The sequence below is a fragment of the Pseudomonas sp. NPDC089918 genome (assembly GCF_050280605.1).
Lineage (GTDB): Bacteria > Pseudomonadota > Gammaproteobacteria > Pseudomonadales > Pseudomonadaceae > Aquipseudomonas.
The window spans coordinates 1-56657 of sequence record NZ_JBNNVP010000026.1 but is presented as its reverse complement, the minus strand read 5'-3'; the positions used below and the strand labels follow the sequence as shown (position 1 = coordinate 56657).

Annotated in this window: 55 protein-coding genes and 1 pseudogene; 32 read left to right on the top strand and 24 right to left on the bottom strand. The window is 59.9% G+C overall.

Going from position 1 to position 56657, the window contains the following annotated elements; all coding sequences use genetic code 11:
- Positions 1 to 175: 175 nt before the first annotated feature.
- From ACQKPC_RS18835 to ACQKPC_RS18805, 7 genes are all read left to right on the top strand, one after another.
- Positions 176 to 415 carry a type II toxin-antitoxin system RelB/DinJ family antitoxin gene (locus ACQKPC_RS18835; RefSeq protein ID WP_054616768.1) on the top strand — a complete coding sequence of 80 codons (240 nt, stop codon included), beginning with the start codon at positions 176 to 178 and terminating at the stop codon, positions 413 to 415.
- Complete coding sequence (locus ACQKPC_RS18830) at positions 405 to 725, top strand: type II toxin-antitoxin system RelE family toxin (RefSeq protein WP_427625877.1); 321 nt, start codon at positions 405 to 407, stop codon at positions 723 to 725. Before ACQKPC_RS18835 ends, ACQKPC_RS18830 begins: the two co-directional genes overlap by 11 nt.
- A 79-nt stretch (positions 726 to 804) precedes the next feature.
- Positions 805 to 1950, top strand: a complete 1146-nt coding sequence (locus tag ACQKPC_RS18825; protein ID WP_427625876.1) for a Fic family protein — start codon at positions 805 to 807, stop codon at positions 1948 to 1950.
- A 260-nt stretch (positions 1951 to 2210) separates the two neighbouring features.
- Positions 2211 to 2453 carry an exodeoxyribonuclease VII small subunit gene (locus ACQKPC_RS18820; RefSeq protein WP_007894317.1) on the top strand — a complete coding sequence of 81 codons (243 nt, stop codon included), beginning with the start codon at positions 2211 to 2213 and terminating at the stop codon, positions 2451 to 2453.
- Positions 2450 to 3337 carry a (2E,6E)-farnesyl diphosphate synthase gene (gene ispA / locus ACQKPC_RS18815; RefSeq protein WP_008070181.1) on the top strand — a complete coding sequence of 296 codons (888 nt, stop codon included), beginning with the start codon at positions 2450 to 2452 and terminating at the stop codon, positions 3335 to 3337. The genes ACQKPC_RS18820 and ispA overlap by 4 nt, the downstream gene beginning before the upstream one ends.
- 91 nt (positions 3338 to 3428) lie before the next feature.
- Positions 3429 to 5327: a 1-deoxy-D-xylulose-5-phosphate synthase gene (gene dxs / locus ACQKPC_RS18810; protein WP_427625875.1), complete on the top strand. Its 1899-nt coding sequence runs from the start codon at positions 3429 to 3431 to the stop codon at positions 5325 to 5327.
- A gap of 150 nt (positions 5328 to 5477) precedes the next feature.
- Positions 5478 to 7361, top strand: coding sequence for a TonB-dependent receptor domain-containing protein (locus tag ACQKPC_RS18805; protein WP_427625874.1), 1884 nt, complete (start codon positions 5478 to 5480; stop codon positions 7359 to 7361).
- 104 nt (positions 7362 to 7465) lie between these two features.
- Here ACQKPC_RS18805 and ACQKPC_RS18800 read toward each other — a convergent pair whose 3' ends face one another.
- The 12 genes from ACQKPC_RS18800 to nrdR form a co-directional block, all read right to left on the bottom strand.
- Positions 7466 to 8302 (bottom strand): cobalamin-binding protein, encoded by an 837-nt coding sequence (locus ACQKPC_RS18800; RefSeq protein ID WP_427625873.1) that lies wholly within the window; start codon positions 8300 to 8302, stop codon positions 7466 to 7468.
- Entirely contained in the window at positions 8302 to 8721 is a 420-nt protein-coding gene (locus ACQKPC_RS18795; protein ID WP_427625872.1) for an MFS transporter, read from the bottom strand. The genes ACQKPC_RS18800 and ACQKPC_RS18795 overlap by 1 nt, the downstream gene beginning before the upstream one ends.
- Complete coding sequence (gene ribA / locus ACQKPC_RS18790) at positions 8718 to 9335, bottom strand: GTP cyclohydrolase II (protein WP_007906827.1); 618 nt, start codon at positions 9333 to 9335, stop codon at positions 8718 to 8720. Before ribA ends, ACQKPC_RS18795 begins: the two co-directional genes overlap by 4 nt.
- A gap of 252 nt (positions 9336 to 9587) precedes the next feature.
- Entirely contained in the window at positions 9588 to 10301 is a 714-nt protein-coding gene (locus ACQKPC_RS18785) for a substrate-binding periplasmic protein (RefSeq protein ID WP_427625871.1), read from the bottom strand.
- A gap of 47 nt (positions 10302 to 10348) precedes the next feature.
- Positions 10349 to 10852 (bottom strand): phosphatidylglycerophosphatase A family protein, encoded by a 504-nt coding sequence (locus ACQKPC_RS18780; protein ID WP_427625870.1) that lies wholly within the window; start codon positions 10850 to 10852, stop codon positions 10349 to 10351.
- Positions 10849 to 11814 (bottom strand): thiamine-phosphate kinase, encoded by a 966-nt coding sequence (thiL, locus tag ACQKPC_RS18775; RefSeq protein WP_427625869.1) that lies wholly within the window; start codon positions 11812 to 11814, stop codon positions 10849 to 10851. Before thiL ends, ACQKPC_RS18780 begins: the two co-directional genes overlap by 4 nt.
- A gap of 186 nt (positions 11815 to 12000) precedes the next feature.
- The gene (gene nusB / locus ACQKPC_RS18770) at positions 12001 to 12501 is read right to left on the bottom strand and encodes a transcription antitermination factor NusB (protein WP_007906833.1); all 501 of its coding nucleotides are present in this window, start codon (positions 12499 to 12501) and stop codon (positions 12001 to 12003) included.
- Positions 12498 to 12974 carry a 6,7-dimethyl-8-ribityllumazine synthase gene (ribH, locus tag ACQKPC_RS18765; protein ID WP_003228649.1) on the bottom strand — a complete coding sequence of 159 codons (477 nt, stop codon included), beginning with the start codon at positions 12972 to 12974 and terminating at the stop codon, positions 12498 to 12500. The genes nusB and ribH overlap by 4 nt, the downstream gene beginning before the upstream one ends.
- A 91-nt stretch (positions 12975 to 13065) precedes the next feature.
- Positions 13066 to 14157 carry a bifunctional 3,4-dihydroxy-2-butanone-4-phosphate synthase/GTP cyclohydrolase II gene (gene ribBA / locus ACQKPC_RS18760; protein WP_427625868.1) on the bottom strand — a complete coding sequence of 364 codons (1092 nt, stop codon included), beginning with the start codon at positions 14155 to 14157 and terminating at the stop codon, positions 13066 to 13068.
- Between the two features lie 31 nt (positions 14158 to 14188).
- A complete protein-coding gene (locus ACQKPC_RS18755) occupies positions 14189 to 14866 on the bottom strand; it encodes a riboflavin synthase (RefSeq protein ID WP_123720561.1) in 678 nt (225 codons plus the stop codon).
- 47 nt (positions 14867 to 14913) lie between these two features.
- Positions 14914 to 16047, bottom strand: coding sequence for a bifunctional diaminohydroxyphosphoribosylaminopyrimidine deaminase/5-amino-6-(5-phosphoribosylamino)uracil reductase RibD (gene ribD, locus ACQKPC_RS18750; protein WP_427625867.1), 1134 nt, complete (start codon positions 16045 to 16047; stop codon positions 14914 to 14916).
- On the bottom strand, positions 16044 to 16508 hold the full coding sequence (gene nrdR / locus ACQKPC_RS18745) for a transcriptional regulator NrdR (protein WP_007906838.1): 465 nt from the start codon (positions 16506 to 16508) through the stop codon (positions 16044 to 16046). Before nrdR ends, ribD begins: the two co-directional genes overlap by 4 nt.
- A gap of 117 nt (positions 16509 to 16625) precedes the next feature.
- On the opposite strand from nrdR, the gene ACQKPC_RS18740 reads away from it, so the two are divergent.
- From ACQKPC_RS18740 to trxA, 3 genes are all read left to right on the top strand, one after another.
- Positions 16626 to 17090, top strand: coding sequence for a YbaY family lipoprotein (locus tag ACQKPC_RS18740; RefSeq protein ID WP_218398882.1), 465 nt, complete (start codon positions 16626 to 16628; stop codon positions 17088 to 17090).
- Positions 17087 to 17743: a class I SAM-dependent methyltransferase gene (locus ACQKPC_RS18735; protein ID WP_427625866.1), complete on the top strand. Its 657-nt coding sequence runs from the start codon at positions 17087 to 17089 to the stop codon at positions 17741 to 17743. Before ACQKPC_RS18740 ends, ACQKPC_RS18735 begins: the two co-directional genes overlap by 4 nt.
- Before the next feature lie 197 nt (positions 17744 to 17940).
- A complete protein-coding gene (gene trxA / locus ACQKPC_RS18730) occupies positions 17941 to 18813 on the top strand; it encodes a thioredoxin (RefSeq protein ID WP_007906841.1) in 873 nt (290 codons plus the stop codon).
- A 29-nt stretch (positions 18814 to 18842) separates the two neighbouring features.
- Here the strand turns inward: trxA and ACQKPC_RS18725 are convergent, their stop codons facing one another.
- Positions 18843 to 19190: a hypothetical protein gene (locus ACQKPC_RS18725; RefSeq protein ID WP_427625865.1), complete on the bottom strand. Its 348-nt coding sequence runs from the start codon at positions 19188 to 19190 to the stop codon at positions 18843 to 18845.
- 135 nt (positions 19191 to 19325) lie between these two features.
- Between ACQKPC_RS18725 and ACQKPC_RS18720 the strand changes: the two genes are divergently transcribed.
- From ACQKPC_RS18720 to ACQKPC_RS18700, 5 genes are all read left to right on the top strand, one after another.
- On the top strand, positions 19326 to 19919 hold the full coding sequence (locus ACQKPC_RS18720; protein ID WP_427625864.1) for a DUF2796 domain-containing protein: 594 nt from the start codon (positions 19326 to 19328) through the stop codon (positions 19917 to 19919).
- Between the two features lie 136 nt (positions 19920 to 20055).
- Positions 20056 to 20766, top strand: coding sequence for an ABC transporter ATP-binding protein (locus ACQKPC_RS18715; RefSeq protein WP_427625863.1), 711 nt, complete (start codon positions 20056 to 20058; stop codon positions 20764 to 20766).
- 1 nt (position 20767) lies between these two features.
- Positions 20768 to 22033: an ABC transporter permease gene (locus ACQKPC_RS18710; RefSeq protein WP_007906845.1), complete on the top strand. Its 1266-nt coding sequence runs from the start codon at positions 20768 to 20770 to the stop codon at positions 22031 to 22033.
- Positions 22034 to 22044: 11 nt separating this feature from the next.
- Positions 22045 to 22563 carry a DUF3299 domain-containing protein gene (locus ACQKPC_RS18705; protein ID WP_427625899.1) on the top strand — a complete coding sequence of 173 codons (519 nt, stop codon included), beginning with the start codon at positions 22045 to 22047 and terminating at the stop codon, positions 22561 to 22563.
- Between the two features lie 229 nt (positions 22564 to 22792).
- Complete coding sequence (locus tag ACQKPC_RS18700; RefSeq protein WP_427625862.1) at positions 22793 to 23491, top strand: OmpW/AlkL family protein; 699 nt, start codon at positions 22793 to 22795, stop codon at positions 23489 to 23491.
- 149 nt (positions 23492 to 23640) lie between these two features.
- On the opposite strand, the gene ACQKPC_RS18695 is transcribed toward ACQKPC_RS18700, so the two are convergent.
- On the bottom strand, positions 23641 to 24570 hold the full coding sequence (locus ACQKPC_RS18695; RefSeq protein WP_427625861.1) for an NAD-dependent epimerase/dehydratase family protein: 930 nt from the start codon (positions 24568 to 24570) through the stop codon (positions 23641 to 23643).
- Positions 24563 to 25447: a sugar nucleotide-binding protein gene (locus ACQKPC_RS18690; protein WP_218398890.1), complete on the bottom strand. Its 885-nt coding sequence runs from the start codon at positions 25445 to 25447 to the stop codon at positions 24563 to 24565. Before ACQKPC_RS18690 ends, ACQKPC_RS18695 begins: the two co-directional genes overlap by 8 nt.
- Positions 25448 to 25756: 309 nt before the next feature.
- Here ACQKPC_RS18690 and ACQKPC_RS18685 point away from each other — a divergent pair, with 309 nt between their 5' ends.
- The 6 genes from ACQKPC_RS18685 (at position 25757) to ACQKPC_RS18660 (ending at position 35940) form a co-directional block, all read left to right on the top strand.
- Positions 25757 to 30073, top strand: coding sequence for an Lhr family helicase (locus tag ACQKPC_RS18685; protein WP_427625860.1), 4317 nt, complete (start codon positions 25757 to 25759; stop codon positions 30071 to 30073).
- Positions 30074 to 30526: 453 nt separating this feature from the next.
- Positions 30527 to 31738, top strand: a complete 1212-nt coding sequence (locus ACQKPC_RS18680; RefSeq protein WP_427625859.1) for an MFS transporter — start codon at positions 30527 to 30529, stop codon at positions 31736 to 31738.
- A 215-nt stretch (positions 31739 to 31953) separates the two neighbouring features.
- Positions 31954 to 32880, top strand: a complete 927-nt coding sequence (locus ACQKPC_RS18675) for a DUF72 domain-containing protein (RefSeq protein WP_008073923.1) — start codon at positions 31954 to 31956, stop codon at positions 32878 to 32880.
- On the top strand, positions 32877 to 33674 hold the full coding sequence (locus tag ACQKPC_RS18670; protein WP_008073920.1) for an endonuclease/exonuclease/phosphatase family protein: 798 nt from the start codon (positions 32877 to 32879) through the stop codon (positions 33672 to 33674). The genes ACQKPC_RS18675 and ACQKPC_RS18670 overlap by 4 nt, the downstream gene beginning before the upstream one ends.
- Positions 33671 to 34957: a cardiolipin synthase ClsB gene (gene clsB / locus ACQKPC_RS18665; protein WP_427625858.1), complete on the top strand. Its 1287-nt coding sequence runs from the start codon at positions 33671 to 33673 to the stop codon at positions 34955 to 34957. The genes ACQKPC_RS18670 and clsB overlap by 4 nt, the downstream gene beginning before the upstream one ends.
- Positions 34954 to 35940 (top strand): lysylphosphatidylglycerol synthase domain-containing protein, encoded by a 987-nt coding sequence (locus tag ACQKPC_RS18660; RefSeq protein ID WP_427625857.1) that lies wholly within the window; start codon positions 34954 to 34956, stop codon positions 35938 to 35940. The genes clsB and ACQKPC_RS18660 overlap by 4 nt, the downstream gene beginning before the upstream one ends.
- Positions 35941 to 35986: 46 nt before the next feature.
- On the opposite strand, the gene ACQKPC_RS18655 is transcribed toward ACQKPC_RS18660, so the two are convergent.
- The 3 genes from ACQKPC_RS18655 to ACQKPC_RS18645 form a co-directional block, all read right to left on the bottom strand.
- The gene (locus tag ACQKPC_RS18655) at positions 35987 to 36745 is read right to left on the bottom strand and encodes an alpha/beta hydrolase family protein (RefSeq protein ID WP_192345280.1); all 759 of its coding nucleotides are present in this window, start codon (positions 36743 to 36745) and stop codon (positions 35987 to 35989) included.
- Positions 36735 to 37844 carry a DUF3182 family protein gene (locus ACQKPC_RS18650; RefSeq protein WP_427625856.1) on the bottom strand — a complete coding sequence of 370 codons (1110 nt, stop codon included), beginning with the start codon at positions 37842 to 37844 and terminating at the stop codon, positions 36735 to 36737. Before ACQKPC_RS18650 ends, ACQKPC_RS18655 begins: the two co-directional genes overlap by 11 nt.
- 308 nt (positions 37845 to 38152) lie before the next feature.
- Positions 38153 to 39148: a GlxA family transcriptional regulator gene (locus tag ACQKPC_RS18645; protein WP_427625855.1), complete on the bottom strand. Its 996-nt coding sequence runs from the start codon at positions 39146 to 39148 to the stop codon at positions 38153 to 38155.
- 101 nt (positions 39149 to 39249) lie between these two features.
- Between ACQKPC_RS18645 and ACQKPC_RS18640 the strand changes: the two genes are divergently transcribed.
- From ACQKPC_RS18640 to ACQKPC_RS18595, 10 genes are all read left to right on the top strand, one after another.
- Complete coding sequence (locus tag ACQKPC_RS18640; protein ID WP_427625854.1) at positions 39250 to 39798, top strand: cysteine hydrolase family protein; 549 nt, start codon at positions 39250 to 39252, stop codon at positions 39796 to 39798.
- A gap of 331 nt (positions 39799 to 40129) precedes the next feature.
- Entirely contained in the window at positions 40130 to 40711 is a 582-nt protein-coding gene (locus ACQKPC_RS18635; protein ID WP_088500343.1) for a YjfI family protein, read from the top strand.
- A 24-nt stretch (positions 40712 to 40735) separates the two neighbouring features.
- Positions 40736 to 41434 (top strand): PspA/IM30 family protein, encoded by a 699-nt coding sequence (locus tag ACQKPC_RS18630; RefSeq protein WP_427625853.1) that lies wholly within the window; start codon positions 40736 to 40738, stop codon positions 41432 to 41434.
- 164 nt (positions 41435 to 41598) lie between these two features.
- Positions 41599 to 42162 carry a rhomboid family intramembrane serine protease gene (locus ACQKPC_RS18625; protein ID WP_063342386.1) on the top strand — a complete coding sequence of 188 codons (564 nt, stop codon included), beginning with the start codon at positions 41599 to 41601 and terminating at the stop codon, positions 42160 to 42162.
- A gap of 71 nt (positions 42163 to 42233) precedes the next feature.
- Positions 42234 to 43268 carry an ion channel gene (locus tag ACQKPC_RS18620; RefSeq protein ID WP_427625852.1) on the top strand — a complete coding sequence of 345 codons (1035 nt, stop codon included), beginning with the start codon at positions 42234 to 42236 and terminating at the stop codon, positions 43266 to 43268.
- Positions 43255 to 43929 carry a DUF2491 family protein gene (locus tag ACQKPC_RS18615; protein WP_427625851.1) on the top strand — a complete coding sequence of 225 codons (675 nt, stop codon included), beginning with the start codon at positions 43255 to 43257 and terminating at the stop codon, positions 43927 to 43929. The genes ACQKPC_RS18620 and ACQKPC_RS18615 overlap by 14 nt, the downstream gene beginning before the upstream one ends.
- Before the next feature lie 15 nt (positions 43930 to 43944).
- The gene (locus ACQKPC_RS18610; protein WP_192345271.1) at positions 43945 to 44373 is read left to right on the top strand and encodes a DUF350 domain-containing protein; all 429 of its coding nucleotides are present in this window, start codon (positions 43945 to 43947) and stop codon (positions 44371 to 44373) included.
- A 19-nt stretch (positions 44374 to 44392) separates the two neighbouring features.
- Positions 44393 to 45118 carry a DUF1190 domain-containing protein gene (locus ACQKPC_RS18605; protein ID WP_007896804.1) on the top strand — a complete coding sequence of 242 codons (726 nt, stop codon included), beginning with the start codon at positions 44393 to 44395 and terminating at the stop codon, positions 45116 to 45118.
- A 12-nt stretch (positions 45119 to 45130) separates the two neighbouring features.
- Entirely contained in the window at positions 45131 to 46288 is a 1158-nt protein-coding gene (locus tag ACQKPC_RS18600) for a glutathionylspermidine synthase family protein (RefSeq protein WP_218398902.1), read from the top strand.
- Positions 46289 to 46393: 105 nt separating this feature from the next.
- Positions 46394 to 48598, top strand: a complete 2205-nt coding sequence (locus ACQKPC_RS18595; protein WP_427625850.1) for an OsmC domain/YcaO domain-containing protein — start codon at positions 46394 to 46396, stop codon at positions 48596 to 48598.
- A gap of 72 nt (positions 48599 to 48670) precedes the next feature.
- On the opposite strand, the gene ACQKPC_RS18590 is transcribed toward ACQKPC_RS18595, so the two are convergent.
- Together ACQKPC_RS18590 and ACQKPC_RS18585 are read right to left on the bottom strand one after the other, a co-directional pair.
- Positions 48671 to 49195: a single-stranded DNA-binding protein gene (locus ACQKPC_RS18590; protein WP_007896798.1), complete on the bottom strand. Its 525-nt coding sequence runs from the start codon at positions 49193 to 49195 to the stop codon at positions 48671 to 48673.
- A 9-nt stretch (positions 49196 to 49204) separates the two neighbouring features.
- A complete protein-coding gene (locus ACQKPC_RS18585; RefSeq protein WP_427625849.1) occupies positions 49205 to 50602 on the bottom strand; it encodes an MFS transporter in 1398 nt (465 codons plus the stop codon).
- Positions 50603 to 50793: 191 nt separating this feature from the next.
- Here ACQKPC_RS18585 and uvrA point away from each other — a divergent pair, with 191 nt between their 5' ends.
- Positions 50794 to 53628: an excinuclease ABC subunit UvrA gene (gene uvrA, locus ACQKPC_RS18580; RefSeq protein WP_008073888.1), complete on the top strand. Its 2835-nt coding sequence runs from the start codon at positions 50794 to 50796 to the stop codon at positions 53626 to 53628.
- Between the two features lie 62 nt (positions 53629 to 53690).
- Here the strand turns inward: uvrA and bfr are convergent, their stop codons facing one another.
- From bfr to ACQKPC_RS18560, 4 genes and pseudogenes are all read right to left on the bottom strand, one after another.
- Positions 53691 to 54155 carry a bacterioferritin gene (gene bfr / locus ACQKPC_RS18575; protein ID WP_007896795.1) on the bottom strand — a complete coding sequence of 155 codons (465 nt, stop codon included), beginning with the start codon at positions 54153 to 54155 and terminating at the stop codon, positions 53691 to 53693.
- A 155-nt stretch (positions 54156 to 54310) separates the two neighbouring features.
- Positions 54311 to 55759 carry a catalase gene (locus tag ACQKPC_RS18570; protein ID WP_427625848.1) on the bottom strand — a complete coding sequence of 483 codons (1449 nt, stop codon included), beginning with the start codon at positions 55757 to 55759 and terminating at the stop codon, positions 54311 to 54313.
- A gap of 239 nt (positions 55760 to 55998) precedes the next feature.
- A complete protein-coding gene (gene rplQ, locus ACQKPC_RS18565; RefSeq protein WP_007896790.1) occupies positions 55999 to 56385 on the bottom strand; it encodes a 50S ribosomal protein L17 in 387 nt (128 codons plus the stop codon).
- A 42-nt stretch (positions 56386 to 56427) separates the two neighbouring features.
- A pseudogene (locus tag ACQKPC_RS18560) lies at positions 56428 to 56574 on the bottom strand (DNA-directed RNA polymerase subunit alpha C-terminal domain-containing protein); the annotation flags it as partial.
- Positions 56575 to 56657 lie beyond the last annotated feature (83 nt).

The window sequence follows — 56657 nt, the reverse complement described above, 5'->3', positions numbered from 1 at the left end:
GGCTGGCGCGGTTTACCAAAAATAAACCAAGCCAGTCCCCGAGAAGCCGGCCACAAGCCGGCTTTTTAATGTCTGGAAGAAAGCGTACCTGTCATCTGAAACCCTGGATCAGGGGTTGTCGGGCCAGGGACACAATTGCTACCGTAACGACAAACGTCATTACAGGTATATCACCATGGCTTCCATCAACATCCGTATAGACGATGACCTGAAGCAGCGCTCATTTGCCGAATTGGAAAAGCTCGGGGTAACGCCTTCCGAGCTCCTGCGCCAAACCCTTCAATATGTCGCCGAGCGCGGTAAATTGCCTTTCAAAGCTGCATTACTTAGTGAAGAGGATGAAGCACTCATCGCAGTGGTCACCGAACGTCTCGCCGCACCTCAGCGAGTCAAGGTCAGTCTGGATGACCTATAGCCTCGAATTTGATCGTCGCGCGTTGAAAGAGTGGAACAAACTGGGCGACACGTTGCGCCAGCAGTTCAAAAAGAAGCTCGCTGAGGTTTTGGAGAACCCTCGCGTTGAAGCCAACCGACTTCGTAATTTGCCAGATTGCTACAAGCTAAAGCTCCGCAGCGCCGGCTATCGCCTGATCTATCAGGTTCTGGATCAAGAGGTCGTGGTGTTCGTCGTTGCAATTGGAAAGCGCGAGCGTGAAGCCGCTTACCAAGATGCGCAGGAGCGAATTGGTCAGCAGCCTGCTGACTCGGAAGTAGCTAGACGATGAGCCAAATAGGCGTCATATTCGGCTCACCATATGAGCCGAATAACGTCTTTATTCGGCTCAATCATTTCGAGAGCAGTTCATGGCACCTCACTGGATCTGGCAGCAGCCTGATTGGCCAAATTTCCAATTGCAAGCCGAGCGTTTGGCGCCACTGTTGCGCGACTGCGTTCAGGCGCAGGGTCGGTTGATGGGGATGGCCAGTTCGGTAGGCAGTTCGTTGAGCGCGCAAAACGAACTGGATACGTTGTTGCAGAACATCGTGACCTCGTCCGCTATCGAGGGTGAACAGCTTAATGTTGGCTCCGTACGCTCCTCTCTGGCGCGACGGTTGGGGTTGGATCTGGTCAATGGCGATAAGGTGAGCCAGCGCAGTGAGGGCCTTGCGCAATTGATGCTCGATGCCACCCGGCATTTCGCTGAACCACTGACATTGGCTCGATTGCTGGATTGGTATAAATGGCTGTTTCCTGAGCAAGACACGGATCTCGCCGCCCGGTCGATCCGTGTTGGTACCTTGCGCGGCGACGAGCCGATGCAAGTTGTTTCGGGGCGACTCGACAGGCCGACCGTTCACTTCGAAGCGCCGCCTCGCCTTGGTCTTGAACGACAACTCGAAACCTTCCTGACCTGGTTTGAAGCCAGCCGAAATCAGGTTGGCCTCGACCCTTTGCTGAGGGCCGGCGTCGCACATTTCTGGTTTGTGACGTTGCATCCTTTCGACGATGGCAACGGTCGCCTGACGCGAACGATCACTGATCTGGCCCTGGCTCAGGGTGAGGCTCAGGCCATCCGCTTCTACGCCATGTCGGCGAGCATTCTGGATGATCGTTCTGGCTATTACCGAGTGCTGGAAACCAGCCAGAAAGCCACGATGGATATCACCGAATGGCTGGAGTGGTTTCTTCAGACTTTGCTGCGTAGCTTGCAGCAGGCCATGACGCGGATTGAGTCGGTACTGGGCAAGACGCGTTTCTGGCAGGCACATCGGGAATCCGGACTGTCGACCGAGCAGACCAAAGTACTGAATCGCTTGCTCGATGGCGGGGAACGAGGTTTCGATAATGGCATCAGCGCCGCTCAATACCAGGCAGTGGCAAAGGTTTCCAAAGCCACCGCAACCCGTCATCTGGCCGAACTGCTGGAAAAGGGCTGCCTGAAACGCCTGCCCGGCGGCGGGCGCAGTACTCGATATCAAATCAGCTATCCCGATGACTCAACAGATTAATCATGATCGATACCGCACTGTGGCGAGGGGGCTTGCCCCCGTTCGGCTGCGTAGCAGTCGCACATTGCTGAATGCGGTATGCCTGAAGAAACACGCCGTCTGGTTCAGGGGTCGCTTCGCAACCCAACGGGGGCAAGCCCCCTCGCCACAGGGCCGCATTGACTCCCAAAAACCATTGTCCGAAACGCCCCGCTCATTTGCCCATAACCCCTATGTCTGCTAGTGTCGCGCCGGTTTAACGTCAACCGGAAATAGCCGCCATGGCCCGCAAAAAAGCTGCACTGGATTTCGAACAATCCCTCGCCGACCTGCAAACGCTGGTGGAGCGTCTGGAGAACGGCGAATTGTCGCTGGAAGACTCGCTGACCGCTTTCGAGCAGGGCATCGGTCTGACCCGCGATTGCCAGGCGGCACTGGCTCAGGCCGAGCAGAAGGTTCAAGTGCTGCTCGAGCGTGATGGTGAGCTGGCCGAGGAACCCTTCGACGCGGATCAGCCAGAATGATTGCGGCGTATTCGGCGACCAGCCAGGCTCGCGTCAACGCGGCACTGGAAACCCTGTTCAACCCGCCGAGCCCCGAGCTCGCACGCCTTTACGAAGCCATGCGCTACAGCGTGATGAACGGCGGCAAACGTGTGCGCCCGTTGCTGGCTTACGCCGCGTGTGAGGCGTTGGGTGGCAAGGCCGAGCAGGCCAACGGCGCGGCTTGTGCGGTTGAGCTGATCCACGCCTATTCGCTGGTGCACGATGATTTGCCGGCCATGGACGACGACGATCTGCGTCGCGGCCAGCCGACTACGCATAAAAAATTCGATGAAGCTTGTGCAATCCTCGCCGGTGACGGCTTGCAGAGCCTGGCCTTCAGCGCCCTGCTCGACCCACGCCTTAGCAGTTGCGACGCCGAAACCCGCCTGCAGATGGTCAGCGCCTTGGCATTGGCGGCGGGCCCGGCGGGCATGGTCGGCGGGCAAGCCATCGATCTCGGTTCGGTGGGTCTGAAGCTCGATCAAAAAGCCCTTGAATACATGCACCGGCACAAGACCGGCGCGTTGATTGAAGTCAGCGTCAAGCTCGGTGCCCTGGCCAGCGGTCATGCCGCGAAGGACGAACTGAAGTCCCTGCAGAGTTATGCACAGGCCATTGGCCTGGCATTTCAGGTCCAGGACGACATTCTCGACGTTGAAAGTGACACCGAAACCCTCGGCAAACGCCAGGGCGCCGATATCGCCCGGGACAAGCCGACCTACCCGGCCCTGCTCGGTCTCGACGCGGCCAAGGCCTATGCCCTGGAACTGCGCGACCAGGCCCTGCACGCGCTGCGACCGTTTGACGCGGCGGCCGAGCCATTGCGCGATCTGGCCCGGTACATCGTCGATCGCCGCAGCTGACGGCGTATCCGCCAAAAAAAACCAACGCGTGGGCAGGGGGCGATGCATCAGGTAAACTGCCGCATCTTTTATACCTATAACGATTCGCCTGATGCCCACGACGTTTCATGAGATTCCCCGCAAGCGCCCGACCACGCCCCTGCTCGACCGTGCCAACACGCCGGACGGCCTGCGCCGGTTAGGCGAAGCCGAGCTGGAAACCCTGGCTGATGAGTTGCGCCTGGAATTGCTCTACACGGTCGGTCAGACCGGCGGGCATTTCGGTGCTGGCCTGGGCGTCATCGAGCTGACCATCGCATTGCATTACGTCTTCGACACCCCGGACGACCGGCTGGTGTGGGACGTGGGTCATCAGGCCTACCCGCACAAAATCCTCACCGGCCGTCGCGAGCGCATGAGCACCCTGCGCCAGAAGGACGGCGTTGCCGCCTTCCCGCGTCGTTCCGAGAGCGAGTACGACACCTTTGGCGTCGGCCACTCCAGCACATCGATCAGCGCAGCGCTGGGCATGGCGGTTGCCGCCCGCCTGCAACACAGTGATCGCAAGGCGATCGCGGTGATCGGCGACGGCGCACTGACCGCCGGCATGGCCTTCGAGGCGCTGAACCACGCGCCGGAAGTGGACGCCAACATGCTGGTGATCCTCAACGACAACGACATGTCGATTTCGCGCAACGTCGGCGGGCTGTCGAACTATCTGGCGAAAATCCTTTCCAGCCGCACTTACGCGAGCATGCGCGAAGGCAGTAAAAAGGTCCTGTCGCGCCTGCCCGGCGCCTGGGAAATCGCCCGTCGTACCGAAGAATACGCCAAAGGCATGCTGGTCCCTGGCACGCTGTTCGAAGAGCTGGGCTGGAATTACATCGGCCCGATCGATGGCCACGACCTGCCGACCCTGATCGCCACCCTGCGCAACATGCGCGATCTGAAAGGCCCGCAATTCCTGCACGTGGTCACCAAAAAAGGCAAAGGCTTCGCTCCGGCGGAAGTCGACCCGATCGGTTACCACGCCATTACCAAACTCGAACCTGTGGATGCTCCGGCCGCCGCGCCGAAGAAAGCCGGCGGGCCGAAGTACTCCGGTGTGTTCGGTGAATGGCTCTGCGACATGGCCGCGGTCGATCCGCGCTTGGTCGGGATTACCCCGGCGATGAAGGAAGGCTCCGACCTGGTGGCCTTCAGCGAGCGCTTCCCGGAGCGCTATTTCGACGTCGCGATTGCCGAGCAACACGCCGTGACCCTCGCCGCCGGCATGGCCTGCGAAGGCGCAAAACCGGTGGTGGCGATCTATTCGACCTTCCTGCAACGCGGCTACGACCAGCTTGTGCATGATGTGGCGGTGCAAAACCTCGACGTGCTGTTCGCCATCGACCGTGCTGGTCTGGTGGGCGAAGACGGCCCGACGCACGCGGGTAGCTTCGACCTGTCGTTCCTGCGTTGCATCCCCGGCATGCTGGTGATGACCCCGAGCGACGAAAACGAACTGCGCAAAATGCTCAGCACCGGCCACCTGTACAACGGCCCGGCGGCGGTGCGTTATCCGCGCGGCACCGGCCCGAATGCGCCGATCGCGAAAGACCTCGAACCGATTGAAATCGGCAAGGGTGTCGTGCGCCGTCAGGGCAACAAAGTCGCCCTGCTGGTGTTCGGCGTGCAACTGGCCGAGGCACTGAAAGTCGCCGAGAAACTGGATGCGACCGTGGTCGACATGCGCTTCGTCAAACCGCTCGACGAAGCACTGGTTCGCGAAATCGCCGGCAGTCACGAACTGCTGGTGACCGTCGAAGAGAACGCCATCATGGGCGGTGCCGGTGGCGCGGTCAGCGAGTTTCTCGCCCGCGAAAACATCCTCAAGTCGGTGCTGCACCTGGGCTTGCCGGATGCCTATGTGGAACACGCCAAGCCTGCGCAAATGCTGGCTGAATGCGGACTGGATGAGGTTGGGATCGAAGAAGCGGTGCGTCAGCGCCTGCAGCTGCTGAACTTGTAAACCCGATCCCCTGTAGGAGCTGCCGAAGGCTGCGATCTTTTGATCCTGATCTTCGGCGGCTCCAAACCTGAAAAAACAGAATCAAAAGATCGCAGCCTTCGGCAGCTCCTACGGGGGTTGCGTCGTATCTGAATTCACCTCGGATCATCCATGAAACTCTCCCCTTTTGCCCTGACGCTGACGCTTCTGCCGGCCGGCCAACTCTTGGCCGACACCTTCGAACGCGACCAGGCCCTGAAACTGCCCGACGTGCTGATCAGCGCCAACCGTCAGGTCGAAGCGCGTAACGACAGCAGCGCCGCCAACACGGTGTTCACCCGCGACGATATCGACCGTCTGCAACCGAGCAGTGTCACTGACCTACTGCGTCGGGTGCCGGGCGTACAGGTCGGGCAAACTGGCGGGCGCGGCAGTCTGCCGGGGGTTTACATTCGTGGTACCAAGTCGGCGCAAAGTCTGGTGCTGGTCGACGGCCAACGCATCGGCAACTCGACCTCCGGCGACAGCAACCTGCAACACATCAACATCGAACAGGTCGAGCGCGTGGAAGTGCTGCGTGGTTCGCGTTCAGTGATTTACGGCAGCGATGCGATTGGCGGGGTGATCCAGATCTTCACCCGCCGTGGTGGCGAACAGGGCTTGCAACCCCGCATGCACGTGGGGGTTGGCAGCAATCAGACCTGGGAACGCAGCCTTGGATTGTCTGGCGGCGACGCGCAGACCCGCTTCAATCTCGGTGCCAGCCTCGATGAAACGGCAGGCATCAATCGCACTCACCAGTCTTATCCCAGTGATGGCGATCACGATGAATACCGCAATAAGTCGGTCAGCTTAAGCCTGAGTCACGCCCTCACCGATGACATCGAAGTCGGCGCCAATCTGCTGGATAACCAGGGCAAAAGCGCATTCGACAATCCGTTCGGCCGCTTCGACATGAACACCTTTGAATCGGTCCAGCAACAGCCCTACAGCGAGTTCTCTGTGAGCAGCGTCAGCAGTTATGTCGACGCGAGGATCAATGACCGGTGGAAAACCCGCGTCGAGTTCGGCCATAGCGAAAACCGTGAGAAGACGCTCGACAAGCTCAGCGACGAGCGCAGCGTGTTCAACACCTACCGCGATTCGGTGAACTGGCAGAACGACCTGACCCTGGATGAACGCAACAGCCTGATCCTCGGCGGCGACTGGTACGAAGACCGAATCAACAGCAGCACAGCGTTCGACGAAGACAGCCGCTGGAACCGTGCAGCGTTTATCCAGCATCGCTATCAAGCCGACAGCTTTTCTACCGAACTGGGCCTGCGTCGCGACCAGAATCAGCAGTTCGGCAGCCAGAACAGCTGGAGCGGCACCTTCACCCTGCCGCTGAACCCGGACAACGATGTACTGTTGACCTACAGCGAAGGCTTCCGCGCACCGACCTTCAACGACCTGTACTACCCGGATTTCAGCAATCCGGATTTGAAACCCGAAACCTCGAAAAGTTATGAGCTGCAATGGCGCAGTCAGCTGACAGAAACCAGTCGCCTGGAAGCTTCGCTGTACCGCACCGATCTACAAGACGCGATTATTTTCGGCAGCAACAACCGCCCGGCGAACGTCGCCTCGGCGCGGATCAACGGTTTCGAAGCGGCCTTGAAACAAGAGCTGTTCGGCTGGCAGAGCAACCTCGGCGTGGCGATCATCGACCCGCAGGATCGCGACAGCGGCCACACCCTCGCCCGTCGTGCACGGCGGACTTTGAGCCTGGACCTGGATCGGCAGTTCGACCGGCTCGGCCTCGGTGCCAGTTGGCAAGCGGTGAGCAGCAGTTATGACGACGAGAACAACCAGCAGCCGTTAGGCGGGTATGCCTTGTTGGGGTTGCGCAGCAGTTGGGCGCTGAATCGCGAGATCAAGCTGGAAATGAAGGTCGATAACCTGCTGGACAAGGGTTACAGCCGGGCGTTGTACAGCCATGACGGCAGTCAGTATGGGTATCGCGAAGAAGGCCGGGCGTGGATGTTCGGGGTGACCTGGACGCCTGAGCGCTAAAAGCCGACTCGGTCATTTGTGGCGAGGGGGCTTGCCCCCGTTGGGCTGCGAAGCTGCCCCAGATTCAGCAACCGCGTTTTATCAGACACACCGCACCAACCGAATTACGGCTGCTGCGCAGCCGAACGGGGGCAAGCCCCCTCGCCACAGGGCGCGATCAACTGGCACAACTTGGCAGTCGCTTCGATCATCTGCCCACTCGGCCGCTCCAGGCCTTTGTCCGTCACCAGCAGCAATTGCCCCCGCGTCACCGCCGTTACCTGAGGCCAGCTCTTCCACGCATCGAGTTGCGCCTGATCACTGGCCAGAATCACCTCGGGATTGCGCTGCAACACCGCCTCCACACTGACCTGCGGTGCAGGCTGCGTCAGGTCGGCAAACACATTGCGCGCCCCGCACACCGCTAGAGCATCGCTGATGATCTGCCCGCCGCCCACGGTGTACAGCGGCCGATCCCAGACTTGATAAAACACCCGTAACGGTTCATCCCTTCGATAACGCTGGCGCAGGGAATCGAGTCGTTGACGCAGATTTTCGGCCAATGAAACGCCACGCTCCGGTCTTCCGAGCTGCGTAGCGATCACTTCAATCTGGGCGGCAAGTTGTTCGAGGTTGTGGGGTTCGGCGACATAGGTGGGAATGTTCAGCCGTTTGAGCTGCTCACGCTGCGCCGGCCCCACACTGCCCGGCCACAACAGCAATAGATCGGGTTTGAGGCTGAGCAGTCGCTCCATGTCCAACTGACCGTAGTTGCCAACAGAAGGAATGTCTTTGAGTGCAGCGGGACGTTCGCCAGCATCCAGCACACCGACCAGAAGGTCAGCCGAGTTCAGCTCAACGACAATCTCAGAAAGCGACGGCGCCAGGCTGACGACCCGTTCAACCGCAGCCGCCGAACCGCTGACAGCCAGCAGCGACACTGCCAGCCAGATACTGCGCATCAGCCGAGTTGACGCGGGATACGGTAGAGGTAGAACAGCACTGTGGTCGACAGCGCCAGCAGCACCAACGGAACAGCTTCAAGCCCGACGAATACCGCCAGCGCACCGATCCAGGCGGGCAGGCCGGCCGCCAGAAACGCGGTGCGGCGTTTCGCGGCCAGGGCGATCCAGGCGTCGGGTTCATCAGGGGTATCGAGGGCTTTCTGGGTGGCGATCAGCGCGTGTTTGTAGCCGCCGAAGAACTTCAGGCTGACAAACATCGAGGCCACACCGGCGATGAACAACGGCATGGCCAGCACCGGCAGAATCGCCTCGCCCTGGCCGAATACGCCGTTGATCACGAACAGCGGCACCAAGGCCAGCGCCAGGTATTGCCACCAATTGACGGACAGTCGCCGCCGTACCTGACCGCGGGTCACGCCCGGTCAACCTCGCCCTGATGCTCGTTGCCCATCATATGGTCGAGCTTGCTCGCCTTGGTCGCCAGATAGAGTTTGTTGTGCGGGTTGTGCCCGGTGTGCAACGGCACGCGCTCGGCAACCACGATGCCCATGTCGGTCAAGGCTTTGACCTTGCGTGGGTTGTTGGTCATCAGACGCAGGGACTTCACGCCCAGATGCTCCAGCATCGGCAGGCACATGGCGTAGTCGCGCTGGTCGGCGGCAAAACCCAGACGCTCGTTGGCTTCAACGGTGTCGGCGCCGCCGTCCTGCAATTCATAGGCGCGGATCTTGTTCAGCAGGCCAATGCCGCGACCTTCCTGACGCAAGTAGAGCAACACGCCACGGCCTTCACGGGCGATTGCCTGCAGGGCTGCCTCGAGTTGCGAACCGCAGTCGCAGCGCTGGCTGAACAAGGCATCGCCGGTCAGGCATTCGGAGTGCAACCGGCCGAGTACCGGAGCACCGTCGGCAAACTCACCCAGGCTCAGTACTACGTGCTCGCGCCCGTTCTCTTCATCGAGAAAGCCATGCATGGTGAATTGCGCAAAAGGCGTTGGCAGCTTGGAAGCGGCGACAAAAACGACAGGCACCGGTGTGCTCCTGATCTATAAGTACTGAAGATTCGCAGAGGCGGCATTGTAACAGCACGTTCCTACAGACGCTTAGGCTGAATTATGGGGCATAACGATCAAAAAGTTTGATATCGAATCCGCCTGCCCCTCTGTGGGAGCGAGCCCGCTCGCGATAGCTGATTGCCAGTCACATCTGTGTTAGCTGACAGTCCGCCATCGCGAGCAGGCTCGCTCCCACAGGGAAGTCCTCTCCGGCCGCATGATCCGTGCTCAGTTCGAGTCAAACGGATAGGGTTGCTTCCAGCGTTCGAAAATCGGTTTCAACCGGCCATTTTTGACCAATACTTCCATGCGCTGATCGAACAGCGCCATCAACGTGCGAGCCCGAGGTGTATTGGCGAAGCACAGGTAAAGCGGCAATTCCGCGATATGCGTTCGGCGAAACTGCGACGGGTCCTTGGCTTGATTAACGATGTAATCGATTTCTGTCAGTGCATCGATGTAATAGTCGGCGCGATTGTGGGTCAGCATCGACACAATTCCCGTCCGCCGCACGACTTCGTTATAGCGCTGCACATTGGGCAGATAAGCCTGGTACTTGTAGCCGCGCACCCAGGCCAATCGATAGTTGCCCAGGGTTTGCGGGGTCGGCGCCGGATTGCTGGCCAGACCCAGTGCATAGATCGGATCGGTATCGAAACTCCAGCGCGGATAGAGCACGTCGCTGACTTCATCCCGATAGGCACCGACACAAGCGTCCACTTCGCCACGCTGTGCAAGGCCCGTGGCGCGTGTATACGGTTCGATTCGAATATCCAGTTTGACGCCCGCCGGCTCGAACACTTCGCGCAACACGTCCCAGCCCAAACCATGGCCATCGGCGGCGGTAAAGTCTTCCCAGGCTTCGCTGGCCAGGTGAATCACGGACGGCGTCGTCGGTGCATCCCCCGCCTGGGCGAACGAGCAAAATAGCGCGAAAACCATCAGCAGCAACCCGCGTCGCGCTATCCCCGGTTCTCTCACTTGGCGCCTCAGACGAAAAACCACACCAGCCCTTGCATCGCCAGCCACGCAAATACGCCTGCCAGCACGTCGTCGAGCATGATCCCGACCCCACCGTGCACATGCCGGTCGATCCAGTGAATCGGCCAGGGCTTGAGGATGTCGAAGAAGCGGAACATCAGGAACCCCGCCAGCAACCAATACCAACCCTCCGGCACCAGCCACAGGGTGATCCACATCCCGACCATTTCGTCCCAGACGATGCCTTCATGGTCGTGTACGCGCAAATCATCGGCGACCTTGCCGCACAGCCAGAAGCCGAACAGCATGGTGACGCCGAGCATCAGCCAATAACCCCAATCGGGCAGCATCTGCCACAACGGAATGAAGGGTAACGCCACTAACGAACCCCAGGTGCCCGGCGCTTTTGGCAGGGTGCCCGAGCCGAAGCCGAACGCCAGGAAATGCCAAGGGTTGCGCCAGACCGACGGCGGTACGAACTCCGCCGGGACCTGTTTGGGATGATCTGTCACGGTGTCTCCCGAAAATGTTGATAACCCCGGATTGGCGGGGTGATGTCGTGTCCGTCGGCGTCCAGCAGTGTCACGCCCTGCCCCGCCACCACCCGCCCAAGCACATGGATCGGCCAGCCGTCCGCCAGCAATGATGGCAACTCAGCGGGCGGCAAGGTGAAGGCCAGCACGTAATCGTCACCGCCGCTCAGGGCGGCTTGCTCAGCGTCGGACTGACCGAGGAAGGCCAGCAGCGCCTTCGACAACGGCAGTTTACTCCTCTCCACCTGAACCCCGACTTTCGACGCCAGGGCAATGTGCCCGCAGTCGGCAAGCAGGCCGTCGGAGATGTCCAGCGCCGCAGTGGCTCTGCCGCGCAACGCCATGCCCAGACCAAGCTGCGGTTGCGGCGACCAGTAATGGGCACGCAACGGATCAGCAATGGCCGGTTCAGCCATCCGCTGGCCGAGCACCAGCGGCAATGCGCCCGCGCCGTTACCCAACTCTCCGCCCACGCAGAGCAAATCGCCCGGTTGAGCGCCACTGCGGGTCAACGCCAGACCGGTCGGCACCCGACCGAACACGGTCATGGTCAGGCTCAACGGCCCGCGGGTGGTATCGCCACCCACCAGCGCAACACCGCAATTTTGCGCCATGAGGTTCAAACCACGGGCGAAGGCTTCCAGCCAATCGGTGGTCACCGTCGGCAAGGTCAGGGCAAGGGTAAAGGCAATGGGAGCGGCACCCATGGCGGCCAGATCACTGACAGCCACAGCCAGCGAGCGCTGACCGAGCAGAAACGGGTCGCAGGGGTCTGCGAAATGCACACCGGCCACGAGCGTGTCGGTGGAAATGGCCAACTGTTCCCCGGGAGGAACAGCCAGCAAGGCGCAGTCATCGCCAACCCCAAGGGCAACGCCTTCGCCGCCCTGCGCACAAGGCGCGGCGGCGAAGAAATTGCGGATCAGCTCAAACTCGCCCATTGGGTGTCCTGTCTCACCAATACTGTTCATTTTTTAGCGGCGTCTGGTGTCGCCATACTGCGTTGCCGCTCCTCGCCATAGCCAGCTATGACTCGTCGCGGCGCCTTGTCTGGCAACACCAGCCACTCGCTAAAAAACGAACGTATCGGCGAGACAGGACACTGAGACAAAGAGTTCAAGCGCCAATCAGCGCTTGAACGCCTTCACTTCAGCTTCACGCAGACGCGGGGCCAGCTTGTCGAGCACACCGTTGACGAACTTGTGGCCGTCGGTGGAACCGAAGACTTTCGCCAGTTCGATACCTTCGTTGATCACAACGCGGTACGGCACATCAACGCGCTCGAGCAGCTCCCAGGTGGACAGGCGCAGAACCGCCAGTTCAACCGGGTCCAGCTCTTCGATGGTGATGTCCAGGCATGGCGCCAGTGCGGCGTCGATCCGGTCCTTCTGAGCCGGAACCCCATGCAGGATTTCACGGAAGTAGGCGCCGTCGACATCGCTGAAATCGTTATCGACCCGAAACTGCGCTTCGATCTCGTTCAGCGACTGCTTGGCCATGTGCCATTGGTACAGCGCCTGAGTCGCGAGCTGACGGGCTTCACGACGCTTGACGCTTTTCGATGGCTTGCCGGCATCCGCAGGCTTTGGATCGCGCGGGTTGAAACGATCACTTTCGTCGCTAATCACTTGGCCTCCAACTGCGCCAGCAGGCTGACCATTTCCAGAGCGGACAGGGCAGCTTCAGCACCTTTGTTACCGGCCTTGGTGCCGGAACGTTCGATGGCTTGTTCGATGGAATCAACGGTCAGTACGCCGAAAGCGACCGGTACGCCGAATTCCATGGACACCTGGGCCAGGCCCTTGGTGCATTCGCCCGCCACGTATTCGAAGTGCGGAGTACCGCCACGAATGACTGCGCCCAGGGCGATGATTGCCGCGAACTCGCCCTTCTGAGCGACTTTTTGCGCAACCAGCGGGATTTCGAAGGCGCCAGGCGCACGGATGATGGTGATGTCGCTTTCGCTCACGCCATGGCGAACCAGGGCATCAACTGCACCGCTGACCAGGCTTTCAACGACGAAGCTGTTGAAACGGCCCACTACCAAAGCGTAGCGGCCTTTAGGGGCGATGAAGGTACCTTCGATGGTCTTCAGGGTCATTCGTTAGATCTCTTAAAGAGCCGGGACGCGTTTTCTACGCGTCCCTCAGTGATGTGTTAACCGCGAATACAGGCCCGCAAATTGCCGGTCATTATTCGGAGGGCACGTATTCTACAACTTCCAGATCGAAACCGGATATCGCATTAAATTTCATCGGCGCACTCATCAGGCGCATTTTGCGCACGCCAAGGTCGCGAAGGATCTGCGAACCGGCACCGACGATGCTGTAGGTGGTCGGTTTTTTCACCGCGTTGTGGTCGGCGGTTTCGCGGATATGCGCCAGCAACACGTCGCCATCGAGCGGGTGACCGAGCAACAGCACCACGCCACTGCCAGCCTCGGCAACCGCAGCCATGGCGGCGCGCAGGCTCCAGCGGCCTGGTTGCTTGACCATCAACAGGTCACGCAGCGGGTCCATGTTGTGAACCCGGACCAGCGTCGGCTCTTCGGCGCACACGGTGCCCAGGGTCAGGGCCATGTGCACGTCGCCTTCCACCGAATCACGGTAGGTCACCAGGTTGAACTGGCCCAGTTCGCTGTCCAGCGGCTGCTCGGCAATCCGCTGAACGGTACGTTCGTGGATCATCCGGTAGTGAATCAGGTCGGCGATGGTGCCGATCTTGATGTTGTGTTCGGCGGCAAACGCTTCGAGTTCAGCGCGACGGGACATGGTGCCGTCGTCGTTCATCACTTCGCAGATCACACCGCTCGGCTCGAATCCGGCCATGCGCGCCAGATCGCAGGCAGCTTCGGTATGACCGGCGCGGGCCAGCGTACCGCCGGCCTGGGCCATCAGCGGGAAGATGTGGCCGGGGCTGACGATGTCTTCAGCCTTGGCGTCTTTGGCGGCAGCGGCTTGCACGGTGCGCGCACGGTCGGCCGCGGAGATACCGGTGGTCACACCTTCGGCGGCTTCGATGGACACGGTGAACTTGGTACCGAAACCGGAACCGTTGCGTGGCGCCATCAACGGCAGCTTGAGCAGTTCGCAGCGCTCGCGGCTCATCGGCATGCAGATCAGGCCACGGGCGTGCTTGGCCATGAAGTTGATGTGCTCAGGCTGGCAGCACTCGGCGGCCATGATCAGGTCGCCTTCGTTCTCGCGGTCTTCGTCATCCATGAGGATGACCATCTTGCCTTGGCGGATGTCTTCAACCAGTTCTTCGATGCTATTGAGCGCCACAAGGCACCCCCCTTCTTTCGAAATTTGAGCTTCAGGATTTGAGGTAGCCGTTGGCGGCCAGAAAGCTTTCGGTGATGTTACTGGACGGCCTTTGCGAAGAGTCAGACTCTGCGGCTTTATCGCCTAAAAGAAGGCGTTCCAGATAACGTGCCAGCAAGTCGACTTCCAGATTCACCCGGCGACCCGGCTGGTACGACGCCATGATGGTTTCGCTCAGGGTATGCGGAATGATGGTCAGCAAGAACTCGGCGCCATCGACTGCGTTCACGGTCAGGCTGGTGCCGTCGACGGTGATCGAGCCTTTATGGGCGATGTACTTGGCCAGGTCTTTCGGGGCACGGATGCGGAACTCCACAGCGCGAGCATTCTCGGTACGGGCAACCACTTCGCCCACGCCATCGACGTGACCGCTGACCAGATGCCCACCCAGACGCGTGGTCGGGGTCAGGGCTTTTTCCAGGTTGACCGGGCTGCCGCTTTTGAGGTCATTCATGGCGGTGCAGTCGAGGGTTTCGCGACTGACGTCCGCCGCAAAGCCATTGCCCGGCAATTCAACCGCGGTCAGGCACACGCCATTGACGGCAATGCTGTCGCCCAGCTTTACGTCGCTCAGGTCGAGCTTGCCGGTTTCTACGTAAACCCGCACATCTCCGCCTTTTGGGGTCAATGCACGAATACTGCCGATGGATTCGATGATGCCGGTAAACATGGAGTCCTCCTCGAGAACAGAGCCAGCGCTAGAGCAATGGCCAGGAATTATACGCTCGCCGATGGCACAGGGATGGCAGTGACTCGCCAGTCATCGCCAACCGCACGGATTTCGGTGATTTTGAGCTCGGGCGCGTCTTTCATCTGCGCCAGTGGCCAGTCCAGTAAGGGTCGGGCCGAGGAGCCGAGAAACTTGCCGGCGATGAAGATCTGGAATTCGTCCACCAGCCCGAGCTGGGCAAATGCGCCAGCCAATCGTGGGCCGGCCTCGACCAGCACGTCATTGACGCCACGATTGGCGAGTTCGACCAGCAACTGATGCAGATCGACCTGGCCATCATCGCCCGGCACGATCAGGCATTCCGGGCCGTTAGCGTACTGTTCTTCCACCGCGACACACGTGGCGACCAGTGCCGGACCCGCCTTGAAGAACGGTGCGTTCAGCGGCACTCGCAGGCGACCGTCGATCAGCACGCGCAGTGGCGGACGGCTCATGGCCAACGCGGTCTGTTCAGCGTCCAGCCCCAATTCGTCGGCACGCACGGTCAAGCGCGCGTTGTCCGTCAGTACCGTGTCGGCGCCAGTCAGCACCACGCTGGCCTCGGCGCGCAAACGCTGTACCGCCGAACGCGCCGCCGGCCCGGTGATCCACTGGCTCTCGCCGCTTTCCATCGCTGTGCGGCCGTCGAGGCTCATCGCCAACTTGACCCGCACGAACGGCAAACCATGTTCCATGCGTTTGAGGAAGCCTTGATTGAGCTTGCGCGCCTCGCCTTCCAGCACACCGCTTTCAGTGGCGATACCGGCCTGGGCCAGGCGCTGCAGACCGCGACCGGCGACTTCCGGGTTCGGGTCCTGCATCGCCGCAACGACGCGCGCCACACCGGCATTCACCAATGCATCCGCGCAGGGTGGTGTACGGCCGTGATGGCTGCAAGGTTCAAGCGTCACGTAAGCCGTGGCGCCCCGCGCCTTGTCGCCAGCGGCGCGCAGGGCGTGGACTTCGGCGTGGGGCTCACCGGTGCGCACATGCCAGCCTTCGCCGACAATCTGCCCGTCACGCACCACCACGCAGCCAACCCGGGGGTTGGGATGCGTCGTGTAATGACCTTTGCGCGCCAGTTCCAGGGCCCGGGCCATGTAATGCGCGTCGAGGATGGCTTGTTCGGGGGAGGTGGTCATTCTTTCACCGGCTCACGGGCGAGGCGATCGATCTCTTCGCGGAACTCGTTGAGGTCCTGGAAGCGTCGGTACACCGAAGCGAAGCGGATATAGGCGACTTCATCAAGCTTCTTCAGCTCGGCCATCACCAGTTCGCCGACCACGAGGGATTTGACCTCGCGTTCGCCGGTGGCGCGCAGCTTGTGTTTGATGTGCACCAGCGACGATTCGAGGCGCTCGACACTCACCGGGCGCTTCTCCAGCGCCCGCTGCATGCCGGCACGGAGTTTTTCTTCGTCGAACGGCTGGCGACTGCCGTCGGTTTTGATCAGGCGCGGCAACACCAGTTCAGCGGTTTCGAACGTCGTGAAACGTTCGCCGCAGGCCAGGCATTCACGCCGGCGGCGCACCTGTTCGCCCTCGGCGACCAGACGCGAGTCGATGACCTTGGTGTCGTTGGCACCGCAGAAGGGACAGTGCATGGTGGCAGGCAACAAAAAATGGGAGGGCCATGGTAGCGCATCCCCGTGGCAAGACAAGCCATAGGGTTTGCGGTATACAGACTGGCTGTCTATGGATTTCACTTGCTGGAGCCGCCAATGTCTTTACGACCACTCATTTTGCTCAGTCTTTTCAGCCTGTTGGTGGCCTGTGGCAGCGATGCGCCCAAGCCCCAGCCGCCAACGCCCGGCCCTGCACCGCAACAGGCGCAGAAGAAAGCCAAGGCGTCGACCGAACTCGGCCCCCTGCCGGCTTATCAACGTGAATTGAGCGGCACCCTGCAGGGCGTGCCGGCCGGTGCCGAAGTCGAACTGGCGTTGCTGGTGATCGACGAAAAGGATCGTCCACAACTATTGCTCGCCAGTTCCAGCCTGATCGGCACCAATCAAGTGTTGCCGTTTCGCCTGCGTTTCAACCCCGAGTCCTTTCCGGCCGGTGCCCGCGTCGAGCTTCGCGGCCGCGCCAGCCAGTCCGGGCAGTTGATTCTGCATCTGCCGGCGCAAATGATCACACAGCCAACCACCCAGGCATTGGGTCAGCTGCAATTCGTCAAAGCGCCATGATTGCACCGCTCGACCTGCAACAGGCGTTGAGTGAACTGCTTGGGGATGCACAGCTTATTGCTTGTGAATTACCAGGCACCGAACTGAAACTGTGGCTGATCGATGGCAACAATATGGATCGCGCCTTCAGCCCGGAAGAAACCCGGCGCATTCTTCACGAACCGCCGTATTGGAGTTTCTGCTGGGCCAGTGGGCTGGCCGTGGCTCGCTATCTCGCCGAGCACCCGCAATGGGTCGAAGGTAAACGGGTGCTGGATTTCGGCGCCGGCTCAGGGGTCGCCGCGATTGCGGCGGTGAAAGCCGGGGCACTGGAAGTGGTGGCCTGTGACCTGGACCCGTTGGCGATTGCCGCGTGTCGGGCGAACGCCGAACTCAATGGCGTGCAGCTCAGCTACTCGACGGACTTTTTCACCGAGGCCGATCGGTTCGATCTGATTCTGGTGGCCGACGTGTTGTACGACCGGGCAAACCTGCCGTTGCTCGACGAGTTTCTCAGCCGTGGCCGGGAAGCGTTGGTGGCGGATTCGCGGGTGCGCGATTTTCGCCACCCGTTGTATCGGCGCATCGAGATGCTGGAGGCAATGACCTTGCCGGATCTGGCTGAACCTGAAGAGTTTCGGCATGTGAGCCTTTACCACGCGCGGCGATTCTAAAGGCTTCGCGAGCAAGCCCGCTCCCACACTTGATTTGTATCGATCACAAATCCCCGGTTCGCCGCAGATCCAATGTGGGAGCGGGCTTGCTCGCGAAGGCGTCCCGTCGGGCAGCACACCTCTCAATGGCACACCGCTTCCGGCCACCCCCCACCAAGCCGTATAGTTGACCCATCCACGCTTTTACGAGATAGCCCATGAGTCAGGAAACGCCGTACATTTTCGACGCCACGACTGCCGATTTCGACCAGTCGGTGATCGAGAACTCTTTTCACAAACCGGTGCTGGTGGATTTCTGGGCCGAATGGTGTGCGCCGTGCAAGGCCTTGATGCCGATGCTGCAAACCATCGCCGAGAGCTATCAGGGCGAGTTGCTGCTGGCCAAGGTTAACTGCGACATCGAGCAGGACATTGTTGCGCGCTTCGGCATTCGCAGTCTGCCGACTGTGGTGCTATTCAAGGACGGTCAGCCGGTGGACGGTTTTGCCGGTGCACAACCGGAATCGGCTGTGCGCACGATGCTCGAACCCCACGTGCAAATGCCGCCGCCCGCTGCGGCCGACCCGTTCGAACAGGCTCAGGCGCTGTTCGATGACGGCCGTTACGCCGACGCCGAAGCCACCCTCAAAGTACTGCTAGCTGAAGACAACACTAACGCCAAGGCGCTGATCCTCTACGCCCGCTGCCTGACTGAGCGCGGCGAACTGGGTGAAGCGCAAATCGTGCTCGACGCGGTCAAGACCGATGAGCACAAGGCTGCCCTGGCCGGCGCCAAGGCACAGATCCAGTTCCTCGGTCAGGCCAGGGATTTGCCGGATGCGGCAGACCTGAAAGCACGTCTGGCGAAAAATCCGCAGGACGATGAGGCCGTCTATCAACTGGCGATCCAGCAACTGGCCCGTCAGCAATACGACGCGGCGCTGGATGCCCTACTGAAACTGTTCATCCGCAATCGCAGCTACAGCGAAGGCTTGCCGCACAAGACCTTGCTGCAAGTGTTCGAACTGCTGGGCAACGATCACCCGCTGGTGACCACGTACCGTCGCAAGTTGTTCGCTGCGCTCTATTAAGATCAAAAGATCGCAGCCTTCGGCAGCTCCTACGCTGGCTTATGCCAGCTGTACAGCGGCGTATCCCCGCCGCTCACCACTTTGACGTCTGCGCAGTGGCGCAAGCGCACCAACAAGCGCTTGCCCGCCGCTGCGCTGCCCGTCAACCCTTCCAGTTGCTCCAGCAAATCCGGCCCGCTCAATTGTCCGGCCTTGCGTAGCAACTCCTGGGCGATCTGCCACAGCGCATCGTCCTGATTCACCGGTTTGGCGGGCGCAACACTCGCCTCGGTTTTTGCTGCCTGCAACTGCGCACCGAGCTGCGCCCAGTCGCCTTCATCGAGCTCCAGTGTCAAATCCACCGGCCAGTCGCCGATGCTTCCGCGTATTCGCAACATAAGTCTGCTCCTGCCCATACCTGACTCGCATGCTCCCATGGGTCTTGCGCAACGCCAAGCAGACGGTCAAACTCTCCGCACTTTCGTTATAAGATTACATAACAAACTTTTCATTTTACTTTCCGGAGACCCGTCATGCGCCGTCTGCTGCTCGCTTTGCCGTTTGCCTTGTTGCCGCTGGCTGTCGCCCATGCGGCGGTCGAGCATGATCACGATCATGATGAACATGGCAGCCTCAGCGCCCACGAACATGGCGTCGGTCGCCTGAATGCGGCGCTGGATGGCCAGACTCTGGAGCTGGAGCTGGAAAGCCCGGCGATGAACCTGGTGGGTTTCGAACACGCCGCCACCACTGACGCCGACAAGGCCAAAGTCACCGCCGTCCGCGCGCAGCTGGAAAAACCGCTGGTGCTGTTCAATCTGCCAAAAGCCGCCGGTTGCGTGGTCGCGACTCAGGAACTGGAAAGCCCGCTGTTCGGTGACAAGCCAGATGCCGACGATGACCACGACGAAGCGGACAAGGACGGTCACGAGCACCACCATGACCACAGCGAGATCCACGCCCATTACCAACTCAGCTGCTCGGCCCCGGGCGCGCTGAAGACTCTGGACCTGGCGAATATCTTCAACACATTCCCGGCCACCCAGAAGATTCAGGTACAACTGATCAGCCCGAGCGGGCAGCAAGGGGTTGAAGTAACAGCCAAGGCTGCCGCCCTGAAATTCTGATCCGACACACCAATCCAATGTGGGAGCGGGCTTGCTCGCGAAGACGGCAGCACATATAGCAATGATGTGACTGAAATACCGCTTTCGCGAGCAAGCCCGCTCCCACAGGGTTCACCACCAACCTGACCGGTTTCACATGACCCAAGCACTCATCGAACTGTCCGACCTGAGCTTCAGCTGGCCCGGGCATCCGCCGTTGCTGGACATCCCGGCGTTCCGCCTGGAACCCGGTGAAACCCTGTTCCTCAAAGGCCCCAGCGGCAGCGGCAAGACCACCCTGCTCGGCCTGCTCGGCGGTGTGCAAAAGCCTGATCACGGCAGCATTCGCCTGCTCGGCCAAGAGCTGACCGAACTCTCTGCCGGTGCCCGCGACCACTTCCGCGTCGATCACACCGGCTACATCTTCCAGCAGTTCAACTTGCTGCCGTTTCTCTCGGTACGCGAGAACGTCGAGTTGCCCTGCCACTTCTCCAAATTGCGTGCCGAACGGGCGAAACAGCGCCACGGCAGCGTCGATCGAGCCGCGGCCACCCTGCTCGCCCACTTGGGCCTGAAGGATGAAAACATCCTCAGCCGCCGCGCCGATTCGCTGTCCATCGGCCAGCAGCAACGGGTCGCCGCCGCACGTGCGTTGATCGGTCAGCCGGAACTGGTGATCGCCGACGAACCGACCTCGGCGCTGGACTACGACGCCCGCGAAAACTTCATTCGCCTGCTGTTTGCCGAATGCCGAGAAGCCGGGTCGAGCCTGTTGTTTGTCAGCCATGACCAGAGCCTCGCGCCGCTGTTCGATCGCCACCTGTCGCTGGCCGATCTCAATCGCGCCGCCACCCCGTCCGAGGTTTGAGATGTATTTGTTTCGTCTAGCCATGGCCAGCCTGGCTAACCGTCGCTTCACCGCGATCCTCACCGCGTTCGCCATCGCCCTGTCGGTCTGCCTGCTGCTGGCCGTGGAGCGCGTGCGCACCGAAGCCAAGGCCAGTTTTGCCAGCACCATCAGCGGCACCGACCTGATCGTCGGCGCGCGTTCCGGCTCGGTAAATCTGCTTTTGTACTCGGTATTCCGCATCGGCAACGCCACTAATAACATCCGCTGGGACAGCTTCGAACACTTTGCCAACAACCCGAAAGTGAAGTGGGCGATACCGATGTCCCTCGGCGATTCCCATCGCGGATATCGGGTGATGGGCACCACCGAGGCGTACTTCGAGCATTACCAGTACGGCCATCAACAGCACCTGGAACTGGCCGACGGCCGTGCCTTCGCCAGCGATCCGTTCGAAGTGGTGCTCGGCGCCGAAGTGGCCGATGCGCTGCACTACAAGCTCGGCGACAAACTGGTGTTAGCCCATGGCGTAGCGGTGATCAGCCTGGTCAAACACGACGACAAACCGTTCACCGTGGTCGGTATTCTCAAACGCACCGGGACCCCGGTGGACCGCACGCTGCACATCAGCCTCGGCGGCATGGAAGCGATTCACGTCGACTGGCACAACGGCGTTCCGGCACGTGGCAACGGGCGGATCAGTGCCGACCAGGCGCGCAACATGGACCTGACGCCGCAAGCGATCACCGCGTTCATGCTCGGTCTCAACAGCAAGATTTCGACGTTTGCGCTGCAACGGGAGATCAACGAATTCCGTGGCGAACCGATGCTGGCGATCCTCCCGGGTGTGGCATTGCAGGAGCTGTGGAGTTTGATGAGCACGGCGGAAAAAGCCTTGTTCGTCGTCTCGCTGTTCGTAGTACTGACCGGGTTGATCGGCATGCTCACGGCGATCCTCACCAGCCTCAACGAGCGGCGCCGAGAGATGGCGATTCTGCGTTCGGTGGGCGCGCGGCCGTGGCACATTGCGACCCTGCTGGTGCTGGAAGCCTTTGCCCTGGCGTTGTCCGGAGTAATTGCCGGTGTGGCGCTGCTGTATGTGTGCATCGCTGTGGCGCAGGGTTACGTGCAGGCGAATTACGGCTTGTACTTGCCGCTGGCCTGGCCGAGTGAATATGAATGGACGCTGCTCGGTGGCATCCTGATCGCCGCGCTGCTGATGGGCAGCGTGCCGGCCTGGCGCGCGTATCGCCAATCCTTGGCCGATGGCCTGTCAATCCGACTATGAGGACATTAATGATGCCCCGCGCTGTGCTTGCGCTATTGATGCTGGTTGCCCTTCCGTTGTGGGCGGCCGAGCCGAAGGATCTGACCTGGTCGGAAATGATCCCGCCGGATGCGGCGCCAGAAGTGCCGAACATGACGCCCCTGCATGACCTGTCGAAGATGAGCGACGCGTTGTCCGCAGAATCGGCCCCGGCCGCCAAGCAGGACATGCCGAACGCGCCGGTGGTGAAGAGCCTCGATGGCAAGAACATTCGTTTACCGGGGTACATCGTGCCGCTGGAAGTCAGTGAAGAAGGCCGCACTACGGAGTTTTTGCTGGTGCCGTATTTCGGCGCCTGCATCCATGTGCCGCCGCCACCGTCGAACCAGATCGTGCATGTCAAAAGCGAAGTCGGCGTGAAGCTAGATGAGTTGTATCAGCCGTACTGGATCGAAGGTTCGTTGCAGGTGAAAGCATCCACCAGCGAGTTGGCGGATGCCGGGTATCAGATGGAGGCGGACAAGATTTATGTGTATGAATTGCCGGAGTGACCGGCAGTTATGTGTGATCTGAAAGATAGCTATCGCGAGCAGGCTCGCTCCCACATTGGATCTGTGCATCAACACAAATCCCTGTGGGAGCGAGCCTGCTCGCGATGAGGCCATCAAAGATTCCACCAAAACCCGCCCATCACTGTTTCATTGAGCTGAGTCAAAAGACCGTATCAGTTGGATCCCTACCATTGGACATCGAACATTTTTAACGTCCTTTGGAGCCCCCATGCACAAGTCCAAGCTCTGCGCTTCGCTGTTCGCCCTCGCGCTCGCAGCCCCGCTCGTCCATGCTCACACCGCCGGTGACATCATCGTTCGGGCCGGTGCGATCACCGTCAACCCGGATGCCGACAGTTCCAGCGTCAAGGTCGATCAAGGCCCGCTGAAGGGCGCCGATCTGGGTGGCAAGGCCACCATGAGCAGCGACACGCAACTGGGTCTGAACTTCGCCTACATGATCACCAACAACCTGGGAATCGAACTGCTCGCGGCCTCGCCGTTCGAGCATGACGTGAAGCTCAAAGGCACCGCGCTCGGCGCCGCCAACGGCAAACTCGGCACGCTCAAACACCTGCCGCCGACCCTGAGCCTGGTCTACTACCCACTGGATTCCAAGTCCGCGTTCCAGCCGTACATCGGCGGCGGTATCAACTACACCTGGATCTACGACGAGCACGTCGGCAGCGAAGCCGCAGCCAACGGCTTCAGCAACTTCAAGGCGGAAAACTCCTGGGGGCTGGCCTGGCAGGTCGGTGCCGACTACATGCTGACCGACAACGTAATGATCAACGCCCAGGTCCGCTACATCGACATCGACACCACCGCGACCGTGGAAAACAACGCCGTCGCGCCGGGCACCCGGGCCAAGGTCGACGTTGATGTGGACCCGTTCATTTACATGGTTGGTTTGGGTTACAAGTTCTAAACCCGCTGCAAAAAAAGGCGCCTCGACAGGCGCCTTTTTCATTGATCGTTCCCACGCGCAGCAAAGGAATGCCTCACCGGACGCTCCGCGTCCGCTCTTGGGACGCGGAGCGTCCCTGGCTGCGTTCCCACGCGGAGCATGGGAACGATCTATCGTCCCAGCAACCGCGCCAGGCCGACACTCATCGGCGTCTGCTGCGGGTAGGTAAACCGCTCCAGCAAACGTCGGTTGTTCGCCCGTGAATGGCGGATGTCACCGGAACGAGCCGGGCCGTAGCTCACAGGTGGCAGCTTGCCGACTACCGCTTCAAGGGCTGCAAGCATTTGCTTGAGGGTCGTCGCCTGATTCCAGCCGACATTCACCGCGCCGACTTCGACCTGCGGTTTCTCGATGGCTTGCACCAACACGTCCACCAGGTCCTCGACATAGACAAAATCCCGAGTCTGTTCGCCATCGCCAAACACAGTGATTGGTAAGCCTTTCTGCGCGCGCTCGCTGAATATGCTGATCACCCCGGAATACGGCGAGGATGGATCCTGGCGCGGGCCGAAGATATTGAAGAAGCGGAAAATCACCGGCTCCAGACTGTGCTGGCGACGATAGAAATCGAAGTAATGCTCGCTCGCCAATTTGTCCGCCGCGTACGGCGTCAACGGCGCCTTGGGCGTGTCTTCGTCGATCGACTCGCCTTCGCCATTATTGCCGTAGACCGCCGCGCTGGACGCGAACAGCACCCGTTTGACGCCGGTCTGACGCATGGCTTCGCAGACATTCAGCGAACCGATGAAATTGCTCTGGTGAGTCTTCACCGGGTCATCCACCGAAGCCTGCACCGAGGCCACCGCGGCCAGGTGCGCAACAGCGCTGCAACCGACCATCGCCTGCGCCACCAATGCGGCATCGGCGACATCGCCCACGATCAGTTCGACGAGGGGATTGTCCAGCGGCAGGTTGCTGCGTTTGCCGGTGGAGAGGTCATCGAGAATACGCACCGAGTGACCTTTGGCGAGCAAGGCATCGGTCAGGTGCGAACCGATGAAACCGGCACCGCCGGTGATTAAAACAGGGCCTTCAGCCATGACGATAAAACCTATCCAGTAAGCCCGGGAGTGCCGCGCGCCAGGCGCGGGGCTTGATCCCGAAAGTGTGCAGAATTTTCTTGCAGGCCAGCACCGCGTGTTGCGGTTCTTCGGCGGCGTCGGGCCGCGCGGCGTGAGCCTGGGCGGTCGGCGCTTCGATGGCCAACGGGTGCAGGGCGCGCGCTTCGGTAAGAATCGCCTGCCCCAGTGCCAGCGGCGTGGTCGCCTCATGCCCGGCGTAGTGGTAAGTGCCCCACAGCGGCGCGGAGCAATCGAGTTGTTTGAGCACCGATATGATCACCCGGGCGGCATCGTCCACTGGCGTCGGATTACCCCGACGATCATCGGCCATCAGCAGTTCTTCAGCTTTCTCGGCCCGGGCCAGGAACCGCCCGAGGGTGCCATCGGGGCTGTCATCGAGCAGCCAGCCGAAACGCAGCAACACATGCTGCGGACAGGTGGCGCGCACGCTTTGCTCGATTCGCCACAAGGCCTGACCGCGCAGGCCCAGCGGTACCGGTTCGTCTTTTTCGCTGTAGGCGGTCGCCCGGGAGCCATCGAACACGCGATAACTCGACGGTTGCAGCAGCACAATGTTGTGATGCTGGCACAGCTCGGCCAGCCGTTCGATGGCTCGCTCCTGCCCGGCCAGACGCTGCTCGCTGACGGTCTCCGCCTGGAACCAGTCAAAATAGTAGGCGAGATTGATCAACGCATCCGGACGGGTATCGTCGAGCAGTTGCGTCAGGCTCGCGGCGTCCCAGCCGTCTTGTGGTGGGCGGGGGGCGAGGAAACCGATGTCTTCCTCCGCACCGAGGCGAATCAGCGCCTGCCCAAGGGCATTTCCGCCGCCCAGTAACATAAGGCGCATTCGCATAGAGTCAGCAGGCCCAGTCTGATTGGAACGATGGCTTTATCGACAGCGCCCGCAGGCGATGTCCTCAATAATTGCCGGAATCGTTGCATTTTGCGGGTTTAGTGCGCAACCGTCATCCGTAAAGTGTAGATCGCCCGGATTTGCGGTGCTGCAACCGGCCCCATCGCGAGCAGGCTCGCTCCCACAAGGGATGTGTGGCGCATACAAATCCAATGTGGGAGCGAGCCTGCTCGCGATGGGGCCATAAGGATCGACCCAGATCCTGAGCGGTACTTGCATCTTCCCGCCCCCACCCGCATAAATTACTCCATGAATCTGCCCATCCCCACGGACGCTGCTCTGGCGGGCTTTCACCCCGCCGTCAGCGCCTGGTTCAGTAACACCTTCGCAACGGCCACCGCCGCACAGGCCCGGGCGTGGCCGTTGATCCGCCAGCGCCGCTCGACCCTGATAGCCGCGCCCACCGGCTCCGGCAAGACCCTCACCGCGTTTCTGGCCGTGCTCGACGATCTGGTCCATCGTGGCCTGGAGAGCCCGGACGGCCTGCCCGACGAAACCCTGGTGGTCTACGTTTCGCCGCTCAAGGCCCTGTCCAACGACATCCGGATCAACCTGCAAAACCCGCTGGCCGGCATCACCGAACAGTTGCGCGTGATGGGCTTGCCCGACGTGCCGATCAGCACCGCCGTGCGCACCGGCGATACGCCGCAAAAAGAGCGCTCGGCCATGCGCAAAACCGCGCCGCACATTCTGGTGACCACCCCGGAATCCCTTTACGTGCTGCTCGGCTCCGACTCCGGCCGGCAAATGCTCGGCACCACCCACACGGTGATCGTCGACGAAATCCACGCCATTGCCGCCAGCAAACGCGGTAGCCATCTGGCCCTGAGCCTGGAGCGCTTGCAGGCGCTCTGCTCGCAACCGCTGGTGCGTATCGGCCTGTCTGCCACGCAAAAACCCATCGAAGCGGTCTCGCGCTTTTTGGTTGGCCGTGATCGCGACTGCGAAATCATCGACATCGGCCATGCCCGCCCACGGGATCTCGATATAGAGGTGCCGCCCGTGCCGTTGTCGGCGGTAATGGCCAACGACATCTGGGAACTGGTCTATGACCGACTCGCCGCCCTCGCCCGTGAACACCGGACCACGCTGATTTTCGTCAACACCCGGCGTCTGGCCGAACGCCTGAGTCGACATTTGAGTGAGCGCCTCGGCAAGAATACCGTTGCCGCCCACCATGGCAGCCTGGCCAAGGAGTTTCGCCTGGACGCCGAGCAACGCCTCAAGCGCGGCGAACTGCAAGTGCTGATCGCCACCGCCTCGCTGGAATTGGGGATCGATATCGGTGACGTCGACCTGGTGTGCCAGATCGCTTCGCCACGCTCGATTGCCGGGTTTCTGCAACGGGTCGGCCGCTCCGGGCACCAGGTCGGCGGCACGCCCAAGGGCCGGTTGTTCGCCACCACCCGCGACGACCTGATCGAATGCGCCGCCCTGCTCGATTGCGTGCGCCGTGGCGAACTCGACACGTTGCTGATCCCGGAAGCACCGCTGGACGTGCTGGCCCAACAGATCATCGCCGAGGTCAGCTGCCAGGAATGGCAGGAACAGGCGTTGCTGGAAATGCTGCGAAAAGCCTCGCCTTACGCCACCCTCGACGAAAAGCACTATCAGGCATTGCTGCAGATGCTCGCCGAGGGCTATGACGGACGCTTGGGTGTTCGCAGCGCTTACCTGCACCGGGACGCCGTGAGCCGCACCCTGCGCGGCCGTCGAGGCGCCAAGCTGACCGCCGTGACCAGCGGCGGGACGATTCCGGACAACGCCGACTACAGCGTTTTGCTGGAGCCTCAAGGGCTGAACATCGGCAGCGTCAACGAAGACTTCGCGGTAGAAAGCATCGCCGGGGATATCTTCCAGCTGGGCAATACCTCGTATCGAATCCTGCGGGTCGAAACCGGCAAGGTCCGGGTCGAAGACGCTCAGGGCCAGCCGCCGACCATTCCGTTCTGGCTCGGTGAAGCACCGGGGCGCAGTGATGAACTGTCGTTCGCCGTGGCCCGCCTGCAAGCGCAACTCGATGAGCGACTCGGCGCCACACCCGGCAACTTGCAGCCGGCCCTCGACTGGTTGACCGACACCCTCGGTCTGAACCTCGCCAGTGCCGAACAACTGGTGGATTACCTGGCCCGGGCGCGACTGACCCTCGGCGCCTTGCCGTCGCAAGACACGCTGCTGATGGAGCGGTTTTTCGACGAGTCCGGCGGTACGCAACTGATCATCCATTCGCCGTTCGGCAGCCGCATCAACCGCGCCTGGGGCCTGGCCCTGCGCAAGCGTTTCTGCCGCACCTTCAACTTCGAATTGCAGGCCGCCGCCAGCGAGGACGCCATCGTGCTGTCGCTGTCCACCGGTCACAGCTTCGAGCTGGATGATGTCTGGCACTATCTGCACAGCAACAGTGCCGAACATATCCTGACTCAAGCGGTGCTCGAGGCCCCATTGTTCGGCGTGCGCTGGCGCTGGAACGCCGGGGTCGCTTTGGCGCTGCCGCGTTACAGCGGTGGACGCAAAGTACCGCCGCAGATCCAGCGGATGAAAAGCGAAGATTTGATCGCCAGCGTGTTTCCCGATCAGATCGCCTGCGTGGAAAACCTCGCCGGCGAGCGCGAGATTCCAGACCATCCACTGGTGGAACAAACCCTCGACGATTGCCTGCACGAAGCCATGAACAGCGAAGGCTGGCTGGCATTGTTGCGGCGCATGGAACAGGGCGACATCCGCCTGATCAGCCGCGATTTGCCGGCACCCTCGCCACTGGCGGCGGAGATTCTCAGCGCCCGCCCCTACACCTTCCTCGATGATGCGCCGCTGGAAGAGCGCCGCACTCAGGCAGTGCTCACCCGACGCTGGAGTGATCCGCAATCCACCGATGATCTCGGTGCGCTGGACGCCGAGGCGATTACTGCGGTGCGTGATGAAGCCTGGCCTACGCCCACCGGCATTGATGAAATGCATGAAGCGCTGATGAGCCTGGCGTGCATTACCGAGACCGAGGCCCAAGCCAACCCGAATTGGCTCGATTGGCTGAACACCCTGGCCGACAGTGGCCGCGCCAGCCGTTTGCAGATCAACGCTGAGCAATCGCTGTGGCTGGCGCTGGAGCGACTGACCTGCCTGAGGGCGATTTATCCCCAGGCCATATTGGTTCCACCGTTGGAGGCGTTGCCCGGTTTCGATGAAACCTGGGAGCCGGACGAAGCAGTGCTGGAAGTGATCCGTGCGCGGCTCAGCGCGTTTGGCCCGTTGCCGCTGAAAGCGATTGCCGAACCGCTTGGTTTACCGCCGACTCAAGTCACTCAGGCCCTGGCGCAACTGGAGCGCGAAGGTTATGTACTGCGCGGGCAATTCACCCCGGGCGCCCCTGATGAAGAATGGTGCGAACGGCATCTGCTGGCGCGGATTCATCGCTACACGGTCAAACGGCTGCGACGGGAAATCGAGCCAGTGGCGTTGCAGGATTTCATGCGTTTTCTGTTCGACTGGCAGCATCTTTCCGCCGCGAGCCAAGGCCAGGGCCGCGCGGTGTTGCCGGCGATTATCAGCCAGTTCGAAGGCTACCCCGCCGCCGCTTCGGCGTGGGACAGCGACATTCTACCGGCGCGGCTCAAAGACTATTCGGCGGGCTGGCTGGATGAGTTATGCCGCAGCGGCAAACTGGTGTGGACCCGCCTGACCACGCGCAACAAGAGCACCAGCACGGCATTGCGCAGCACGCCGATTCTATTGCTGCCGCGCAGTCAGGTCGGATTGTGGAGCGGCTTGACCGAACAGACGCCGGTCAGCGAACTGTCGCCCAAAACCCAAAAGGTGCATGAAGCGCTCAGCCAGCACGGCGCACTGTTTTTCGATGAGCTGATTCATGAAGCCCATCTGCTGCGCTCGGAACTGGAAATCGCCTTGCAGGAACTGGTCGGTGCCGGGCTGGTAAACGCCGACAGCTTCGCCGGCCTGCGGGCGCTGATTACCCCGGCCAGCAAACGCCAGAATCGCAGCAGCCGACGCGGGCGCGGAGCATTTGTCGGCGGCATGGACGATGCCGGGCGTTGGGCGTTGCTGCGCCGCGGTGCTGCCGCGCCGGTTGTGGATAAGCAACGACCCGCGCCCACACCCAGCGAAACCCTGGAACACATCGCCATGACCTTGCTGCGCCGTTACGGCGTGGTGTTCTGGCGCTTGCTCGAGCGTGAGGCGGACTGGTTGCCGAGTTGGCGGGAATTGCTGCGCACATTCCATCGGCTTGAGGCCCGGGGCGAGATTCGTGGCGGGCGGTTTGTCAGTGGCCTGGCGGGGGAACAATTTGCGCTGCCCGAGGCGATTCCATTGCTGCGCGAAGTCAGGCGGCGACCGCATGATGGAAGTCTGATCGCGGTGTGTGGGGTGGATCCGCTGAACCTCGCCGGCACCCTGTTGCCAGGCGCGAAAGTGCCGGCGCTGGCGAGCAATCGACTGGTGTATCGCGACGGCTTGCCAGCCGCCGCCGAAATCGCCGGCAAGCAGCAGTTCTGGCTGGAGCTGGATCAGCAAGCCAGTGGCGAGGTGCGTAGCAAACTGATCCGGCATTGATGTTGTCCGGACCGGCCCCATCGCGGGCAAGCCCGCTCCCACAGGGATCTTCTGTGAATGCAATATTTGTGAACAACAGAAAACACTGTGGGAGCGGGCTTGCCCGCGATGGGGTCATCCGCGCCAACACAAATCATTGGGTTCGCGGCTGATCCGGCGCCCGACTCACCGCATATTACCTGCCCGACTCAAATACCTGTGGCGAGGGGGCTTGCCCCCGTTGGGGTGCGAAGCGCCCCCAAAACCTGCCGACCGGTTTCTTCTGGCACACCCGCGTTGACCGGTTTACGACTGCTGCGCAGCCGAACGGGGGCAAGCCCCCTCGCCACGGGGTTTCATTCGCCACTCGATATTTGACCTGCACGCAAATATCAAATGCCCATCCCTGTATTTTTCCGCACGCCCCCAACCCCGACACTGCGCTCCATCAATCAATCCACCGGAGTTGCAGCCATGCCCATTGCCTTGCTCGCACTGACCCTCAGCGCTTTCGCCATCGGGACGACGGAGTTCGTCATCGTTGGCCTGTTACCCACCATCGGTGCCGACCTCGGTGTCAGCCTGCCGTCCGCCGGTCTGCTGGTCAGCCTTTATGCACTTGGCGTGGCCATCGGCGCGCCGGTGCTGACCGCCCTTACCGGCAAAGTCCCGCGCAAATTGCTGTTGTTGTCGTTGATGGTGCTGTTCACGCTCGGCAACTTGCTGGCCTGGAAAGCGCCGAGCTACGAGTCGCTGATCATTGCGCGGATCGTCACGGGCCTGGCTCACGGGGTATTTTTCTCGATTGGCTCGATCATCGCCACCAGCCTGGTGCCGAAGGAGAAAGCCGCCAGCGCGATTGCCATCATGTTCACCGGTCTGACCGTGGCGCTGGTCACCGGCGTGCCATTGGGGACGTTTATCGGTCAGCATTTCGGCTGGCGTGAAACCTTTCTCGCCGTGTCTGCTTTGGGTGTGATCGCCTTCATCGGCAGCCTGCTCTACGTGCCGAAAAACATCGCCCACAGCAAACCGGCTTCGCTGTTGCAGCAATTGCAGGTGCTCAAGCAGCCGCGCCTGCTGCTGGTGTATGCCATGACGGCGGTCGGTTACGGCGGCTCGTTCATTGCCTTCACTTTTCTGGCGCCGATTCTTCAGGACATTTCCGGCTTCGGCGCCAGCACTGTCAGCCTGGTGCTGCTGGTCTATGGCATCTCGGTAGCCGTCGGCAACATCTGGGGTGGCAAACTGGCGGACAAGCACGGCCCGATCAGCGCCCTGAAAATCATCTTCGCCCTGCTCGCCGGCGTGCTGTTCGTGCTGACGTTCACTGCCGGCAATCCATGGCTGGCCCTGGCCACCGTGCTGGTTTGGGGCGCCGTTGCTTTCGGCAACGTGCCGGGCCTGCAAGTGTATGTGGTGCGTCAGGCCGAACATCACACCCCGAATGCGGTGGACGTGGCTTCGGGCCTGAACATTGCGGCGTTCAACCTCGGCATTGCCGGTGGGGCGTGGGGCGGTGGTTTGATCGTGGCGCACATGGGTCTGATTCATACCGCGTGGATCGGCGGCCTGGTGGTATTGGTCGCACTGGCACTGACCGCCTGGAGTGGGCGTCTTGACCGGTTGGGTCCGGTGTATGTCGAACCGGCTGAGGGTTCACAACGTATCGTCGCCAGTCACTGACGGACCCTGTGGGAGCGGGCTTGCTCGCGAAAGCTGCGGCACATCCAGCATTGATGTGACTGACACACCGCTTTCGCGAGCAAGCCCGCTCCCACATTTGATTTGTGGTGTTTTGTCTAACTTTTACCGTCTGTAGCCCCATCGAAACTTTCTCGCCCGCCCGGCAGTCATCAAAAGACAGAGGCTGTCCGAGGGCTACATAGACGGGAGGCGACATGGCGGCGATTCATATTGGTATTTCAGGCTGGCGCTACACGCCTTGGCGGGGGGAGTTCTACCCGAAGGGGCTGACCCAGAAGCGCGAATTGCAATTCGCTTCACGGGCAGTGAACAGCATCGAAATCAATGGATCGTTTTACGCCCTGCAACGGCCCGAACGTTATGCCCAGTGGTACGCCGAAACCCCGGCGGGCTTCGTGTTCAGCGTCAAGGCGCCGCGTTTTATCACCCACATCAAGCGCCTGCGGGACATTCATAAGCCGCTGGCGAACTTCTTTGCCTCCGGGGTACTGGAACTCAAGGAAAAACTCGGCCCGATCCTGTGGCAGTTTCCACCCAACTTTAAATTCGACCCGGAATTGTTCGAAAGCTTTCTCGAACAATTACCCCACGACACGGAACAGGCCGCCGCCCTCGCCCGCCAGCATGAGCCACGCCTGAACGGTCACGCCAGCATGAAGGCTTACGGCAAAAAACCGCTGCGCCATGCCGTGGAAATTCGCCACGAAAGCTTTGTCGATCCCGCTTTCGTCCGTCTGCTCAAACGCTACAACACCGCGCTAGTCATTGCTGACACTGCCGGCAAATGGCCGTATCGCGAAGACCTCACCAGTGATTTCGTCTATTTGCGCCTGCACGGTGCCGAAGAACTCTACGCCAGCGGTTATACCCCCCAAGCGCTGAAACGCTGGGGCGACCGGATCGAGGCCTGGTATCACGGACAGCAACCAGCAGATCCGCAATTGATCGCGCCTCGGCAAAAACCCAAGACACGCAGAGCCCGGGAAATATTCTGCTATTTCGATAACGACATCAAAGTCCGCGCGCCCTTCGATGCCCGCCGCCTGCTTGAGCGTTTGCATCTCGACAAAGACCTTGCCACCGCACCCGGTGAGCCGGTTGCCGAAGGAGTGCTGCCATGAGCATTCCCGAACCGGTCGGAACGACGGATGAACAGCAGCCAATTATCAGCGCCGTGAGCCGTTTTACCGTGCTGACGGTCAACACCCACAAGGGTTTCACCGCGCTCAACCGGCGCTTCATCCTGCCCGAGTTACGCGAGGCGGTGCGCAGTGTGTCCGCCGACGTGGTGTTTTTGCAGGAGGTGCATGGCACCCACGAACATCATCCACAGCGCTACCTCAATTGGCCGGCGATGCCGCAGTACGAATTTCTTGCCGATACCTTGTGGCCGCAATTTGCCTATGGGCGCAACGCGGTCTATCCGGCAGGCGATCACGGCAATGCGCTGTTGTCGAAGTTCCAGATCATTCGCCACGACAACCTCGACGTTTCCATCAGTGGCCATGAAAACCGTGGAATCCTGCATTGCGTGCTGCGGATGCCCGGCGATGGTCGGGAAGTGCATGCCATCTGCGTCCATCTGGGGCTTCGCGAAAGTCATCGCAAGGCACAACTCAGGCTGCTGATCCAACGTATGGAAGAGTTGCCGGAAGATGCCCCGGTGGTGGTCGCCGGCGACTTCAACGATTGGCGCCTGCGTGCTGATGCGCTGCTCAAGCCCTGCGGCTTGCGTGAAGTCTTTGCCGAGTTGCATGGCAAACCGGCGCGCAGTTTCCCGGCGCGTTTGCCTGCGTTGCGCCTGGACCGCATCTACGTGCGCAACCTCAAGGCCAGCCATCCGCAAGTACTGGCGGCCCGGCCCTGGTCACACCTTTCCGACCATGCACCGCTATCGGTGGAGATCGAGCTATGACCGGTCCATTGATGGAAAAAACCACGGTTGAACACGTTTCCACACCTCCGCCGGTGCGCAAGCCCGCAGTGGTTGATGTCGTATACGGCTGGCACGGGAATAACCGGGTCCAATTGCTGGAGAACGGTGAGGAATACTTTCCACGGGTGTTTGAAGCGCTGCGCCAGGCCCAGAGTGAAATCCTGCTGGAGACCTTCATTGTGTTCGAGGACAAGGTCGGCAATGAACTGCAGAAAATCCTGATTGAAGCGGCTCAACGCGGGGTGCGTATCACCGTCAACCTCGACGGTTTTGGCTGCGGCGAACTGAGCACGGAGTACCTTGCGGCGCTGAGCAATGCAGGTGTGCGCCTGCAAATATTCGACCCCGCGCCGCGTCACTTCGGCATCCGCACCAACTGGTTCCGCCGCATGCACCGCAAGATTGTGGTGGTCGACGGGACGATTGCGTTCCTCGGCGGAATCAATTTTTCCGCCGACCATTTGGCCGACTTCGGCCCTGAAGCCAAACAGGATTATTCGGTTGAAGTGCAAGGCCCGGCGGTGGCCGATATTCATCATTTCGCCTTGCTGCAAAGCGGTCGCCCGGCCCGGGCCAAATACTGGTGGCAACGCCGTAGACAGAGGCGCGCAGAACTGGCGGTCAGCGATCATGATGGTCAGGTGCGACTGGTGTATCGCGACAATGGCGAACACCCGGGCGATATCGAAGAGGTGTACTTGCAGGTCGTGCGCAGTGCCCGACGTCGCGTGGTGATCGCCAACGCCTACTTCTTTCCCGGCTATCGGCTGCTGCGAGAGATCCGCAACGCGGCACGCCGAGGGGTCGAGGTACGCCTGATTCTTCAGGGGCAGCCGGATTTGCGGGTGGCCAGACTCGCCGCGCGCATGACCTACGATTATCTGCTGCGAGCCGGAGTAGCGATTTACGAATACTGCGACCGTCCCCTGCATGGCAAAGTCGCCCTGGTCGACGAAGACTGGAGCACCGTCGGCTCAAGCAACCTCGACCCGCTGAGCCTGGCCCTGAACCTGGAGGCCAATGTGTTGATCCGCGACCGCGCCTTCAACCGCGACCTGTTCGAGCGTCTCGACGAATTGAGCAGCAACCACTGCAAGGTCATGTCGGCGGACAAGGCGCCTCGCGGACGGGTCTGGCACATGACCATCGGTTTTCTGGTGTTTCACTTCCTGCAGCATTTCCCGGCATGGGCCGGTTGGCTGCCGGCGCATAAACCGCGCCTCAAACCCTTCATTCATCCGACCGGGAGCGATAAGGCATGAGCCATTCTGATGCGCGGCCGGCCCCTCACTCCGACACGCCGCGAAAATCCCACTGGCACCGCTGGAAAAAGCCGCTGACGATGCTGTTTTTTCTGGCGCTGATCGTACTGTTCACAATGCTCGCCCAACGCATCGAATGGGGCGAAGTGTTCGATACCCTCGCCGATTTCAAAGTGCGCACACTGATTATCGCGTCCGGACTGACGTTGCTGAGTTTTCTGGTGTACGCCTGTTTCGACCTGATCGGCCGCACCTATATCCGACAGGACCTGACCTGGCGACAGATCCTGCCGGTGGGGATCATCAGCTATGCCTTCAACCTTAACCTGAGCGCCTGGGTCGGCGGGGTTGCCATGCGTTATCGGCTGTATTCGCGGCTCGGCGTGAGCAAAAGCAACATCGCGAAAATCCTCGGGCTGAGCCTGGCGACCAACTGGTTCGGCTACATGGTGATTGCCGGCACGGTGTTCAGCAGCGGACTGGTGCGAATGCCGCCAGGCTGGAAGCTGAGCAGCGACGCCCTGCAAGGCGTGGGCGTGTTATTGCTGCTGCTGAGCGCGGGCTATCTGGCGGCCTGTCGGTTTTCCAGGCGACGGGAATGGTCGATTCGCGGCGTGGAAATCAACCTGCCGTCGCTGCACATGGCCGTCCTGCAACTGGCCCTCGGCGCACTGAACTGGTCGCTGATGGCGGCGGTGATCTTCACCCTGCTACCGAGCAAACTGGACTATCCGCCGGTGCTTGGCGTGTTGCTGATCAGCGCCATTGCCGGGGTCATCACCCACATTCCGGCCGGGCTTGGCGTGCTGGAGGCGGTGTTCGTGGCGCTGTTGCAGCACGAGGTCTCGCGGGGAAGTCTGGTGGCAGGGTTGCTTGCTTATCGGGCGATCTATTTCCTGCTGCCGCTGCTGATTACCGTGGTGATGTACCTGGTGGTGGAAGCCAAGGCGAAGTCGTTGCGGATCCAGAAGAAACCTTCTTGAGAGATTGGTTGAAACGGATGCCGCTTTCGCGAGAACACCACAAATCTCAACTCGACTGAATAATGCTCAACCGCTCACCCACCACCATTTCCGTGATCCAGCCCACCAGGATTGAGGTATACGCCTGTTGTGAGACCGGCTCGCTCAAGGCGTGATCGGCGCCGTCGATAATCCGGTGAGTCAGCGAGTGGGTCTGCTGACACGCCGCGCGGTAACTCATGATGGTCGCGTGGGGCACATAGGCGTCGGTCTCGGACTCCACCAGCAATACATCCCCGGTAAATTGCGAGCAGGCATGCAGTGCGCGATTGCTGTCGGCGCTGACCCGCGTGCTGCGGTAATCGCGCAGATCGAGCTTGTCCAGTTCACGCTTGGGTGTGTGCCAAAAGTCGTCGCGATACAACGCCGGCACCCGCAGCGCCAGCCAGCGCACCGGGCGCAAGGACGTCAGGATTGCCGCCAGATAACCACCATAACTGGTGCCGACCACGGCGATCGCAGACGTGTCGAGCGCCGGATGGGCGAGCAGTCGATCGTAGGCCGCCAGCAGGTCACGCAGATTGTCTTCGCGGGTGACCCGGGATAATGGAATACCGGTCCCGCCGGTGTGGCCACGCAAGTCGAATGTCAGGCACACGCAACCCAACCCGGCGATGCCTTTGGCGCGTTCCAGGTCGCGCTCCTGACTACCGCCCCAGCCGTGTACGAAAAGCACACCCGGGACTTTCGATTTGGGGCTGAGGAAGGTTCCGCTCATCTGTTCATCGTCGATGTCGATCGCAATGGTTTCGCTTCTAGCCGTCATAGGATTTGACCGTTACGTACTTGAGAAGAAAGTCACTGTGTTCCGCAGGCCCCCGGTAGACCTCGATGGCGTTGGCCGGCAGCGGTCGATCGGTGTAGGTTTCGACCGACGACACGCGAATCGCGCGCAAGCCGGGGTTGTTGACGAAGCTCTGCAGCGCCGCGACTTCAGCACTGCTGGCACCGCCCAGGCGCCAGGACTGTTCGAGCACTCCGCTGCGTTGTTTGCCATCGCAATCCAGCCCCTGGGCGATGTCGTAGTTGCGCCGTGAGGCATAGAAACCGGGGTAGGCTTCATCGGCCGCGCTGTCGAATACCTGCGCTTGCTGGATCGCCAGCCTCGTGTCGTCCGGGAGTTCCAGCGCCAGCAGGTCCTCGTAATAACCCTGCACCACCAACAGATTGGACCCTCCATAAACCTGCTCGCCCTGACCGTCTTCGGTCAAGTATTGATCACCGCAATAACTCAGCACTTTGTCGCCGATAAAACTCTGACCGACGCTATGGGTGACCACCTCGGTCAAGTCTTGTTCCAGCACCACGCCGTCGGTGAACAATGTTTTGGCATCGGGGCGAGCGAGGATGGCGTCGAACTGGTCGAGGCTTTTGATCACTTCCTGACCACGTCCGGCGCAGGCATGAATAGGCTTCATGCGGATCGGACCGCTGTAGAGCAGGTGCTCCGCTGCCGGGCGGGCATCCTCCAGGGAGAACACGCTGAGGCCATCGAGCACGACGCTGCGTACCCGTTCGGAAAACAACGACGACCAGCCTTCGGGCGCGAACGCATAGCGATTCAACAACCCATGGCTGATGGCTTTGGTGCAGATGAAATCGTGGTCGACGTAACCGCCCCACAAATCCTCCGGCCCTTTGACACCCAGCTGCCGGGCGGCAGCAACACCCACCAACGTCTGGGTCGGCAACAGATAAATGTCCCGGCCGCTATGCAGCTGTGGGTCGTAACTGCCGCCGTATTCGAGCCCGACGACTTGCGCCAGCCAACGAGCGAGTGCGTGATTGGTTTCGACTTCGTGCAGCGGGGCATCAGGGCGTACCGAATGGGCGAGCACCAGTTTCTTGCGGTTTGTTGGGGTCATGCGTTCCCCTTCAATTTGCGCTTGATGAATGTAGCTGAAGGAGGTGCAGAGATCAGGCCAACGGCGATTGGAGAGAAACGGGTTTCAAATCAGCCGTTTGTGAAATACGCGATAGCACAAGGCCTGTTTTATTCTGCACGACACCTTTCAATACTCCCGGCATTTTGCACGACTCAAAACTTGCCACCTAACCCATGTGGGAGCGAGCCTGCTCGCGATAGCGGCCTGACATTCCAAGTTTATGTTGAATGACACACCGCTATCGCGAGCAGGCTCGCTCCCACATTTTTTGATCTGGTGTGCTCTGATTACCGAGCCATGGCGGCAGTCGGCATCACCCCAAACCGCGCCCGGTAATCACTCGGCGCCAGCCCGGTAATTTTTTTGAACGTAGCCCGAAACGCACTCGGGTCCTGGTAACCCACGGTCCAGGCAATGTGATCAATGGTGCCGTTGGTGAATTCGAGCATTTCCCGCGCCTTGCCAACTCGCAGGTGCTGGCAGTACTCGGTGGGTTTCAACCCGGTTGCCGCACGAAAACGCCGCAGGAAGGTGCGCTCTTCCAGCCCCGCCCGTTCGGCCATCGCTGCCAACGAGACCTCGGTTGCGCCGGTGCTTTGCAGCCAATGCTGGACCTTGAGAATCGAGGCATCGCCATGGTTGAGAATCGGTGAAAAATTACTGCCGCACTCGCTCGCGCTGTCGCTGTGTTCCACCACCAGAAAACGCGCCGTGCCGGTGGCGATGCTCGGCCCGAGCAAGCGGTTCACCAATCGTAATCCCAGCTCTGACCAGGCCATCAAGCCGGCGGTGGTGATCAGGTCACCATCGTCGACAATCGGCGTGTCAGCCTTGAGCTTGATCGCCGGGTAACGCTCGGCGAAAGCCTTGGCCGAGGTCCAGTGGGTAGTCGCGCTACGGCCATCGAGCAAGCCACTTTCAGCCAACAGAATAGAACCCACGCAGACCCCGCCGAGGGTTGCACCGTTGGCATGTTGCTGACGAAGCCAGCGAATCAGCCCTTGGGGCGCCTGCCCCTCGGAAAAACCTCCGATCGAGGGCGGGATCAATACGGCAACCAATGCGCCGGCCGGGCCGGGATCAGTGTCATAGACCCGCTCGGGCACTTGATCGCCCTCGACCTGCCAGTGACTGACCCGCAGCAACGGTAGCTGCGCCGCCTGATGCTCGGCGGCGATCCGGTTGGCCACGCCGAACAGGTCCGTCAGCCCATGCACCGCAGCCATCTGCGCACCGGGATAGATCAGCACTCCCAGTTCGGCGACTGCCCTTTCTACACCCATTGTCAGTTTTCCCCCTTCTATTGTCGGTGCGGCCAATCCTCGGACGGCCAGCAAAACCTAATACTTGATTCACACCCAACAAACACTTCGAGGAAACACTCATGGCCAAGCAAGCACTCATCGTAGTCGATATCCAGAACGACTACTTCCCCCAGGGCAAGTGGCCGCTGGTGGGCGCCGACGCCGCAGCGGACAACGCCGCACGGATGATTCAGGCGTTTCGCGAGGCCGGTGATCCGGTGGTGCATATCCGCCACGAATTTACCTCCGACGCAGCCCCATTCTTCACCCCGGGTTCCGACGGCGCGAAGTTGCACCCTAAAGTTCTCAACCGCACAGACGAGACGGTCGTGCTTAAACATTTCGTCAACTCGTTCCGCGAAACCGAACTGGAAGCCATCCTCGACCAGCAAGACATCGAACACTTGGTAATCGTCGGCAGCATGAGCCACATGTGCATCGACGGCATCACCCGCGCCGCGGCCGACCAGGGCTATACCGTCACGGTGATTCACGACGCCTGTGCCACCCGAGACCTGGAATTCAACGGCGTCACCGTCCCGGCCGCCCACGTTCACGCCGCCTTCATGTCGTCCCTGGGTTTTGCTTATGCGAGCGTGGTGTCCACTGACGACTTCCTGGTTGGTTAAGTGAGAAACCTGTGGGAGCGGGCTTGCTCGCGAAAGCGGTGTATCAGACAACATCAATGTTGACTGTCTCGCCGCCTTCGCGAGCAAGCCCGCTCCCACATAACCTTCTTTTGTCATACGCCTGTGCAACAGTCGAAAAATCTCACGCGTGAGCTATTGAGGTCCGCAAAAATTGCCTGTAGTGTTTCTCACGCGTGAGATTTTTCACAACGAGGTCAGCATCATGAAAAGCAGCTCTCCATCAGATCCGCCTACCGGATCTGTTACCGATTCAGCGAGCCAAAAGGGAGAGCGCTCGAAACCGGCCGCGAAAAAACCATCCAGCTTCTACATGAAGCAGATGCGCGCGGGCTTGGGTGCCGCCGGGTATGTGAAACACGAGACTTGGGTGCTTCCCGAAAACCGAAGCCTGCTCAAGCAGATGGAGAAACAGCTACGCCAACCGATTCTGGCTGGCTCATTCATGTCGGAGAATTACATGAGCGCAGGTAATAACTGGAACATCGATCGCCTCTACAGCGCCCTTCAGGCCCTCGACGAAGTGGTTTCGAACGACATCACCCTCTCCCTCGTTCAAGGTTCCGAGTCCAGCATCAAGCTGGAAATGAACGATTTCGGTGGCTTGCCGATTTACATCGCGGTGGTTGGCGATCAGGTCATCGTGGATACCGTTCTGGTCGATGTCGAGTCCATCAACGACGTACCGGCATTCAACGATGCCGTTCTGCGCAGCCGGGAAATGTTCCCGCTGTCCTCGATCGGTATCGAGTCCATGCCCAACGGGCAGATCGTTTACAACATGTTCGGCGCACTCAGCTCCGACTCCAGCCTGACCAACGTCGTGACCGAGGTCAAAACCCTCGTCGACAACGTCCAGCGCGCCAGCGAAGCCTTTGAACGTTTCTTCATCTAATTTTTCGGGAACAGGAAATATCCAATGACTCAGTCCATCTGGAGCAAATTGTTCACCGCGCTGCGTGGCGGTGCCAACGAAGTCGGCGAATCGATCGTCGACCAACAGGCCCTGCGCATCCTCGACCAGGAAATTCGCGATGCTGACAGTGCGCTGGCCAACGCCAAGCGTGAGCTGGTCACCATCATGGCCAAGCACAAACTGTCGGCTGATCGCGTCAGCGAGTACAACGCCAAGATCAAGGATCTGGAATCCAAGGCCCTGGCCGCGATCCAGGCCAACCGCGAAGACCTGGCACTGGAAGTGGCCGAAGCCATTTCGACCCTGACCAACGAACTGGATGTCGAGCAAAAGCAGGCCACCGAATTCGGCGGTTACGCGGACAACATGCGCAAAGACATCACCAAGGCCGAAAACCGCATCAAAAGCCTGCGTCAGCAAGTGGACATGGCCAAGGCGCGTGAAAGCGTACAGAAAGCCCAGGTCAGTGCTTCGATCGCCAGTGGCGGCGCCAACGGCAAGCTGGAAACCGCCGTCGGTACGCTGAACCGCCTGCAAGCCAAGCAGCAGCAACGCGCCGCGGAACTGGAAGCCCAGGACCAACTGGCCGATGCGTCGACCGGTACCGACCTGGAGCGCAAGCTGCGCGATGCCGGCATCACGCCGAACGAAGGCAGCGCCAATGCGATTCTGGAACGCCTGAAGAAAAAATCGGCTGAGTAACCGACTCAAGTGCCGAATGCATAACCTGTGGGAGCGAGCCTGCTCGCGAAGAGGTAGTGTCAGTCGACATCAATGTTGCCTGACAAAACGCTTCGCGAGCAGGCTCGCTCCCACAATGGATTGCGTTTCATTTTTCGTCGAGTCGAGTTGAGTCGAGGTCACGGATGGATGCCCTGAAGGGTTTCAAGACAATCGCGGGCGTGGCCCTCTTCATGGTCGCGCTGCAACTGCTCAATGTGGCGACCGGCTACAGCCTTATTGCCTTCGGCCTGGTCCCGAGAACATGGCAGGGACTGGTCGGCATCATCACCTCGCCTTTCTTGCATGGGTCCTTTGCGCACCTGAGCACCAACCTGATTGCCTTTTTGATCCTCGGTACTTTGGTCATTGTCGAAGGGCTCAGCCGCTTCATGGCCGTCAGCGCTATCATTATTCTGCTGGGCGGCTCACTGGTCTGGCTGTTCGGTTTTGCAGGCGTTCACATCGGTGCCAGCGGATGGGTATTCGGGCTGTGGGCGTACCTCCTGTCGCGCGCCTGGTTCCAAAGAAGCTGGAGCAACCTGATAACAGCCAGTGTCGTGGTCCTGCTCTATGGCGGCCTGATTTTTGGCTTCCTTCCTCGCCAGGGCATGTCTTTTGAAGGACATATCTTTGGTGCGATCGCCGGATTTATTGCAGCCAAGGTACTGTTATCTACGCCGCGCAGCAGGTTTAATGCCACCCGGTAACCGCATTTGAGCACTCAGACGCCAGAGCGATTACGTCGCCAGGAATGAGCCCCCACGGAGTCAGGGATGTAATGTCGATTTTCCTTTTATTGCGCACGTACGCCTCGTCCTTCTTCCATCGGTTCGGCTGGGCAGGCCTGGCCATTGCGCTGGGTATACACATAAGCACGGCCTATATCGGCCTGGTGCTTCTGGGCGAACAACACCTCACCGCTCCCGCCACGTTTACCTATTTCTATCTCACCACCACGCTCACCGTCGGCTATGGCGATCTTGCGCCACAGACAGCCGCGGGACGAATTTTCGTGGCCACCTGGGTCATGCTCGGTGGCATTGCGCTGCTGACGGCAGCCATCGGCAAAACCACCAGCAGTGTCATCGATGTATGGAGAAAAGGCATGAAAGGCAAAGGCGATTTCACCGGCAAGGTCGGCCATACCGTACTCATCGGCTGGGAAGGCGCGTCCAGCGAGCGGGTCATTGAATTATTGCTGCAGGACGAAACCTCCAATGACAACCTGATCGTCATTTGCGATTGCGACCTCGAAGAAAATCCCATGCCGGGCAAAGCGGACTTTATCAAAGGCGAAAGCCTGTCCTCTGCCGCGCTGTTGCTGCGGGCCGGTGTTCCCGGTGCCGAACGCGTGCTGGTGCGAACCCATTCAGACGACCTGACCCTGGCCACCGTGCTGGCAGTCAATCAACTGGGCCCTGTCGGCCATGTGGTCGCCCACTTCAATGAAAGCGAAATCGCCGCCCTTGCCAGCGCCTACGCGCCCAGCCTGGAATGCACCTCAAGCATGGCCATCGAGATGTTGGTACGCGCCTCCCAGGATCCTGGCTCATCCGCGGTCATCAATGAATTGCTATGCGTGGGTCAAGGCGCCACCCAGTACCTGATGAAACTGCCCGAGACCTTTGAAGCCACGTTCGGCGATCTGTATGCACAGATGAAAGAACACCACAACGCGACCCTCATCGGCTACCGCGCCAAAGGCGCCCGGCAGCCTTGGATCAACCCGCCCGGCACCACTCGCGTTGAGGGCGGCGAACTCTTCTACATCGCCTCCTCTCGCCTCAAGGAAATCACCAATGGGATGGTTTAAACAGTTGATGGGGCTTGAGGCCCCGAAAGCGAATACGGAATCGAAATGGACAGCCAACGAAACCCTGCCCGCCATCGGTCCGCTGGGCCTGGCATTGGGCAAGGGCGTGATGTTCGACACCACCCTGAAATTGTTGCTCGATGGCAACACCGATGTGGTCATCCCTGGCTCCCAACAGATCTGGAGTGCTGGCACTGTTGATCTCGGGCAGTCGACCTGGCTGTCACGCTATTACATGAACGACGAAGACTACTGGCTGCAAGTGCACACCACCGGCGACATTGCCGGACAGGTCGAGTCGGTGATCCTGTTCAACTACCTCAGTTACGTCACCATCAACAGTGAAGCGGAGCTGCGTCGACTGGCCGGCCCTCAAAGCCTGATCGGCCTGCCGACCTACACCCACAACGGTGTCGAATACACCCGCGAATGGGGCACCGAGAACGGCCAGACGGAACTGGTGGCGCTGAGCGAACACCTGAAAAACCCGGATGAGTCCTACAGCATCGAGCACCGTTCGATGCTGTACGCCCGCGAAACCGGCCTGACCGATCGCCGGGAATTCCTGCTGTTTTCCGTCGAAGAAGACGCCGAAGGCACCATCAGCTTGAGCACTTCGCTGGGCATTTCGTTGTACACCACTGACCTGAACACTTTTTAAATAAGGAAGAAGTCCATGCTTGAAGCGCTCTCCATCTCCCTGAACAAAGCCGCCGTGCTCGGGTTTGTTTTGTACATCCTCGGTGCCGCCGTATTGTTCGCGCTGTTCCAGTTCATCTACACCCGAATCACCCCGCACAAAGAGTTCGAACTGATCCGTTCTGGCAACGTTGCGGCCTCGATCGCACTGGGTGGCGCCATCATCGGTTTCGCCATTCCGGCCAGCAATGTGATCGCCTACTCGATCAGCATTCTGGACTTCGTCGTCTGGGCAGTGATCGCCGCTTTCGTACAACTGCTGGCTTTTCTTGTGACCAGCCTGGTGCTTAAAGGCGCCTCTGAACGGATTAAGAAAGGCGAAATCGCTGCGGGCATCTATGTCGCGGCAGTGGCCATCAGCGTCGGCATGTTGAACGCCGCCTGCATGACCCCTTCCCAGAACTGATTGCGCCACGGAGATCCCGATGAAACGAAGCAAGTACGTTCAGCTCTCGCTGGCCGCGTCGGTCGCCATGGCCATATCAGGCTGCGGGCAAGCGGAAAAAACCTACCCGGTGCAGAAGAAATACAACTTCCAGTCCGTTCAGCAGTGCGCCGATGAAAAGCTCCCGGTGGACGTCTGCTCTGACGCCTACATGAGCGCCATGGCCGAGCACCGCCGCATCGCGCCGGTCTACGACAACCAGGCCGATTGCGATGCCGACTTTGTCGCCGACTGGTGCCAACAGGATTCCGCCGGCAAGTTCATCCCCAAGCTGGGTGGTTTCGAACTGACTGCCGATGGCGAGGTAACACAATCCCAAGTGGACGCAGCCAAGGCTCAATTACCAGCCTCGGAAGCGAACAGTGGAGGCTCCGGGTTCTCCGGCACCAGCCTGCTGACCGGCCTGCTGATCGGCAACATGCTGAGCAGCAACCGCAACAGCTACTTCTCCGAGCCGGTCTACCGCTACCGCGATGATCGCGGCAACTATGGCTCCTCGACACTCAACCAGCGGATTTCCAAAGGCTCAACCTTTACCAAGTCCAATCAGGCGAGGTATGGCAGCAGCAGCTACGCCGACTCAATCCGTTCCGGCAGCAAGCCGATGTCCGTTGCCTCATCCACCTCCCGTGGCGGCTTCGGCAGCAAAGCCAGCGCCCGCAGCGGCTGGGGCGGTTCGAGTAGTGCTGGCCGATCTAGCAGTTAAGGAACGAGCACCATGAAGAAGATCCTCTGCGCAGAGCGTCATGACTGGAAACAGACCGCCGAATCTCTTGGTTTTCTGTTCCATACCATCGACGACGAACCCTATTGGGACGAGAGCGCGTATTACCAATTCACGCTCAAACAGATCGAGAACGATCTCGAAGACCCGACCACCGAGATCCATGAGATGTGCATGGACCTGGTGGCCCGCGTGGTTCAGAGCGAGGAGCTGCTGGAGCGCCTGAGCATTCCCGCGCCATTCTTCGACATGGTTCGCACTTCATGGCTCGAAGGTCACCCGCACCTGTATGGGCGTATGGATTTCTCCTACAACGGCAGTGGGCCCGCCAAGCTGCTGGAACTCAACTACGACACGCCGACCAGCCTGTATGAGGCCGCGGCGTTTCAATGGGGCTGGCTGGAGCAATGCATCGAACGCGGCTTGCTGCCCAAGCATGCCGACCAGTTCAACAGCATTGACACCAAGCTGCATCAGGCCTTTGCCCAGCTGCAGCTCAAACAGCCCTTCTATTTCGCCTCGATGAAAGACTCGGTCGAAGACAAAGGCACCACCGACTACTTGCGCCTGATCGCGGAAAAGGTCGGCATCGAATCGCGACACATCGATATCGAAGACATCGGCCTCACCGCTGAAGGACGTTTCGTCGATTTAGAAGATCGCTGGATTCCTCACCTGTTCAAGCTGCATGCCTGGGAGTTCATCTTCCACGAGCCCTTCGGTGCAGCGATTGCCCAGAGCGACACCCAGTTTTTCGAGCCGGCCTGGAAATCCATCATCTCCAACAAGGGCATCCTGCCGCTGCTGTGGGAGTTCAACAAAGGTCACCCTAACCTGCTCGCGGCACACCTGGATGCCGACCCGAGCAAAGCGGTGCCCAAAGGTTGGGTGCGCAAACCGTTCTTCTCCCGGGAAGGCGCCAACATCGAGTTGCAAACGGCTGACGGTCTGATCGTGAAAGAGGACGGGCCCTACACCGACGCGCCATTTATCCTTCAGGAGTTCGCCCCACTGCCGAAGTTTGGCGACAGCTTTACGCTGGTGGGTTCCTGGGTCATTGGCGATCAGGCAGCCGGTATTGGTGTGCGGGAAGACAACAGTTTGATCACCAAGGATTCGAGCCGCTTCTTGCCGCACCTGATACTCGACTGACCCATCCATCGCCGGTGTGGACATAAGTACGATGTCCGCAAGACTTACGGCTGAAATACCGGATAATGGCGGCCATTCGTTTAGCCGTTATTCTGGTAATCCCCCATGGAAATCAAGGTCAACTTTCTCGACAACCTTCGACTTGAAGCCAAGTTCGATGACTTCACGGTGGTGGCCGATCAACCTATCCGCTACAAGGGCGATGGCTCGGCACCGGGTCCGTTCGATTACTTCCTGGCTTCGTCGGCGTTGTGTGCGGCTTATTTCGTGAAGTTGTACTGCGACACTCGCAGTATTCCCACGGATAACATCCGCCTGTCGCAGAACAACATTGTTGATCCGGAAAACCGCTACAACCAGATTTTCAAAATCCAGGTCGAGTTGCCGGCGGACATCTCCGACAAGGACCGTCAGGGCATCCTGCGTTCCATCGACCGTTGCACCGTGAAAAAAGTGGTGCAAGCCGGGCCTGAGTTTGTGATCGAGGAAGTCGAAAACCTCGACGCCGATGCCCAGGCGTTGCTAATGCCTGCGTCCAGTTCAGAGGCGAGCACTTATATCGCGGGCAAGGATCTGCCGCTGGAGCAAACCATCGCCAATATGTCGGCCATTCTGGCGGACCTGGGCATGAAGATTGAAATCGCCTCGTGGCGCAATATCGTGCCCAATGTGTGGTCGCTGCACATCCGCGATGCGCACTCGCCGATGTGCTTTACCAACGGTAAGGGTGCAACCAAGGAAGGCGCGTTGGCGTCGGCGTTGGGCGAGTTTATCGAGCGACTCAACTGTAACTTCTTCTACAACGACCAGTTCTGGGGCGAAGACATCGCCAACGCAGCGTTTGTGCACTACCCGGACGAACGCTGGTTCAAGCCTGGCCGTAAAGATGAGCTGCCAACTGAAATTCTCGACGAGTACTGCCTGAAGATTTACAACCGCGACGGCGAACTGCGTGGTTCCCATCTGATCGATACCAACTCGGGCAATGAAGAGCGCGGCATCTGCTCGCTGCCGTACGTGCGCCAGTCGGACGGCGAGGTGGTGTATTTCCCGTCCAACCTGATTGAAAACCTGTTCCTGAGCAACGGCATGAGTGCCGGTAACACGCTGGCCGAAGCCCAGGTGCAGTGCCTGTCGGAGATCTTCGAACGTGCGGTAAAACGCGAAATCATCGAAGGCGAATTTGCCCTGCCGGATGTGCCGGCCGATGTGCTGGCGAAGTACCCCGGGATACTGGCCGGTATTCAGGCGCTGGAAGCGCAAGGGTTTCCCGTGTTGGTGAAGGATGCGTCCCTGGGAGGTGAATTCCCGGTGATGTGCGTCACGTTGATGAACCCGCGTACCGGCGGTGTGTTCGCCTCGTTCGGCGCGCATCCGAGCCTGGAAGTGGCGCTGGAACGCAGCCTGACCGAATTGCTGCAGGGCCGCAGCTTCGAAGGCCTCAACGACTTGCCTCAGCCGACGTTTGAAGGGCATGCGGTGACCGAGCCGAACAACTTCGTCGAGCACTTCATCGACTCCAGCGGCGTGGTGTCGTGGCGCTTCTTCAGTGCCAAATCGGATTACGAATTCGTGGAGTGGGACTTCTCCGGCCAGGGTGAAAACTCGAACGCAGAGGAAGCCGCGACCTTGTTCGGCATTCTCGAAGGCATGGGCAAGGAAGTGTACATGGCGGTCTACGAGCATATCGGCGCGAAGGCGTGCCGCATCCTGGTGCCGAACTATTCGGAAATCTATCCCGCGGACGATCTGATCTGGGATAACACCAACAAAGCGCTGTTCTTCCGCACCGACATCCTGAACCTGCATCGCCTGGACGAAGACGAACTGAAAGCGCTGATTGAGCGTCTGGTGGAAAGTGAGCTGGATGACTACACCGACATCACCTCCTTGATCGGCATCGAATTCGACGACAATACGGCTTGGGGTCAGCTGACGATCCTGGAGTTGAAGCTGCTGATTTATCTCGCCTTGCAGCAATTCGAAGAGGCGAAAGAGGCGGTGGAAATGTTCCTGCAGTACAACGACAACACGGTTGAGCGTGGCTTGTTCTACCAGGCCGTCAATGTGGTGCTGGAGATGAAGCTGGACGAAGACCTGGAACTGGAAGACTACGAGGCCAATTTCCGCCGGATGTTTGGCAACGAGCGGACGGATGCAGCAATCGGATCGGTAGACGGCAGCGTGCGTTTCCATGGCTTGACGCCGACCAGCATGAAACTGGAGGGGCTCGACAGGCACCTGCGGTTGATCGACAGCTACAAGAAACTGCACTCGGCACGGGCCAATGTGGCCACTTTATTCAGTTAACAGCGCCCACAAAAAAGCGAAGCCAGATCACTGGCTTCGCTTTTTTTTATTACTGACTGGATAGCTGCTTTTTTAGAACGGGATATCGTCATCAAAGCTGTCGAAATCCGGAGCCGGCTGAGGAGCGGCCTGCTGCTGTGGAGCCGGACGCGACTGTTGCGGTGCCGACTGCTGCGGACGCGGAGCCTGTTGGCGTGGAGCCGGGGCGGACTGCTGGTAGTTATTGCCCCCGCCTTGTTGGTCGCCCTGCTGTGGACGGCCGCCCAGCAGTTGCATGGTGCCTTGCATGTCGACCACGATTTCAGTGGTGTAACGCTTGATACCGTCTTTTTCCCACTCGCGGGTCTGCAGCTTGCCTTCGATGTATACCTGCGAACCTTTGCGCAGGTATTCGCCGGCAATTTCGGCAACCTTGCCGAACATCGAAACACGGTGCCATTCGGTCTTCTCGACCTTCTGACCGGTTTGCTTGTCGGTCCATTGTTCGCTGGTCGCCAGACTCAGGTTGGTCACCGCGTTACCGTTAGGCAAGTAGCGAACTTCGGGATCCTGGCCGCAAGTGCCGACCAATATGACTTTGTTAACCCCACGGGCCATAACGTTCTCCTAGGCTACGCACGCTGCCCCGGCCGGGTTGTTCACCAGGCGCTCAAGGGTGGTGCGATCCAATAGTTCTGTGTCCAATTTGATGTAAATCGCCGCTTCATCTTCGACGATCACTGCATCTGTTACCCCTACGACGGCCTTCAGGCGCTCGACCAGACCCGCTTCGCGGATCGCCTCGGGCGACAACGGCAAGCGCAGGCTCGTGACGTAAGGTGGTTCGCGCATGGTAACAGCAAAGGCCAGCCAGAGGGCAGCCAGGCCGGCGCATCCGAGGAATACAACCGACAAACCGCCGTGCTGGAACATCCAGCCGCCGAGGATCCCGCCCAGTGCCGAACCGAGGAACTGACTGGTGGAATAAACCCCCATCGCTGTGCCCTTGCCGCCTGCCGGTGAAACCTTGCTGATCAGCGAGGGCAAGGAGGCTTCCAGCAGATTGAACGCGGTGAAGAACACCACCGTACCAATCACCAGAGCCCGCAAGCTGTCGCCGAACTGCCAGAAGAATAGCTCAGTGAGCATCAGCGTCACGACGGCACCGAGCAAAACTCGTTTCATTTTGCGTCGCTTCTCGCCGTAGATAATGAACGGGATCATGGCGAAGAAGGAAATCAGCAACGCGGTCAGGTACACCCACCAATGCTGCTCTTTGGGCAGTCCGGCTTTTTCGACCAGGGCCAGGGGCAATGCAACGAAGCTCGACATCAACATCGCATGCAACACAAAAATACCCAGGTCCAGGCGCAGCAGGTCCGGATGCTTGAGTGTCGGTATCAGCGCCTGGCGCGCGACGCCGGATTCACGGTGCTGCAACGGCCCGGTTGCACGCGGCACCATGAACATCACGATGACGATGCCGACCAGCGCCATGCCACCGGTGGCGAAGAACAACCCGGACAGGCCGAAGACGCGGGTCAGCAATGGTCCTACAACCATGGCGACAGCGAACGACAGACCGATCGTCATGCCGATCATGGCCATGGCTTTGGTCCGATGCTGTTCCCGGGTCAGGTCTGACAGCAACGCCATCACCGCCGCGGAAATCGCCCCGGCGCCTTGCAGGATGCGTCCGGCGATAACGCCCCAGATCGAATCGGCACTGGCCGCCAGCACGCTGCCCAGGGCGAAGATGATCAGCCCCAGGTAAATCACCGGACGACGACCGATGCGGTCGGAAATGAAGCCAAAAGGAATCTGAAAGATCGCCTGGGTCAGGCCGTAAGCGCCAATCGCCAACCCGATGAGGGCCGGGGTCGCTCCTGCCAGGTCCATCCCATAGGTCGCCAGTACCGGCAACACCATGAACATGCCAAGCATACGGAAGGCGAACACCAGGGCCAGCCCGCTTGCTGCGCGGGTCTCACTGCCACTCATGCGTTCGCTGTGGGGATCGTGCATGGAAAAACCTCATGTGAACCGGCGGCGATTCTACCAGTCCCATCGATTGACGGGGTATATCGCGACGCTATGACGCGTATAGATGACACAGTCTTCATGCAAGGCTGCGCGCCCCGCATTCGATAGTGTGCATCCATCCAGTATTTGGCCGTATACTCCTACGTTTTCGACGCCCGCCGAGCGAGGCCACTTTGGACAAGATCCTGATTCGTGGGGCCCGAACCCACAACCTGAAGAACATCGACCTGACCCTGCCACGGGACAAACTGATCGTCATCACCGGCCTGTCCGGATCCGGCAAGTCGTCCCTGGCCTTCGACACGCTGTACGCCGAAGGTCAGCGCCGTTATGTCGAATCGCTGTCGGCTTACGCCCGGCAATTCCTGTCGATGATGGAAAAACCTGACGTCGACACCATTGAAGGTCTGTCGCCAGCGATCTCCATCGAACAGAAGTCGACCTCGCACAACCCGCGCTCGACGGTTGGCACCATTACCGAAATCTACGACTACCTGCGCCTGCTCTACGCTCGCGTCGGTATTCCGCGCTGCCCGGATCACGACATTCCGCTGGAAGCCCAGACCGTCAGCCAGATGGTCGACCTGGTGCTGGCACAACCGGAGGGCAGCAAACTGATGCTGCTGGCCCCGGTGATCCGTGAGCGCAAAGGCGAACATCTTTCGGTCTTCGAAGAACTGCGCGCCCAGGGTTTTGTACGAGCCCGGGTCAACGGCAGATTGTGCGAGCTGGACGAGCTGCCGAAGCTGGATAAACAGAAGAAGCATTCGATCGACGTCGTGGTCGACCGCTTCAAGGTCCGCGCTGATCTGCAACAACGCCTGGCCGAATCGTTCGAGACCGCGCTGAAACTGGCAGACGGTATCGCTCTTGTGGCGCCAATGGATGACGAGCCCGGCGAAGAAATCATCTTCTCCGCGCGCTTTGCCTGCCCGATCTGCGGCCACGCCATCAGCGAGCTGGAACCCAAGCTGTTTTCCTTCAACAACCCGGCCGGCGCCTGCCCGACCTGCGATGGCCTGGGGGTTAAACAGTTCTTCGACACCAAACGACTGGTGAACGGTGAACTAACCCTGGCCGAAGGTGCGATTCGCGGCTGGGACAGGCGCAACGTCTATTACTTCCAGATGCTTGGTTCGCTGGCCGCCCACTACAAGTTCAGCCTTGAAGTGCCGTTCAACGACCTGCCGGCCGATCAGCAGAAATTCATCCTGCATGGCAGTGGCTCGCAGAACGTCGACTTCAAATACCTGAACGACCGTGGCGACATCGTCAAACGTTCGCACCCGTTCGAAGGCATCGTGCCAAACCTGGAACGCCGCTACCGCGAAACCGAATCGGCTTCGGTCCGTGAAGAACTGGCCAAATTCCTCAGCACCCAGCCCTGTCCCGATTGCCGTGGCACCCGTCTGCGTCGCGAGGCGCGGCACGTGTGGGTTGGCGAGAAGACCTTGCCGGCTGTAACCAATCTGCCGATTGGCGACGCGTGTGAATATTTCGGCGTACTGAAACTGACAGGTCGCCGTGGCGAGATTGCCGACAAGATTCTCAAGGAAATCCGCGAACGCCTGCAGTTCCTGGTCAACGTTGGCCTGGACTATCTGTCACTGGATCGCAGTGCCGACACTCTGTCCGGCGGCGAAGCCCAGCGGATCCGTCTGGCCAGTCAGATTGGCGCCGGTTTGGTGGGGGTTCTGTACATTCTCGATGAACCATCGATCGGTCTGCATCAACGGGACAATGACCGATTGCTGGGCACCCTCAAACATCTTCGAGACATCGGCAACACGGTGATCGTGGTCGAGCACGACGAGGACGCGATTCGCCTGGCCGACTATGTGGTGGATATCGGCCCGGGCGCGGGTGTACACGGTGGGCATATCGTCGCCGAAGGTACGCCGGCCGAGGTCATGGCTCACCCTGATTCGCTGACCGGCAAGTACTTGTCGGGGCGAGTAAAGATCGCAGTGCCAGCCAAACGCACGCCGCGTAACAAGAAGTTGTCGCTGGCCCTCAAGGGCGCTCGCGGCAACAATTTGCGCAATGTCGATCTGGAGATTCCGATCGGCCTGTTGACCTGCGTGACGGGTGTTTCCGGTTCAGGCAAGTCAACGCTGATCAACAACACACTGTTTCCTTTGAGCGCTACCGCACTTAATGGGGCAACGACCCTGGAAGCGGCTGCTCACGACAGCATTAAAGGCCTGGAACATCTGGACAAGGTTGTGGACATCGACCAGAGCCCGATCGGTCGCACGCCACGCTCCAACCCCGCAACCTATACCGGGCTGTTCACGCCGATTCGCGAGTTGTTCGCCGGCGTGCCGGAATCGCGCTCCCGCGGTTACGGGCCGGGGCGTTTCTCCTTCAACGTGAAGGGCGGACGCTGCGAAGCCTGTCAGGGCGATGGCCTGATCAAGGTGGAAATGCACTTCCTGCCGGACATCTATGTCCCGTGCGACGTCTGCAAGAGCAAGCGCTACAACCGCGAGACGCTGGAGATCAAGTACAAGGGCAAGAGCATCCACGAAACCCTCGAGATGACCATCGAGGAAGCCCGGGTGTTCTTCGACGCGGTTCCAGCCTTGGCGCGCAAGCTTCAGACGTTGATGGACGTAGGCCTTTCCTACATCAAGCTGGGGCAATCGGCGACGACGCTGTCCGGCGGTGAAGCCCAGCGGGTGAAACTGTCTCGTGAGCTATCCAAGCGTGATACTGGCAAGACCCTGTACATCCTCGATGAGCCGACCACCGGCCTGCACTTTGCGGATATCCAGCAACTGCTCGACGTGTTGCATCGTCTGCGCGACCACGGCAATACCGTGGTAGTGATCGAGCACAACCTGGACGTGATCAAGACCGCCGACTGGTTAGTGGACCTGGGGCCGGAGGGCGGTTCCAAGGGTGGGCAGATCATTGCCGTCGGAACGCCTGAAGAAGTGTCCGAGATGAAGCAGTCGCATACCGGCTTCTACCTCAAGCCACTGCTGGAGCGTGATCGGGCCTGAATCCGACTCCAAAAAAAGCCCCTGTCACTTTCTCAGTGACAGGGGCTTTTTTATTGGTGCAATCAGGCGTGAGATTGCAGGTAGTTCTCGAGACCGATCAACTTGATCAGACCCATCTGCTTTTCAAGCCAGTAGGTGTGGTCTTCTTCAGTGTCATGCAATTGAACCCGCAGCATCTCGCGGCTGACATAGTCCTTGTGCTGCTCGCAGAGTTCAATGCCCTTGCAGAGCGCGGCGCGGACTTTGTATTCCAGGCGCAGGTCAGCGGCGAGCATGTCCGGCACAGTGGTGCCAACATCAAGGTCGTCCGGACGCATGCGAGGCGTGCCTTCGAGCATCAGAATTCGACGCATCAGGGCATCAGCGTGCCCGGCTTCTTCTTCCATCTCGTGGTTGATACGTTCGTAGAGCTTGGTGAAACCCCAGTCCTCATACATCCGCGAATGGACGAAATATTGATCACGGGCTGCCAGTTCGCCTGTCAGCAACGTGTTGAGGTAATCGATTACGTCTGGGTGACCCTGCATCGCCCTACATCTCCCTGCTTGAAAGTCTGTAGTTTGAACCAACCTGACCGGAAGGTCACTCGCCCGACGCTATAAAAGCGAAGATATTCTTAGAAAAGCAGCTTAAATAACGCAAAAACCGCCCAAATGAGGGCGGTTCTGCTTATCGTTTAGACTTAGCTAAGCTGTACGTTGAGTGCCTTTGCGATTGCTTCTCCATACGCCGGGTCGGCCTTGAAGAAATGCTGCAATTGGCGATCAACCACATCGCTGGAAACACCAGCCATTGCGCCGGCAATGTTGCTGATCAGCAGCGTTTTCTGCTCATCGCTCATCAGGCGGAACAGCGCACCAGCGTGGCTGTAGTAGTCGGTATCTTCGCGATGATCGTAACGATCAGCCGCGCCACTCAAGACCAAAGCGGGTTCCGCGTAGCGCGGTGCCTGTTTCGGTGATTCTACGTAACTGTTCGGCTCGTAGTTCGGCGCTGCGCCGCCATTGGCGCCAAACGCCATGGAGCCGTCGCGCTGGTAAGTGTTGACCGGACTGCGAGGCGCATTCACCGGCAGTTGCTGGTGATTGGTCCCCACACGGTAGCGGTGAGCGTCAGCGTAAGCGAACACGCGACCTTGCAGCATGCGGTCAGGCGACAGACCGACACCCGGAACCATGTTGCTCGGGCCGAACGCCGCCTGCTCGACTTCAGCGAAGTAGTTCAGCGGATTGCGGTTGAGTTCAAGCTCACCCACCTCGATCAATGGGAACTCTTTCTGCGACCAGGTCTTGGTCACGTCGAACGGGTTCTCGTAATGAGCCTCGGCTTGGGCCTCGGTCATGATCTGGATATTGACACTCCATTTCGGGAAATCACCGCGCTCAATGGCGCCGAACAGATCACGTTGCGCGTAATCCGGATCAGTACCCGCCAGGCGTGCTGCTTCTGCCGGAGCGAGGTTCTTGATCCCCTGCCTGGTTTTGTAGTGCCACTTCACCCAGTGACGTTCGCCATTGGCGTTGATCAGGCTGTAGGTGTGACTGCCGAAGCCATGCATGTGGCGATAGCCATCAGGGATGCCGCGGTCCGAGAACAAAATGGTGATCTGGTGCAACGCCTCAGGCGAGTGCGACCAGAAATCCCACATCGCCTGCGCACTTTTCAGGTTGCTTTGCGGCAGGCGCTTTTGGGTGTGAATAAAGTCAGGGAATTTCAGCGGGTCGCGAATGAAGAACACCGGTGTGTTGTTACCGACGATGTCCCAGTTGCCTTCTTCTGTGTAGAACTTCAGGGCAAAACCGCGTGGATCACGCTCGGTATCAGCCGAACCGCGTTCGCCGCCCACAGTGGAGAATCGCAAGAATGTCGGGGTTTGTTTGCCGACGGACTCAAACAGCTTGGCACTGGTGTACTCGGTGATGTCGCGAGTCACGGTGAACGTACCGTAAGCACCCGAACCTTTGGCGTGTACACGACGCTCAGGGATGTTTTCACGGTTGAAATGAGCAAGCTTCTCGATCAGGTGGAAATCGTCGAGCAGCAAAGGGCCACGAGGGCCGGCGGAGCGGGAATTCTGGTTGTCGGCGACAGGAGCGCCACTGGCGGTCGTAAGCGTTTTGTTTTGGCTCATGCGATCTCATCCTCTGTCAGTTTTGGAACTGCCGGCTAATCGGCGTGGGAGGGAGTATTGACCATCAATCATGACACCTACAAATTCATTAATTTGCAGACATCAATAGAAAAATACTACCAACAATCCCGCTCATATACTGAAGGCATGAACCGCAAAGAAGCTTGTACAAACAGCGCGTTTCTTACACGCACAAAAAACCGGGCGCTAGGCCCGGTTCTTTGTTTCAGACTGACGTCTTACTCAGCGGATACAGCTTCACCGCCGACAGGACGATCAACCAACTCGACGTACGCCATAGGCGCGTTGTCGCCAGTGCGGAAGCCGCACTTGAGGATGCGCAGGTAGCCGCCCTCACGGGTAGCGTAACGCTTGCCCAAGTCGTTGAAGAGCTTACCAACGATAGCTTTCGAACGAGTACGGTCGAAAGCCAGACGGCGGTTAGCCAGACTGTCTGTCTTGGCCAAAGTGATCAGCGGCTCAGCAACGCGACGCAGTTCTTTGGCTTTTGGCAGTGTAGTTTTGATCAGCTCGTGCTCGAACAGCGACACCGCCATGTTTTGAAACATGGCCTTGCGGTGCGAGCTGGTGCGGCTCAGGTGACGACCACTTTTACGATGACGCATGGTTCATTCCTTACCAAACACAACGTTCGGTGATTACGACGATCAGGCAGTCGCCTTGTCGTCCTTCTTAAGACTTGCAGGCGGCCAGTTGTCGAGGCGCATGCCGAGGGACAGACCGCGGGAGGCCAGAACGTCCTTGATTTCAGTCAAGGATTTCTTGCCAAGGTTCGGAGTCTTCAGAAGTCGTAGTGCCCTGCCCAGGAGTTGACCACTTTGATCGCCTCGAACGCCGGCACTCGCTCGGCGAGAATCGGCCAGACCTCTTCGTCAAA

Bases quoted from the DNA above. Each gene is read 5' to 3' on its own strand.
- ACQKPC_RS18835 (WP_054616768.1), top strand. From the start codon at position 176: ATGGCTTCCATCAACATCCGTATAGACGATGACCTGAAGCAGCGCTCA.
- ACQKPC_RS18830 (WP_427625877.1), top strand. From the start codon at position 405: ATGACCTATAGCCTCGAATTTGATCGTCGCGCGTTGAAAGAGTGGAAC.
- ACQKPC_RS18825 (WP_427625876.1), top strand. From the start codon at position 805: ATGGCACCTCACTGGATCTGGCAGCAGCCTGATTGGCCAAATTTCCAA.
- ACQKPC_RS18820 (WP_007894317.1), top strand. From the start codon at position 2,211: ATGGCCCGCAAAAAAGCTGCACTGGATTTCGAACAATCCCTCGCCGAC.
- ispA (WP_008070181.1), top strand. From the start codon at position 2,450: ATGATTGCGGCGTATTCGGCGACCAGCCAGGCTCGCGTCAACGCGGCA.
- dxs (WP_427625875.1), top strand. From the start codon at position 3,429: ATGCCCACGACGTTTCATGAGATTCCCCGCAAGCGCCCGACCACGCCC.
- ACQKPC_RS18805 (WP_427625874.1), top strand. From the start codon at position 5,478: ATGAAACTCTCCCCTTTTGCCCTGACGCTGACGCTTCTGCCGGCCGGC.
- ACQKPC_RS18800 (WP_427625873.1), bottom strand. From the start codon at position 8,302: ATGCGCAGTATCTGGCTGGCAGTGTCGCTGCTGGCTGTCAGCGGTTCG.
- ACQKPC_RS18785 (WP_427625871.1), bottom strand. From the start codon at position 10,301: ATGGTTTTCGCGCTATTTTGCTCGTTCGCCCAGGCGGGGGATGCACCG.
- thiL (WP_427625869.1), bottom strand. From the start codon at position 11,814: ATGGGCGAGTTTGAGCTGATCCGCAATTTCTTCGCCGCCGCGCCTTGT.
- ribH (WP_003228649.1), bottom strand. From the start codon at position 12,974: ATGACCCTGAAGACCATCGAAGGTACCTTCATCGCCCCTAAAGGCCGC.
- ACQKPC_RS18755 (WP_123720561.1), bottom strand. From the start codon at position 14,866: ATGTTTACCGGCATCATCGAATCCATCGGCAGTATTCGTGCATTGACC.
- ribD (WP_427625867.1), bottom strand. From the start codon at position 16,047: ATGACCACCTCCCCCGAACAAGCCATCCTCGACGCGCATTACATGGCC.
- nrdR (WP_007906838.1), bottom strand. From the start codon at position 16,508: ATGCACTGTCCCTTCTGCGGTGCCAACGACACCAAGGTCATCGACTCG.
- ACQKPC_RS18740 (WP_218398882.1), top strand. From the start codon at position 16,626: ATGTCTTTACGACCACTCATTTTGCTCAGTCTTTTCAGCCTGTTGGTG.
- ACQKPC_RS18735 (WP_427625866.1), top strand. From the start codon at position 17,087: ATGATTGCACCGCTCGACCTGCAACAGGCGTTGAGTGAACTGCTTGGG.
- trxA (WP_007906841.1), top strand. From the start codon at position 17,941: ATGAGTCAGGAAACGCCGTACATTTTCGACGCCACGACTGCCGATTTC.
- ACQKPC_RS18725 (WP_427625865.1), bottom strand. From the start codon at position 19,190: ATGTTGCGAATACGCGGAAGCATCGGCGACTGGCCGGTGGATTTGACA.
- ACQKPC_RS18720 (WP_427625864.1), top strand. From the start codon at position 19,326: ATGCGCCGTCTGCTGCTCGCTTTGCCGTTTGCCTTGTTGCCGCTGGCT.
- ACQKPC_RS18715 (WP_427625863.1), top strand. From the start codon at position 20,056: ATGACCCAAGCACTCATCGAACTGTCCGACCTGAGCTTCAGCTGGCCC.
- ACQKPC_RS18710 (WP_007906845.1), top strand. From the start codon at position 20,768: ATGTATTTGTTTCGTCTAGCCATGGCCAGCCTGGCTAACCGTCGCTTC.
- ACQKPC_RS18705 (WP_427625899.1), top strand. From the start codon at position 22,045: ATGCCCCGCGCTGTGCTTGCGCTATTGATGCTGGTTGCCCTTCCGTTG.
- ACQKPC_RS18700 (WP_427625862.1), top strand. From the start codon at position 22,793: ATGCACAAGTCCAAGCTCTGCGCTTCGCTGTTCGCCCTCGCGCTCGCA.
- ACQKPC_RS18695 (WP_427625861.1), bottom strand. From the start codon at position 24,570: ATGGCTGAAGGCCCTGTTTTAATCACCGGCGGTGCCGGTTTCATCGGT.
- ACQKPC_RS18690 (WP_218398890.1), bottom strand. From the start codon at position 25,447: ATGCGAATGCGCCTTATGTTACTGGGCGGCGGAAATGCCCTTGGGCAG.
- ACQKPC_RS18685 (WP_427625860.1), top strand. From the start codon at position 25,757: ATGAATCTGCCCATCCCCACGGACGCTGCTCTGGCGGGCTTTCACCCC.
- ACQKPC_RS18680 (WP_427625859.1), top strand. From the start codon at position 30,527: ATGCCCATTGCCTTGCTCGCACTGACCCTCAGCGCTTTCGCCATCGGG.
- ACQKPC_RS18675 (WP_008073923.1), top strand. From the start codon at position 31,954: ATGGCGGCGATTCATATTGGTATTTCAGGCTGGCGCTACACGCCTTGG.
- ACQKPC_RS18670 (WP_008073920.1), top strand. From the start codon at position 32,877: ATGAGCATTCCCGAACCGGTCGGAACGACGGATGAACAGCAGCCAATT.
- clsB (WP_427625858.1), top strand. From the start codon at position 33,671: ATGACCGGTCCATTGATGGAAAAAACCACGGTTGAACACGTTTCCACA.
- ACQKPC_RS18660 (WP_427625857.1), top strand. From the start codon at position 34,954: ATGAGCCATTCTGATGCGCGGCCGGCCCCTCACTCCGACACGCCGCGA.
- ACQKPC_RS18655 (WP_192345280.1), bottom strand. From the start codon at position 36,745: ATGACGGCTAGAAGCGAAACCATTGCGATCGACATCGACGATGAACAG.
- ACQKPC_RS18650 (WP_427625856.1), bottom strand. From the start codon at position 37,844: ATGACCCCAACAAACCGCAAGAAACTGGTGCTCGCCCATTCGGTACGC.
- ACQKPC_RS18645 (WP_427625855.1), bottom strand. From the start codon at position 39,148: ATGGGTGTAGAAAGGGCAGTCGCCGAACTGGGAGTGCTGATCTATCCC.
- ACQKPC_RS18640 (WP_427625854.1), top strand. From the start codon at position 39,250: ATGGCCAAGCAAGCACTCATCGTAGTCGATATCCAGAACGACTACTTC.
- ACQKPC_RS18635 (WP_088500343.1), top strand. From the start codon at position 40,130: ATGAAGCAGATGCGCGCGGGCTTGGGTGCCGCCGGGTATGTGAAACAC.
- ACQKPC_RS18630 (WP_427625853.1), top strand. From the start codon at position 40,736: ATGACTCAGTCCATCTGGAGCAAATTGTTCACCGCGCTGCGTGGCGGT.
- ACQKPC_RS18625 (WP_063342386.1), top strand. From the start codon at position 41,599: ATGGATGCCCTGAAGGGTTTCAAGACAATCGCGGGCGTGGCCCTCTTC.
- ACQKPC_RS18620 (WP_427625852.1), top strand. From the start codon at position 42,234: ATGTCGATTTTCCTTTTATTGCGCACGTACGCCTCGTCCTTCTTCCAT.
- ACQKPC_RS18615 (WP_427625851.1), top strand. From the start codon at position 43,255: ATGGGATGGTTTAAACAGTTGATGGGGCTTGAGGCCCCGAAAGCGAAT.
- ACQKPC_RS18610 (WP_192345271.1), top strand. From the start codon at position 43,945: ATGCTTGAAGCGCTCTCCATCTCCCTGAACAAAGCCGCCGTGCTCGGG.
- ACQKPC_RS18605 (WP_007896804.1), top strand. From the start codon at position 44,393: ATGAAACGAAGCAAGTACGTTCAGCTCTCGCTGGCCGCGTCGGTCGCC.
- ACQKPC_RS18600 (WP_218398902.1), top strand. From the start codon at position 45,131: ATGAAGAAGATCCTCTGCGCAGAGCGTCATGACTGGAAACAGACCGCC.
- ACQKPC_RS18595 (WP_427625850.1), top strand. From the start codon at position 46,394: ATGGAAATCAAGGTCAACTTTCTCGACAACCTTCGACTTGAAGCCAAG.
- ACQKPC_RS18590 (WP_007896798.1), bottom strand. From the start codon at position 49,195: ATGGCCCGTGGGGTTAACAAAGTCATATTGGTCGGCACTTGCGGCCAG.
- ACQKPC_RS18585 (WP_427625849.1), bottom strand. From the start codon at position 50,602: ATGCACGATCCCCACAGCGAACGCATGAGTGGCAGTGAGACCCGCGCA.
- bfr (WP_007896795.1), bottom strand. From the start codon at position 54,155: ATGCAGGGTCACCCAGACGTAATCGATTACCTCAACACGTTGCTGACA.
- ACQKPC_RS18570 (WP_427625848.1), bottom strand. From the start codon at position 55,759: ATGAGCCAAAACAAAACGCTTACGACCGCCAGTGGCGCTCCTGTCGCC.
- rplQ (WP_007896790.1), bottom strand. From the start codon at position 56,385: ATGCGTCATCGTAAAAGTGGTCGTCACCTGAGCCGCACCAGCTCGCAC.